Source organism: Modestobacter lapidis (assembly GCF_054780755.1).
Genome location: NZ_BAAGVS010000002.1, coordinates 228539 through 283944, shown reverse-complemented (window position 1 = coordinate 283944; position 55406 = coordinate 228539). Strand labels below are relative to the sequence as shown.

The following is a 55406-nucleotide window of genomic DNA, read 5'->3' as shown; positions in this document are numbered from 1 at the left end:
CCAGCACGACGTCGGACAGCCCGAGGGTGTCGACCAGCCGGACGACGTCCTCCACGTGGGCGTCCAGGCCTACCTGCGGGGAAAGCAGGTGGGCCCGCTCCGACAGCCCGGTGAGCGTCGGGGCGTGCACCTCGTGACCGGCTGCCCGCAGCAACGGGGCGACCCGGTCCCAGCACCAGCCGCCGTGCCACGCACCGTGGACCAGGACGTACGTCGTCACGGAGCGGCCACCCCGGCGGGGGCTGCGGCCGCGGCGGGTCGCTGCGGGCGCGCCGGCGCGGCTGCGGCCTCGGCCGCCGCCTCGCGCTTGGCCATCTTGTCCAGCAACCGCCGGCCGCGGACCCCGGCGACGTCGGAGCGGATGCTGGACTCGATCATCCCCGGGTCGGTGGCCACCATCAGCTCCTGGACCTCCAGGGCGTCGATGTCCTCCTTCATGACCGCGAGCTGCTGCTGCAGCTGGAAGGCCGACAGCTCCTCGTCCTCGACCTTGTAGTCCCGCCCCAGGCAGAAGAAATCGTGGGTCGTGGTGTCGGTGGCCGGGGTCATGCCGTAGAGCACCTTCATGTGGAACCCGTCGGGCTCCTCGGTGCCGGTCGGCGCGAGCCGGATGTTGAGGACGAAGACGCCCGGGGCGTAGAAGTCGCCGTCCTGCCACCGGTCGATCGGCGAGGTCAGGCCCATCGACTTCTGGTAGAAGGGCGGGGCCTCGATACCGATCATGTGGCGGGTGAACGACACACTCCGGGTGTCGCTGGTGACGTCGATCGGGGTCGCCGCCACCGCGGCGTTGCCGATGCTGCCGGGGTGCAGGAACGTCTCGTGGGTCAGGTCCAGCAGGTTCTCCACGAGCAGGATCTGCCGGGCCTTGAGGCCGACGCTGCCCTGCACGTGCGTCCAGCCCGGGTCCGACAGCCACCAGGTGTCCGGGATGTCGGCCGGGTCCGCCTTCGCCGGGTCGCCGGGCCAGATCCAGACCAGGCCGTCCCGCTCCACCAGCGGGAACCGCACGGTCGAGGCCTTGGGCTGGTCGGGCTGCTCGGCCACGCCCACGCAGACCCCGTCGTCGGCGATCCGGTAGCCGTGGTAGTTGCACTCGATGACGTCGCCGTCCAGCCGGCCCAGGGACAGCGGGTAGCGGCGGTGCGGGCAGCGGTCCTCGAGGGCGTTCACGCTGCCGTCGGAGAGCCGGTAGAAGACGACCGGGCGGTTGCAGATCCAGCGCTGCAGCAGCGTGCGGCCGACCTCGTCGGAGAACGCGGCCAGGTACCAGCCGTCCAGGACCAGACGCGGGGGCGCGACCATGAGGGGCTCCTCGGGGTGGGTGGGAAGGGGATCGGTCAGCAGAGCGGGGACCCGTCGGCCGGCTGGTCGACGTACGTGACGCCGAGCCGGGCGAGGGTGTCCCGCATGCCGTACACGTCCAGGCCGAGCACCCCGGCCTGGAACTGCTCTCGCTTGCCCTGCGCCGACACCGCACGCGACCACACCGGAAAGCCCAGCGCGGTCAGTTCCGCGACATCGCGCACGCCCGCGTCGATGACCAGCCCGCGGACGCCGCGGGCGATCAGCTGGGTGGCGAAGAGCTCGCCGAACATGCCGTCGGTGGACGGCGAGGTGGTGGTCCCGACCAGCACGTCGCCGGGCCCGCACTGCTCGATGCAGGCGTGGATCATCAGGTTGTCTCCGGGTTGGCTGAGGACCGTGACGGCGCGGCGGTCGCCGGAGTGGGCGCTGATGGTCGGGGCGGACGCGGGCGCGGGTTGCTCGGGCACGGGAGTGGCAACCTCCAGTCGGTTCGGGCTCGGACGGGTGGCTCGGGGCGGCGACGCCGGGCCGGGCGGAACGCGCCCGGCCCGCCGAACCTAGGTCGCCGGCCCGCACCGCGGAACGGCCTCCCGTCGGGGATGGACTACGTCATCCGTCGCGAGCCCGCCGGCCGCTCCTGCGCTCAACTCGGTGGCGGGATCAGCCCCTCGCGGATGGCCAGCAACGCTGCCTGCGTGCGCGAGGCCAGCTGCAGCTTGGCCAGCACGTTGCTCACGTGGGTGCGGGCGGTGCGCTCGCTGATCCTCAGGCGCTCGGCGATGTCCCGGTTGGAGTGCCCCTGGGCGACGAGGGCGAGAACCTCCCGTTCCCGCGCGGTCAGCGCGCCCAGGCCCACCTGCGGTCCGGCCATCCGCCGGGTCAGCTGCCGGGCGACCGCGGCGTCCAGGTGCACCTCGCCGGCGGCGGCGGCCTGCACGGCGGTGACCACCTCGGCCGGTTCGGCGTCCTTGAGCAGGTAGCCGGCCGCGCCCGCGGCCAGCGCCGCGTGCACGCGCTCGACCTCGCCGAAGCTGGTCAGCACCACGACCCGGACGTCCGGGTGGGCCTGCACGATCGCCGCGGTCGCCTCGACGCCGCCCATCCGCGGCATCTGCAGGTCCATCAGCACCACGTCGGGCAACCGGGTGCGCAACGCCGCGCACTGGGCCAGCTGCGCCAGCGCGTCCTGCCCGTCCGTCGCCTCCCCCACCACCTCGACGGTCGGGACGGCGTCGACGTAGGCGAGGATCCCGCGCCGGACGATGGCGTGGTCGTCGACCACCATCAGCCGGATCACCGGGGGCTGCGCGGGTGCGTCGTCGTCGGGCACCGTCGTCATGCTCCTCCTCCGGTTCGCTGCAGTGGGAGCTCGAGCCGCACCGCCCAGCCGCCGTCCGGGCACGGTCCGGCGGTGAGCCGGCCCCCCCACCGCTCGGCACGCTCCCGCATCGACACCAGCCCCAGCGTCCGCCGGGCCCCGACGGCCGGTGGCGCGACCGATCCACTGCCGTCGTCGGACACCTCCACGGCCAACCCGCCCCCCTCGCCCAGCGACGCGAACCGCACTCCCGCGGCAGTGGCCCGGGCGTGTTTGACCACGTTGTGCAGGGCCTCCTGGACGATCCGGTAGAGGTCCTCCTGGACGTCGAGGCCACCCGTCCCGGTCAGATCGTCGGGCGCGACCACGTCGATCAGCAGCCCGCCGCGCGCCTCCAGGCTGGCGGCGTGCGCCCGGACGGCCTCCACCAGTCCGCGCTCGGCCAGCTCCAGCGGCCGCAGTTCGAACACCAGCCCGCGCAGGTCGGCCAGCGCGCTCTGCGACAGGCCGGCCAGCTCGGAGGCGGCGGCGCGCAGCCGGGCCGGGTCGGCGTCCCCGCCATCGAGCAGGGCGCTGAGCGCGGCGGCCTGCAGCCGCATGGAGAACAGCTGCTGGACCACCGAGTCGTGCAGGTCGCGGGCCAGCCGGCGGCGCTCGTCGGACTCCGCCTGGGACCTGGTCTGGGCGAGCAGGGCGGCGGTGTCGATCGCGACCGCCGCGTGGTCGGCCATCGCCTCCAGGAACACCAGCGAGCTGGGGCCGGGGTCCTCACCGGGCAGGTAGTAGGCGTTGATGACCCCGACCGCCCGGCCGCGGACGACCAGGGGCATGGCCACGAAACTGTCCCAGTCCGGGCGGCTCATCACCTCGTGCAGCGGCGCCCAGCGGGGGTCGGCCAGGATCGCCGCGCGGCGGTGCACGTCGACGACCGGGTCACCGGCCCCGATGGCGTCGATGAACCGGACGTGCGCGCCCAGCCGGCGGCAGGCGGCGAGCCGCTCGGTGAAGTCCGCTGCGTCGCCGAACCCGGCCATGCCCAGCAGCCGGACCTCGTCCCGCGGATCGTCGAGGGCGAGGATCTGCACCGCGGCGATGTTCGCCGTCATGACCACCTCGCGGGCCACCGCGTCCAGGGTGGCGCGCAGCGACCGCTCGTCGGCCACGCTGGACGCTGCCCGGGCGATCGCGGTCAGCCGCTCCTGCTGTCGCGCGGCGTCGGTGACGTCGCTGAACCAGACGACCGCGCCTCCCTCCGGCAGTGGCTGCAGGCGGTACTCCAGGGTGCGGTGCCGGCCATCGCTGCCGGTCCAGGACGCCCGGGCGCGATCGGCGGGCGTCGGGCCCGGGGCGTGGACGGCGAAGGGCACCGGCCGGCCCACCAGCTCGGCGGCCGGCCGGCCGAGCACGCCGGCGCCCGCGGCGTTCACGGAGACCAGCCGGCCCTGTGCGTCGAGCACGCCCAGGCCGTCCGCGGACACCTCGAGCAGCGCGGCGAGCACCTCGGGCGCGGGGACGGCGACCATCTCGGCTCCTCCCGGGGCTGCAGTACGGAAAGCGTGCACCGGGAGCTTCCCAGGTCCGCCGGCCGCGCACCCGCCATCCCCCGACAGCGCGAGCGAGACATCCACAGGTCCTGTTCCCCACTGGTCGGGGAGCCGCTGAGGGCGTACCGTCGAACGTGTGTTCGACGACGACGCCGCCGCCCTGACCCCGCGGTCCGGCGCGTCGTTCGAGGAGGAGCTGCGCCGGTTGCTGGCCTCGGTGACATCGGTCGTGGTCGGGCGGCCGGCGGTCGAGGTGGAGCTGGCCGAGGGCTTCCCGTGGCACCGCGCAGTTCCCCCGGGCGTTGCTGGTCCCGTCGTCGAGCCAGGCGCTGCCGCCGCAACCGCTGCCGCCGCCGCAACTACTGCCGCCGATCCCGAGGGTGGTTTCCTGCCCGGCGCGCTGTGCTCCTCGGTCTGGTCCACCGACCTGGACCGCGCGGCTGCAGTGGCCGCCCAGCTGCGCACCGGCTACACCTTCATCAACGCCCACGGCGCCGCCCACCTCGACGAGCGGGCACCCTTCGGCGGTTTCAACCAGAGCGGCATGGGCCGGGAGCTGGGCATCGAGGGCATCCGCGAGTTCATGGACACCCACGCCGTCGGCTTCCCCGCCTGACGACCACCCCCGACGAGAGGACAGCGACATGGCAGCGAACCGCGGCATCACCTACCAGGGAGCCGGCCGGGTGGAGGTCACCGACCTCGACTACCCCGAGCTCGTCCTGCGCGACGGCCCGGGCGTCCACCCCGACAACATCGGGCGCCAGGTTCCGCACGGCGCGATCCTGAAGGTGCTCACCACGAACATCTGCGGCAGCGACCAGCACATGGTCCGCGGCCGCACGACGGCACCGCACGGCCTGGTCCTCGGCCACGAGATCCTCGGCGAGGTCGTCGAGACGGGCCCGGGCGTGGAGTTCGTCAAGGTCGGCGACGTCTGCTCCGTGCCGTTCAACATCGCCTGCGGGCGGTGCCGCAACTGCAAGGAGGGCAAGACGGGCATCTGCATGAACGTCAACCCCGACCGCCCCGGCTCCGCCTACGGCTACGTCGACATGGGCGGCTGGCAGGGCGGGCAGACCGAGTACGTGATGGTTCCCTACGCCGACTGGAACCTGCTGGTCTTCCCCGACCGGGACCAGGCGATGGAGAAGATCCTGGACCTGACCATGCTCTCGGACATCTTCCCCACCGGGTACCACGGCGCCTACACCGCAGGCGTCACGACCGGATCCACCGTGTACATCGCCGGCGCCGGCCCGGTCGGTCTGGCCGCGGCCGTCTCCGCCCAGCTGCTCGGCGCCTCGGTGGTGATCGTCGGCGACCTGAACGAGGACCGGCTGGCCCAGGCCCGGTCGTTCGGCTGCGAGACCGTCGACGTCAGCAAGGGCGCCCCCCAGGAACAGATCGAGCAGCTGCTCGGCATCCCCGAGGTCGACGCCGCGGTCGACGCCGTCGGCTTCGAGGCCCGCGGTCACGGGTCCGGGGCGGCCACCGAGGCGCCGGCCACCGTGCTCAACTCGCTGATGGAGATCACCGCCGCCGGTGGCGCGATCGGCATCCCCGGCCTCTACGTCACCGGTGATCCCGGCGGCATCGACGAGGCGGCCAAGGTCGGCGCGCTGTCGCTGAGCCTGGGCACCGGATGGGCCAAGTCGCTGTCGATGGCCACCGGGCAGTGCCCGGTGATGCGCTACAACCTCGGGCTGATGAAGGCGATCCTGCACGAAAAGGTGCAGATCGCGAAGGCCGTCAACGCCGAGGTGATCACCCTGGACGACGCCCCGCGCGGCTACGCCGAGTTCGACTCCGGGGTGGCCAAGAAGTATGTGATCGACCCGCACGGTGTCACCGGCAAGGCCGCCTGACCCACGCGGCACCACCGGACCGGCCGCCGCCCCGATCCCGGGGCGGCGGCCGGCGGCGTTCGGGAACCGTGGTCAGTGCGGCATGGTGATGATCGGCTTGACCACCGCACCGCTGTAGGAGGCCTCCAGCGCATCGCCGATCCGCTCGAGCGGGAAGTACTCCACCAGCCGGTCCATCGGGAACCGCCCACCGGCGTAGAGGTCCATCAGCGCGCCGATCAGCCGCGGGCTGTGCCCGCTGCCACCCAGCGTGCCCACGATCGACTTCCCCCACAGCGTCGTCATGTGGTCGGCGCTGAACTCGGTGCCGGCCGGGGCACCGCCGATCAGGACGGCGGTGCCGCGCATCCCCACCGAGTCGATGGCCTGACGGATCACCCCCGGCGCACCGGTGCACTCGAAGGAGAAGTCGGCCGGGCCGCCGCAGATCTCGGTCACCGCCCGGACCGCGTCCTGCTCCCCGGCGTCGACGGTGTGGGTGGCGCCGAGCTCGCTCGCCAACTGTAGCCGGGAGGCGTGCCTGTCGACGGCGATGATGGTGGTGGCCGCCGAGTTGCGGGCGGCCATGATCGCGGCCAGCCCGACGGTGCCGGCGCCGTAGATGACCAGCGAGGCACCGGGCAGCGGCCGCGCCGTGTGGAAGACCGCGCCGGCGCCGGTGGCCAGCCCGCACGCCAAGGGGCCCATCAGCTCCACGGGCATGCCCTCGGGTACCGGGACCAGCGCCGAGGCCGGCGTGATCGAGTGGGTGGCGAACGACGACTGGCCGAAGAAGTGACCGGCGAGCGGGTCGCCCGACGTCGTCCGCAGGGCCGATCCGCCGCCCAGCCGGGCACCGCTGAAGCACAGCTCACCCAGTCGCAGGCAGTAGCGGGGTTCACCGTCCAGGCAGTTGCGGCACTCGCCGCACCACGGCCAGCCCATCACGACGGCCTGGCCCTCCCGCACGCTGGTCACACCGTCGCCGACGGCGAGGACCGTGCCGGCGCCCTCGTGCCCGAGCACCCCCGGCAGCGGGAAGGGCATCTCGCCGTCACGGGCGATGCCGTCGGTGTGGCAGAACCCCGTGGCGGTGACCTGCACCAGCACCTCGCCGGGGCCGGGGTCGTCCAGCTCGAGGTCCCGGACGGCGAACGGCCCGTGCGCCTCGTCGACGACCGCTGCGGTGATCTGCACGTGGTGGCTCCTTCTACCTCGATCGGCGGACCCGGGCGGCCCTCCGGCGGAGCATGCCACTGCCCGGCCGGACCGGCGGAAGGAGCCGGCCGCCCCCGGTCAGCCGTCGGCGGGCAGCACGACGCGGGCGACGGCGACCGCCTCGGGTGGTGGTCCCGGGGCGGCCGCGGCCGCGCGCAACCAGGCGGCCAGCGGCCCGGCCAGCGCCGGGGACGCGGTCACGATCCACGCCGCGCTGCGCGCCCGCGCCTCGGCGACGTGCTCGGTGCTGCCGTCGGGGAGGTGGGCGACGACCTCCGGGCGGGAGGCCAGCAGACCCGCCGACCGCCACGCCCCGGGGGTGGACCGGGCGGCCAGGTCCTCCAGCCGGTCGGCGGCGGTGCGCAGCAGCTCACGGGCATCGGCGTCCATGCCCGCGAGTCTGCCGCCGGGCGCAACGCGGCGGGTCAGCCCGTCGTCGGGTGGGTCGGCCGGGGCCTTCGCGCACCCGCCGCCCCGGGCCGACCCCGGAGTAGCGTGCGGAGGACGGTCCCCTCGTTCCCCGTACCGGCGACCAGCCGGCCGGGAGACCCCCAACACCGCCGCTGCGCCGGCGGAGTCAGGCCGGTGCCGCCATGACCGCTCCCGCCACCACCGCCCACCCCGTCCCGGCCCCCGAGGCGCGCGACGAGATCGCCGACGTGACCCCGGACGAGGGCCGCTGCGGTTCCTGCCCGCATCCGCTGGCCGCCCACGACCCGATCGGGCTGCGGTTCTGCCGGGCCACCCGGGCCGGTGGCATCAGCCGCGGCTGCGTCTGCCGGACCGCCTGACGCCACCGCCACCGAACCTGCCCGGCACCGACGGGCCCGGTGAGCCGCTCAGTCGCCGGTCGCCGATGCCCGGTCGGCGCGGCGCTGCTCGACGACGGCCCGGGTCGCGCGCTGCCGTCGAGCAGCCGCCACCGCGGTCGTGCGCGCGGGGCGCCGCCGGGCCGGCTCCTCCGAGAGCTGCTGAGCAGCCAGCAGGGTGGCCGACGGGCGGACGGTCGCCGCGACCGGGGTGACCACGACCAACCGGTCACCACCGCCGTCGGTGATCGGCTCCGGCACGACCGGGAGCGGAGGTCCGACGGCGTCCGGCTCGACGACGTCGGGAGCCCCGGTCGGCAGGACCAGCGGCGCGATCAGCATCGCGCGTACCCGCGGACGTCCATGTCGAGCGATCCTGACTGTCGAGCGGCGATGTGACCCAGGACGCCGGCGGGGCCCGATCCGGCGATCGGGGCGTCCTGACGGTACGCGCGTGGCGACGGCTCCCGCGCCCCTCTCCCGCCCGGCGGTGACCGCTCGCGGCGTCCCCGTGACCCGGCGCTCGCACCCCCTGCGACAGCGGTGTGCCACCGTTCCCGGCATGGTGAACGTCCTCTCCATCCAGTCCCACGTGGCCTACGGGCATGCGGGCAACGACTCGGCGGTGTTCCCGCTGCAGCGCCTCGGCATCGAGGTGTGGCCCGTGCACACCGTGCAGTTCTCCAACCACACCGGCTACGGCGCCTGGACCGGCCGGGTCTTCGACGGCCAGGCCGTCGAGGAGGTCGTCGGCGGGATCGCCGACCGCGGCGTGCTGGGCACCTGCGATGCGGTGCTGTCGGGCTACCTCGGCTCGGCCGACATCGGGCACGCCGTGGTGCAGAGCGTCGGACGGGTCCGCGCGGCCAACCCGGACGCCGTCTACTGCTGCGACCCGGTGATCGGCGACGTCGGCCGGGGCGTCTTCGTCCGGCCGGGCATCCCCGAGTTCATGCGGGAGGTCGCCGTCCCGGTCGCCGACGTCGTCACGCCCAACCACTACGAGCTCGACGCGCTCGCCGGCGTTCCCACGGGCTCGCTCACCTCCGTCCGGGACGCCGTCGCCGCGGTGCAGGCGCTCGGCCCGCGGGTCGTGCTCACCACCTCGCTGGTCACCGAGGACACCCCGGCCGACGCCGTGGACCTGCTGGCGTCGGAGGGCGGCCGGCACTTCCGGGTGCGCACGCCGCGGCTGGACCTGTCGGTGAACGGCGCCGGGGACGCCATCGCCGCGCTGTTCCTCGCCCACTGGCTGGCCACCCGCGACGCCGGCACCGCCCTCGGCCGGGCCACCGCGTCGGTGTTCGGCCTGCTCAGGGCGACCGCGGACGCCGGCTCCCGGGAGATCCTGCTGATCGCCGCCCAGGACGAGTGCGTCTCGCCCACGCGGACCTTTGACGTCGAGGAGATCTGAGATGGTTCCCGGGTTCCCGTCGCTGGCCCAGCTGGCCGCCGAGGAGGACGAACTGCAGTTCACCGGCTTCACCAACGAGGACGCCTGGGAGCTGGGCTCGGCGCTGGTCGCCGCCGCCCGGGCCCAGCGGGCGCCGGTGGCGATCGACATCCGGCGCAACGGCCACCAGCTGTTCAAGGCCGCCCTACCCGGCGCCACCCCGGACAACGACACCTGGATCGAGCGCAAGGCCCGGGTGGTGCAGCGGTTCGCCCACAGCAGCCTCTACGTCGGCCAGCGCAGCCGGGAGGCCGGCCAGACCTTCGAGGCGGAGTTCGGCCTGGACCCGCAGCAGTACGCCGCGCACGGCGGCGCCGTGCCGGTCACGGTGCGATCGGTCGGCCAGGTCGGCGTAGTCGTGGTCTCCGGGTTGCCGCAGGTGGCCGACCACCTGATGGTCGTCGCCGCGATGCGGGCGCACCTGGGCCGCTGACGGGCTGGGCCGGTGGCCGGCCTCCTGCGCCGGTCGGGATCCCTCCCCCGGCTCACTCGGCTGCCGCGCCGGCGGGGTTGCCCTCGGCCTGCTCGCTGCTCGGCGCCCCCACCCACACGGTCTTGGCGTTCTGGAACTCCCGCATGCCCAGCTCGGTGAGCTCCCGGCCGTAGCCGCTCTGCTTCACCCCGCCGAAGGGCAGCTCCGGGTAGCTGGTGGTCATCCCGTTGATGAACGCCATGCCGGCGGCGATGTCCCGGACGAACTGCGCCCGCTCGCCCTCGTCCTCGCTCCACAGGTTGGAACCGAGGCCGTAGGGGTGGCTGTTGGCGATCTCGATGGCCTCGTCGAGGCTGCCGACGGTGTACAGCGCGGCGACCGGGCCGAACACCTCCTCGGCGTGCATCGCCATCTCCGGGGTGACGCCGGTGAGCAGGGTCGGCTGGTAGAACCAGCCCGGCCGGTCGGGGCGCGTTCCGCCGACGACGACGGTGGCGCCCCTGGACCGGGCGTCCTCCACGTACTGCTCGACGTCGTCCCGGCCGGACTCGGTGGCCAGCGGCCCGACCTGGGTGTCGGGGTCCATCGGATCGCCGACGGTCAGCGCGCCGATCCTGTTCGCGAAGATGCGGGTGAACTCCTCGGCCACGTCGGCGTGCACGAAGAACCGCTTGGCCGAGATGCAGCTCTGCCCGTTGTTCTGGTTGCGGGAGGTGACCGCGACCCCGGCCGCCGCATCGAGGTCGGCCGAGGGCATCACGATGAACGGGTCGCTGCCGCCGAGCTCGAGCACGGTGGGCTTCAGCGCGTCGCCGGCGATGGCGGCCACCGACTGGCCGGCCGGCGCGCTGCCGGTGAGCGTCGCCGCTACGACGCGGTCGTCGCGGAGCACCCGCTCGATGGTCGACGAGCCGATGAGCAGAGTCTGGAAGACACCGGCCGGGAAGCCGGCCCTGCCGAACAGCTCCTCCAGGTAGAGCGCGGTCTGCGGCACGTTGCTGGCGTGCTTGAGCAGGCCGACGTTGCCGGCCATCAGCGCCGGGGCGGCGAAGCGCATCGCCTGCCACAGCGGGAAGTTCCACGGCATGACGGCCAGGACGACGCCCAACGGCTGGTAGGTGACGTAGGCGTCCTGCGCCCCGACCGCCTCGGCGTCGCACGGCGTGGGTTCGAGGAACGCCGGGCCGCGCTCGGCGTAGTAGCGCAGCGCCTTCGCGCACTTGCCGACCTCCGCCTGGGCCGAGGCGAAGGTCTTGCCCATCTCGGTGGTCATCAGCTCGGCGACGGAGTCGGTGTCGGCGTCCAGCACGTCGGCCGCGGCCCGCAGCCAGCCGACCCGCTGCTCGACCGTCGTCAGCCGGTAGGAGGCGAAGGCCGTCGCGGCGCCGGCGATCTTCTCCTCCAGCGCCTCGTCGGACAACGGATCGAAGGTCGTCAGCGTCTCGCCGGTGGTGGGGTTGATCGTCGCGATCGCCATACCGCTCCCCTGCCCGGCGGCCCGCGGACGGAAACCGCGCTCAGATCCGGTAGGCGCGCAGCTTGGCGTAGAGGGTGGGCCGCGACAGCCCGAGCTTCCTGGCCGCGGCGCTCTTGTTGCCGGCGCAGGCGGTGAGCACCTCGGCGATGACGGCGGCCTCGGCCCGCTCCAGCAGGGTGCGCCGCCGGGTACCGGGCGCCGTCCGCACCGGGGCGGGCAGGTGGTCGACGGTGACCAGGCGGCCGGCTGCAGCCGCCACCGCGCGCCGCACCACCAGCCCGAGCTCGGCGACGTTCCCCGGCCACGGGTTCCCGGCCAGCACCGCCAGCGCCGCCGCGCTCCAGCGCGTGCCGGGCGGGCTCAGCTCCTGGACCAGCGGGGTGATCTCCTCCGGCCGCGCCCGCAGCGGCGGCAGCTCGACGAGGGTGGCCACCAGGCCGTCGAGCAGTTCGGTGATCTCGACGGTGACGGTCGCGCCGACGGAGGCAGCCACCAGCGTCCCGGCCGATGCCGCGGCCGCCAGGCCGGCCACCAGCTCCGCCGATCCGGCACCGGTCAGCGGCAGCCGCTCCAGGTTGCGCAGCACCACGGCGGAACCGTCGTCGGCCCAGTCCGGCCTGGCGGCGCCGTCGACGACGCGCACGGCCGGCGCTCGCTCGCCGCAGACCTCGCGCAGCAGCGTGGCCCGGCCGGTGCCGGGCTCGCCCTGCACCACCGGGAACCCGCCGGTGTCCAGCACCCGGCGCACGGTGTCCGCAGCCCGGCGCGCCGGCGTCCGCGCGAACGACGGCGCCGGGGGGCCACCCGGCGTGCCGGGCGTGCGCGGCCCGACCGTGACCACCACTCCTTCGTTCCGGCCCCCTTCGGCCACTCGGCGGAGGGTCGCCGTCCGGGCGTCGAGCTCGGGCAGCTGCACCGGGCCGCCGTCCTCGACGGCGGCGAGCACGCCGGACCACCACCGGTGGTGGTCGATGCCCAGCTCGGCGGCCGCCTGGTTGGCGATCAGCACGTCGGGCCCCAGGACCAGGACCGGCGCCACCGTGCCCGCCCGCTCGGCGAGGAAGGCGTCGAACAAGCGGCGCTCCCGGTCGCCGGCGGCCTGCAGCAGCGCCTCCTGGACCTCCCGGACCAGGAGCGTCACCGTGGGTGCCAGCAGTGGGGTGGTGTGCTCGGCCCGGCAGGTGACGTTCACCGCCCCCACGGCGCGCCGGGTGAGCGGGTGGTGGACCGGCCCCGCGGCGCACGTGAACCGGTGGAAGGGCTCCTTGAAGTGCTCGTCCCCCCGGATGGTGACCACCCGGCCGTTCTCCAGCGAGGTGCCCAGCCCGTTGGTACCGGCGTGCTCCTCGTCGAAGTAGAAGCCCTCGACGATGTCCATCGCGTCCAGCGACCGGTTCAGCGCCGCATCCGACACCCACCGCCACACGACCTGACCGGACCGGTTGGTGAGCGCGAGGGCGGTGTCGGTGCCCACCAGCAGCTCCGCCATCCGCGCGAGCACCGGCACGGCCACCCCCGCGAACCGGCTGTCGGTGTCCGGCTCGTCGTGCGGCAGGGCGATCCGCTGCGGGTCGACGCCGGAGAGCCGGGACCGCCGCCAGGACTGCAGGACCTCCTCCCGGACCCCGGACAGCTCCTGCCCCAGCTGGAACCGCTCCCAGGCCCGCCGGACCGCCGTCTCCACGCGCTCTCCTCACGATCCCCGGCCCGGCCGACCGTTCCGATCCTTTACACCGGGGCGGGTGTGACGCAGCTTACGTTCGGCGTCCACCGGACGAATTCGAGGAGGACCCATGGACAGGCTGCGGTTCGGCATCTTCCTGGCCCCGTTCCACCCGGCCGGGGAGAACCCCACCCTGGCCCTGCAACGCGACCTGGAACTGGTCGAGCACCTCGACCGCCTCGACTACGACGAGGCCTGGATCGGCGAGCACCACTCGGCGGGCAGCGAGATCATCGCCTCCCCGGAGATCTTCATCGCCGCGGCCGCGGAGCGCACGAAGCGGATCAAGCTCGGCACCGGCGTCACGTCGATCACCTACCACAACCCGCTCTGGGTGGCCGAGCGGATGGTCATGCTCGACCACCTGACCCGCGGCCGCGCCATGCTCGGCTGCGGCCCGGGGTCACTGCCCACCGACTCGATGATGCTGGGCATGAACCCGACCGACACCCGGGAGCTGCTGCCGGTCGACCTGGACATCATCATGCGGCTGCTGCACGGGGAGACCGTCACCGCGCAGACCAGGACGCACACCCTGATCGACGCCCGGCTGCACCTGCGCCCGTACACCCAGCCGCACTTCGAGGTGGCGGTCGCCGCCGTCGCCTCGCCGACCGGCCCCCGGATGGCCGGCACCCACGGCGTGGGTCTGCTGTCCATCGGCGCGACGCTGACCCAGGACGGGTTCGACGCGCTGGCCCACCACTGGAACGTCGTCCAGGAGCAGGCCGAGGCGCACGGGAAGACCGTCGACCGGTCCGCCTGGCGGCTGGTGGGCCTGATGCACATCGCCGAGACCCGCGAGCAGGCCTACCGGGAGGTCGAGCACGGCATCGAGGCGTGGTTCCGGTACTTTCAGAAGACGGCGGCGTTCCCGCAGATGGCGGTCGAGGGCGGCGACGTCAAGGAGATGATCGACTTCATCAACGAGGCCGGCATCGGCGCGATCGGCACGGTCGAGGACGCCCGGGCCCAGGTGCAGCGGCTGTGGGACCAGTCCAACGGCGGCTTCGGCGCGATGCTGCTGCTGGCCCACGAGTGGGCGGACCCGCAGGCGACCAAGCGCTCCTACGAGCTCATCGCCCAGCACGTGATGCCGCACTTCCAGGGCGGCCAGGTCAGCCACGCGCAGGCGACGCTGGGCGCCAAGGAGCGGGCCATGGGCAAGCGCGAGGACTACGCCGCCCAGCAGCTGCAGGCGGTCGCCACGATGACCGAGCGCTACGAGCAGGAGCGGGCCGCGACGAAGTGAGCCCAGGGGGCGGTGGCCGGCCGGCCACCGCCCCCTGCGCCACCAACCCCTGAGCCGTCGTGCCCGTGCTCCTCGATCCCGGCCCTGGCGACGGGCCCGCCCCTCCCGGGGGAGCCCGGTGCGGCTGGGCCCTCCGCACCGTCGGCGGAGTGGTTGAGTGGGCGACGTCCGATCGGGACGCCGTTCGTCCAGCGAGGAGCGACATGACCCTGGCGCCGTTGCCGCTGCACCGGTTCCCGCTGTGCCGCTCCAGCGACGTGCACGAGTTCGCCGCCCGGCTCAACAGCGTCTACTACCCGGCCACGGTGGTGCCCGGCGCGAGCCGGCGCTTCCCGGGCACCTCGGTGCTGCACGCGGTGCACACCCCGGACTTCACCCTCGGCTACATCCGGCCGGGTGGGGACGTCGAGGTCACCCCGGTCGAGGACACCACCACCTACCACGTCAACCTGGCGCTGTCCGGGTCGCTGACGGCGGTCAGCGGCAGCGACGAGGTGACGGTGCGGCCCGGGCACGCCTCGGTGCACAGCCCGCGCCGGACGCACGTGCTGCGGGCCCGGGCCGGCAGCGAGCTGATCGGCCTGAAGCTGAGCCGGGAGCTGGTGGAGGGCGAGCTGGGCGCGCTGCTCGGCCGGCCGGTGACCGGCCCGGTACGGCTGGCCCCCAGCTTCGACCTGCGGAACGGCGCCGGCCGCTCGTGGCTGGCGCTGGCGCAGCTGATCATGACCGAGGTCGACCGGCCGGGGCTGCTGGACGGCGCGCTCGTGCGGAAGCAGTACATGCGCACCCTGGTCGCCGGGCTGCTCACCGCGCAGCGGCACGAGCTGACCGACGCGCTGCGCGGGGCCGAGACGCCGCTGCGGCCGCGCACCCTGCGCCGGGCGCTGGACCACCTGCACGCGCACTTCGACGAGCCGCTCACCGTTCCCGACCTGGCGGTGGCGGCCGGCTGCAGCGTGCGGCGGCTGCAGGAGAGCTTCGCCGAGCACCTGGGCATCGCGCCGATGACCCACCTGCGCACCGTGCGGCTGGACGCCGCCCGGCGGCAGCTCGCCGAGGGCAGCGGCACCGTCACCGAGGTCGCCCAGCGGTGCGGGTTCACCCACCTGGGCCGGTTCTCCGCCGCCTACCGGGAGCGGTTCGGCGAGCTGCCGTCGCGGACGCTGGGCGGCGCGGCGGAGTGACCCCGGGTCCTCAGCCCGGCAGGTTCCCGCCGATCAGCACGAACGCCAGCAGGCACGACTCGTCGGACCTGTTGGCCCAGGCATGCCGGGTGCCGCGCTGCACGAGCACGTCGCCGGCGGTCATCCTGACCTCCATGGTGTCCATCACCGCGTAGATCTCGCCCTTGAGCACGATGGCGTAGTCGATCGACTTCGTGGTGTGGAACGCCAGCGGCCGGATCTCGTTGCCCTCGGCGTCGAACCGCCAGTCGCGGTCCGGCGGGAGCTCCAGGGTGCGGAAGATCGTGCCGACCTCCGAGGGGCCCACACTGAGCTGGGCGTCGGTGTCGTAGGGGTCGACGACCGGGCCGGTGTTGTCCGCCGGTGCGGTCTCGGTGCGCCACAGCTGGGTGGCCACGTAGGTCGGGGTGTCGTGGCCGACGGTCGCGTGCTTCGCGACATCCTCCATCACGATCGTCGACCGGCCCTGCTCGTCGACGCCGGTGACCAGGCGCCGCACCCTCGCGGTCGTCGGCGCCGGCTCCACGCCACTGGAGAACGGGTTGTAGTCGGCCACGGGAGCTCCTCTGGGGGACGGACGCAGATCGGCCGAACCCTAGACACTCCCCCGCCCGCGCCGCCCGGCCCCGGCGGATCGGCCGCGCATCCCGGCCACCGGTCGCGCGCAGTGGACAGGAGGACCCGGAGCGCGGGGTTAGCGTGACCGTGCCCACACCCCCGCGCCCGGTGACCCGCACCCGGCCGACCCAGCAGGAAGGCCCCGGCTGCCCATGTCGACGCCGTCGTCGCCCGAGCACGTCCCCTCGAACTACGACCGCGCTCCGCAGTACGACGGGATGGTCGTCGAGCGCGATGTCTACGTGCCGATGCGTGACGGCGTCCGGCTGTGCGTCGACATCTACCGGCCCGACACCTCCGACGTGCTGCCCGCGCTGCTGGCCTTCGCGATCTACAACAAGGACATCCAGGGCCCGGACATGTCCGCCGCGATCCCGCCGCAGCCGGCCTGGTCGCCGCTGTGGAGCGGGCCGATGGAGGCCGGCGACACCCGGTTCCTCACCTCCCGCGGCTACATCCACGTCGTGGGCATGCCCCGCGGCGTCGGCAAGTCCGAGAGCGGCGGCTCACGCCAGTACGACTCCTACGACCTGATCGAGTGGATCGCGCAGCAGGCCTGGTGCGACGGCTCGGTGGGCATGGTGGGCATCTCCGGTTTCGGCGCCGAGCAGATGCACGTCGCCCGGCAGAAGCCACCGCACCTCAAGGCGATCTTCCCGTTCGACCCGCGCGGTGCCTACGGCGAGCTGGGCGGGTTCCGGGAGGAGTACCCGGGCGGCGTCGTCCACCTGTTCCGCTACCTGGTCGGCCACTTCGGCACCTTCCACCAGGACCGCGGCGCCCCCGGCGAGCTGCCACCCGAGCGCGAGGCGCTCTGGCGAGAGGCGATGGACAACCCGGACTACAAGATTCACCCGCACCTCTACAACGTGGTGTCGATGAAGGGCCAGCACATGCCGGCCTACTTCAACGTGCTCATCGACCCGTTCGAGGCCGCGGGCGTGCTCGAGCGCAGCGAGGCCTCCTTCGCCGACATCGACATCCCCGTCTACACCGGCTCGGGCTGGTACGCCTACACCTACAAGACGCACCTGCAGGGCGCGCAGACCTACTGGCGACACCTGGCCGGCTCGGCCAAGAAGCTGCTGTTCACCGGCCCGGCGCACCTCGAGCGGCCCTTCCACGGGCTGCACTCGGAAATCCTGCGCTGGTACGACCACTGGCTGAAGGGCCTGGACACCGGCGTCCTCGACGAGCCGCCGGTGCGCTACTGGGTCACCGGCACCAACGAGTGGCGCACCGGCAGCGACTGGCCGCTGCCCGAGACGCGGTGGACGCCGTTCTACCTCAACAGCTGGGAGCGGCTCAAGCCCGAGCCGTGGGTGCCCGGTTCGGTGGACGACGTCGTCCCGCCGGACTCCTTCGTGCAGATGCCGCTGACCCACACCCGGAAGGTGTCGACCCTCCGCTTCATCAGCGAGCCGCTCAGCGAGCCGATGCTGATCGCCGGCCCGGCCAAGGTGACGCTGTTCGCCGCGATCGACCAGCCCGACACCAACTGGATCGTCTCGCTCAAGGACATCGGCCCCGACCCGCACGTGATGACCGTCCGCGAGGGCGAGCGCGAGCTCGATCCCACGCTGCCCGAGCGCGAGCTCACCCGCGGCTGGCTCAAGGCCTCCAACCGGGCGCTGGACCCCGAGCGCAGCACCGAGTGGAAGCCGTTCCACAAGCTCACCCGCGCCGCCGCCGAGCCGGTGACGCCCGGGGAGGTGGTGGAGTACCAGATCGAGGTGCTCGCGACGGCGAACACCTTCGAGAAGGGCCACCGGATCTGCGTGGAGATCAGCGCCATGGACGTGCCGACCGGCGTGGCCGGCGCGACCAACGCCGAGTACGTGCCCTACCACGTCACCAGCTCGCGGACGACGCTGCACACCGTCTACCACGACACCGCGCGGCCCTCGTCGATCCTGCTGCCCGTCATCCCGCTCACGAACGGAGACCCCTCATGACCGTCCCCCGCGCCGAGGACACCCCGGCTCCGGCCGTTCCCAAGGAGCTCGCCGAGGACATCACCGAGGACACCGTCACCGACGCCGTCGTCGAGAGCTTCGCCGGCGCCCCGGACGCCCGGCTGCAGGAGCTGCTCGGCGCGTTCGTCCGGCACCTGCACGCCGCCGTCCGCGAGGTCGAGCCGACCATGGACGAGTGGGAGACGGCGATCGGCTTCCTGACCCGCACCGGGCAGAAGTGCGATGACGTCCGGCAGGAGTTCGTGCTGCTCTCCGACGTGCTCGGCATCTCCGCCCTGGTCGAGAACATCAACCACCGCAAGGTCGCCGGCGCCACCGAGGCCACCGTGCTCGGCCCCTTCCACATGACCGAGTCGCCGGTTCGGGACAACGGGGACTGCATCGACCTGGTCGGCGGCCGGACCCCGTGCGTCGTCACCGGCCGGGTACTCACCACCGACGGGACGCCCATCCCCGGCGCGCAGGTCGACGTGTGGCAGGCCGACGAGAACGGCTTCTACGACGTCCAGGTGCCCGACGTGCAGCCGGCCGGCAACGGCCGGGGCCTGTTCACCACCGACGACGAGGGCCGGTTCTGGTTCACCACCGTCGTGCCCAGCTACTACCCGATCCCGACCGACGGCCCGGTCGGCCAGCTGCTCGAGGCGACGAAGCGGCACCCGAACCGGCCGGCGCACATCCACTTCATCGCCGACGCCCCCGGGTACACCCAGGTCACCACGCACATCTTCGTGTCCGGCAGCCCGTACCTGGACTCCGACGCCGTCTTCGCGGTCAAGCGCAGCCTGGTGCGCGATTTCGAGCCGGCCGACGACCCGGCCGGTGCCGAGCGGTACGGGGTGAGCAACCCCTACCGGCACGCCCAGATCGACCTCGTGGTCCAGGAGGCCGCCGGGTGACCTCGACGCTCCCCCGGCGCTCGGTCGGGCAGCGCGTCAAGCGGCACGACGGCGACGCGCACCTGACCGGCCAGGCGGTATACACCGGCGACGTCACCGTCCCCGGCACGACGCACGCGGCGCTCGTCCGCTCACCGCACGCCCACGCCACCATCGAGTCGATCGACACCACGGCGGCGCTGGCGCACCCCGGCGTGCTGGCCGTGGTCACCGGAGCGGAGATCGCTGCGGTCACCGACGAGATCCCGCACGGCCTGGACGCCGGGCACCTGGGCGGGCACCACGCCGTCGTCCGGCCGCTGGCGGTGGGCAAGGTGGTGCACGTCGGTGAGCCGGTCGCCGCCGTCGTCGCACTCACCCCGGCCGACGCGGCCGCGGCCGCGCTGCTGGTCGAGGTCGGCTACGACCTGCTGCCGGTGGTGCTCGACCCGGACGCCGCGCTCGCCGAGGACGCGCCGCTGCTCTACCCCGAGTGGGGCGACAACGTGATCATCGCCCGGGAGGTCGGCCCGGACGACTTCGACGAGGTCGCGACGTCGGCCGCGCACGTGCTGGACGGCGAGCTGCGCGGCCACCGCGGCAACGCGGCCCCGATGGAGACCCGCACCTATCTGGCCGACTGGGACTCCCGGCGCCGGCACCTCACCGTCTGGGCCACCACCCAGAACCCGCACGTGATGCGCACGGTGCTGGCCTCGACGCTGCGGCTGCCCGAGGGCTCGATCCGGGTCATCGCGCTCAAGATCGGGGGCTCGTTCGGGCTGAAGATGTACGGCAACCGGGAGGACTTCATCGCCCCGGTGCTCAGCCGGCTGGTCGGCCGCCCGGTGAAGTGGGTCGAGGAGCGGTCGGCGGCCCTGCTGCCCGCCGCCCGTGACCAGCGGCTGGCCTACCGGGTCGCCTTCGACGACGACGGCCGGCTGCGCGCGCTGGACGTGCACGCCGTCTCCGACCACGGCGCGGGGGCGGCGACGCACGGTTGGGGCATGGCGCACGTCGGCGCGCTCGCCACCGGGCTGGGCTACGCGCTGGACCACTGCCACGTCCGGTACACCGTCGTTGCCACCAACAAGGCGCCGTGGGTGGGCACCAAGCCGTTCGGCAAGGAGAGCGCCACCCTGCTGCTCGAGCGGATCATGGACCGGATCGCGGTCACCACCGGCCTGGACCCGGCCGAGGTCCGCCGGCGCAACTTCCTCGCCCCCGACGCCTTTCCGCACACGCACACCTCCGGCCTGGAGCTCGACAGCGGCGACTACGCCGCCGCCCTCGACCTGACCCTGGAGCTGCTGGACCACCCGGCGGCCCGGGCCATGCAGTCCGCCGCGCGGGCGGAGGGCCGCTGCGTCGGCATCGGGCTGGGGTTCGAGCTGATGCCGGAGAGCGCGGACATCCCCGGCGCCCTGGTCGCCGCCTTCGACACCTCGACGGTGCGGATGAGCCCCTCGGGGCAGGTCACCGTGCTCACCGGGGTCACCTCACCGGGCACCGGCAACGACACCGCCATCGCCCAGCTGGTCGCCGACGAGCTCGGCGTCGCGATGTCGGAGATCACCGTCGTCCAGGGCGACACCGACCTGTGCCCCTACGGCTTCGGCAACATCTCCAGCCGGTCGATCATCACCGGCGGCAACGCGGCGGTGCTCGCCGCCCGCGATCTGGTCGCCACCCTGCACACCACCGCCCGGGCGATGCTGTCCGCCGGACCGGAGGAGGCGATCGTGCTCGGCGACGGGATGGCGCAGGTGGCCGGCGATCCCGAGCGGGCGCTACCGGTCCCGGCGGTGGCCGGCGCCGTCCACACCCTCAGCTACCTGCTGGGGCTGGACATCGAGCCGAGGCTGGAGTCGACGCGCACCTACCGTCCGGCCAACGTGCGGCAGGTGCCCGACGAGCTCGGCCGGATGAACACCTACACGACCTACCCCTATGCGGTGCACGCGTCCCTGCTGGAGGTCGACCCGGAGACCGGGTCGGTCACCCTGCTGCGGCACGTCGTGACGCACGACTGCGGAACGGTGGTCAACCCGATGTTCGTCGACGGCCAGGTGACCGGCGGTGTCGCCATGGGCATCGGCGCGGCGCTGGGCGAGGAGCTCGTCTTCGACGCCGACGGCGTTCCCGCGAGCACCGGCTTCAAGACCTACCTGCTGCCCCGGGCGATCGACCTGCCCCGGGTGGAGCTCGGCCACCTGTGCACGCCGGCCCCCGGCACGCCGCTGGGCGCCAAGGGCGTCGGCGAGGCCGGTTTCTCCGGCGCGCTCGCCGCGGTGGTGAACGCGGTCAACGACGCGATCGCCCCGCTGGGCGCCGCGCTCGAGGCCACCCCGGTCAGCCCGCCGCGGGTGCTGGCCGCGCTGCTCGAGGCGGGCCAGTGATCCCGCACCGGTTCGACTACGTGGCCCCCGACAGCCTGGCCGGCTGCATCGAGGCACTGAACACCGCGGCCCCGGCCGGCGGGGACGGCGAGGACGCGCGGGTGCTGGCCGGCGGCACCTGGGTGCTGCCGGAGATGAGCCGCGCGGAGTCCCGCCCGGCCCGGCTGGTCGACCTCCGCCGCGCCGGGCTGGGCGGGGTCACCGGCACCGGCTCCGGGCTCTCGGTGGGCGCGATGTGCACCTACGCCGAGCTGCTGGCCAGCCCGGACGTCCTCCGGCACGCCCCGCTGCTGCACACCATGGCCGAGGGCATCACCGGCGGCTGGGCGCTGCGCAGCCAGGCGACGGTGGGCGGGTCGGCGGTCTCCGCCCGGCCGCAATCCGACGTTCCCGGTGCGCTGGTGGCCTGCGGCGCCGTCGCCCGGGCCGTCGGGCCGGAGGGCGAGCGACGCTTTCCGGTGGCCGAGCTGTTCGCGGCCGCCATGCACTCCTCGCTCCTGCCGGGCGAGGTGCTCACCGGCTTCGACGTGCCGTCCACCGCCGGCGCCGGGTCCGGCTACGTGAAGCTCAAGCGGGGTGGCAGCTCCTGGCCGATCGCGACCGCCGCGGCCCTGGTCCGGCTGGGCGACGAGGGCGTCTGCCGGCAGGTGTCGCTGGTGCTGGGCGCGGTCACCGCGACCCCGCTACGGGTCGACGTCGACGCCGCCCTGGTCGGCACCACCCCCGGTGACGACGGCGTCCGGGAGGCCGCCCACCTGGCCGGCGCCGCCGTCGACGAGCCCTGGGACGACCTGCTCGCTCCCGGCAGCTACCGGGCGGCGGTCGCCGCCCCCATCGCCCGCCGCGCGCTGACCATGGCGTTGGTGGCGGCCCGCACGACGATCCAGGAGACGCGCGCGTGAGCGACCCCACCACCACCAGCACGGTCGACCTGACCCTCACGGTCAACGGCGAACGGCGCACCGCCGCGGTCGACGGCCGGGCGCTGCTGCTCGACGCGTTGCGCGACGGGTTCGGCGTCACCGGGCCGAAGAGCGGCTGCCGCACCGGCGACTGCGGCGCCTGCACCGTGCGGGTCGAGGGCCTCATCGCCAAGTCGTGCCTGCGGCTGGCGGTGGCCGAGCAGGGCGCGCAGGTGCAGACCCTGGAGGGCCTGGCCACCGACGGTGCGCTGACCCCGCTGCAGTCGGCGTTCTGGGAGAACAACGCCTTCCAGTGCGGCTACTGCCTGTCCGGGATGCTGTTCGCCGCCGAGGACCTGCTCGAGCGCGTCCCCTCCCCCACCGAGGGCCAGATCCGGGAGGCGATCAGCGGCAACCTGTGCCGGTGCACCGGCTACGACGCGATCGTCGACGCCATCGCGTCCTGCGCCGGAGGAGAACGCCCGAACGACCGACCCGGAGGAGCCCCCGCATGACCCGATTCGTCCTCGTCCACGGCGCGTTCGCCGGTGGCTGGTGCTGGGAACCCCTCGCCGCCGAACTCCGACGCCGCGGTCACACCGTCTCGGCCCCGGACCTGCCCGGGTCGGGTGCGGACACCACACCGCTACCGGACGTCACCCTCGACGCGTACGCCGAGCGGGTCTGCTCGGTGCTGGCCGAGTCGCCGGACGAGGCGGTCCTGGTGGGTCACAGCATGGGCGGCGTCGTCATCACCCAGACCGCCGCCCGGTGCCCCGAGCGGATCGCCCGCCTGGTGTACGTGGCCGCCTTCCTGCCCCGCGACGAGCAGAGCCTGGTGGGGCTGACCGATCTGCCGGAGGGCGCCGGGGACGGCGTCCAGGCCAACATCACGGTCAGCGGCGAGCCGCCGGTCGCCGACATGTCCGCCGAGGCCTGCCGGGGGGTCTTCTACGGGACCACCTCCGCGGAGCGGACGGAGTGGGCGCTGGAGCGTCAGGGCCGACAGCCCGTTCTCCCGTTCGTCACCCCGGTGTCGCTGGGCGGCGGGGTGGACGACATCCCCCGCAGCTACGTGGTCTGCACCGAAGACCGGGCGATCCCGCCGGCGCTGCAGCGGCGGATGATCGCCGACAACCCGTGCACCGACGTCCTCGAGCTGCCCGCGGACCACTCCCCGTACCTGTCGGCGACGACCGAGCTGGCCGACTTCCTGGAGCACTGAAGAAGGACCCCGCTGCCCCCCGCCCTTCGCGAGCTCAGGGCAAGACCCTGCAGCAGGGCCGAGCGGGGCCCCTTCTTCAGGCGGCGTCGGCCGGCGCGATGCCGGTGTTCATCACCTCGAGCAGCGTGTGCGCATCGAGGTGCCGCCCGCTGAGCCGGGCGCAGACCTTGCCGTCGTAGAAGACGATCACCTCGTCGCAGACACTGGCGAGCTCCCGCGGGTCCGACGACGCCACCAACTGCACCGCCCCGTTGTCGGCCTGCTCACGGAAGAGGCCGTAGATCTCGGCCTTGGCGCCGACGTCGATGCCACGGGTCGGGTCGTCGAGCAGCAGCACCGTCGGGCGGGCCTCCAGCCACTTGGCGAAGACCACCTTCTGCTGGTTGCCGCCCGACAGCATGCCGACCTCCAGGTCGACCGACGGGGTCTTGATGCCCAGCCGGCGCACGTGCTCGGCAGCACGCTCCCGCACCTTGCCGGCCCGGATGACCATGCCGTCGCGGCGCAGCGCCACCGAGCTCACCTGGCCGATGTTGTCCCAGATGGGCTTGTCGAGCATGACGCCGAAGCGCTTCCGGTCACCGGACACGATGGCGACGCCCTGGCTGATGGCGCCGCGCAGCCCGGCCTTGAGCGGGCTGCCGTCGGGCAGCACGACCCGGCCGCGGCTGGGCCGGGCCACCCCGGAGGCCACGTCGAGCACGGCGCGGTGCCCGGCGCCGGCGATGCCGGCGAGGCCGACCACCCGGCCGCAGGGGACGACGAGGTCGACGTCCTGCAACTGCCCGGGGACGGTGACGTTCTCCAGCCGCAACGCCGGCTGGCCCGGCTCGACGGCCAGCGCCCCCGAGTGCGCGCGTTCCTCCACGACCGCGGCGACCTTGTCGCCCAGCATGTGCTGGACGATCCGGTCCACGGTCAGCGTGCTGGCCGGCACGGACGGGACGGCCACCCGCCCGTCCCGCATGATCGTCACCTCGTCGCAGACGGCGAGGACGTCCTCCAGGTGGTGCGAGACGTACACGACCGCCACGTCCCGGGTGCGCAGCCGGCGGAGCACGTCGTGCAGCCGCTCGGACTCCCGGGAGTGCAGCGCCGACGTCGGCTCGTCGAGGATCAGCACCGCCGGGTCGGTGACCAGTGCCCGGGCGATCTCGAGCAGCTGGCGCTGGTCCAGCGGCAGGTGTTCCACCGGCGCGTCGAGCGCCAGGTCGAGACCCAGCTCGTCGAGCACCGGCCGGGCCTTGGCCGCCATTCCCCGCCGGTCGACCAGCGGACCGCGCTTGTACTCCCGCATCGGGAAGAGGTTGGACAGCACGTCCAGGTCGGGGAACAGGCTGAGTTCCTGGGAGACCACGGCGATGCCCTTGTCCACCGCGTCCGCGGTGTTGGCGACCGTCAGGTCCTTGCCGCCCAGGCGCAGGACACCCGCGTCCGGGGTCACGGCGCCGACGAGCACCTTGACCAGCGTCGACTTGCCCGCACCGTTCTCACCGAGCAGCGCGTGCACGCTGCCGGCCCGAACGGTCAGATCGACCCCGGCCAGGGCGACGACGCCGCCGTAGGCCTTGCGGATGCCCTGCGCCTCGAGCACTGGTCTCAGCCCTCCAGCGGCTGGATCGGCGGGTTGGCGAACTGCTCCTCGGCGAGCGGCTTGTAGTACTCCAGCTTCGCCTCGCGCGATTCCTGGCGGGCCTGGATCTCGGCCACGTTCTCCTGGGTGACCAGCTCGGCCGTGCTCACCCACCAACCCTCGGGGATCTCGTTCTCACCGAGGGCGTTCTCGATCAGCATCCGGGTGGCCAGGTAGCCCTTGAGGAAGTGCTGCGGGTCGGCCGTGGCGAAGTTCGTGCCGTCGGCGACGGCCTCCAGCCCGGCCTTGTTCAGGTCGAACGCGCCGGTGAGCAGGTTGCCGCCTTTCTCCCGGTTGATCCGGGCGAGCGAGGCGAGCGCGGCGTCCCCGGAGTCCATGAACACCGTGGCGTCGGCGTTGGCCGAGACGAGGTTGTTCCAGGCGGCGTAGTTGCCGGTCGGGTCCGGGGCGCTGGCCACCGGGCCGACGACCTCGAAGCCGGGCAGCTGCTCCTGGAACGCCTTGGCCATGCCCTCGGCGCGCAGGTCGAGGGTCGGCACACCCGGGATCGGGCTGGCGACGACGGCCTTGCCCTCGGTGGTGCCCTGCTCCCCGAGGATGCGGATCGCCTCGTCGGCCAGCATCTCGCCGGCCGCGATGTTGTCGTTGCCGATGTAGGTGGTGATGCCGGAGCCCGGGAGCGGGGGCGTGTCCACGGCGATGACCGGGATGCCCGCGTCCACGGCGCGCGCCTCGGCACGCGTCAGCAGGTCGGGGGTCAGGGTCTCGATGGCGATGCCGTCGGGGGCGGTCCGGATCGCGTCCTCGAACATCTTCACCTGCGCCGGGCCGTCGAGCTTGGTCGGGGCGATGACCTGGACGTCGACGCCGAACTCCTCACCGGCCGCTTCCGCACCCTCCATCATCTCGATGGCGAAGTTCTGGCTGCCGTCGGCGCCGATGAAGGCGATCTGGAGGTCTTCCGCGGCCGCAGCGGCGTCACCGCCGCCCTCGCTGTCCTCGGTGTCGCCGCCGCTGCTGCCGCAGGCAGCCATGAGCACGACCATGGCGCCGGCCACCAGCACGCGAGATCCGCGGGCCACGGGGCCGGTACGCACGGTCGACGCTGATCGTGTACGCACGATGTTCCTCCTGAGATGGACGTGAGTCGGGGTGGTACGGGGTGACGCCCCCGCGGACCGGAACGGCTCCGCGGGGAGGAAGGGAGAGAGGTGCCCGGGCCGACCGGACGTCTCAGAGGTGGGTACCGCTGCCGGCGCGCGCCCGGCGGCGGCGGCGGACGGCGCTGTCCAGGGACACCGCCCCGAGGATCACCGCGCCGGTGGCGAACTGGTTCCAGTTGATCGGGACGCTGAAGTAGGCCAGCCCGCTGGCCACGACACCGAGCAGGACAGCGCCGAGAGCGGCGCCGACGATGGTGGCCTTGCCGCCGGCCAGCGACGTGCCACCGATCACGGCCGCGGCGATGGCGAGCAGCTCGTAGCCGCTGCCGGTGTTGGGATCCGCAGCGCCGAGGTAACCGATGGTGAGCACGCCGGCCAGGCCGCCGAGGGCGCCGCTGAGCACGAAGGCCTGCATCCGCACCCGGTTGACCGGGATGCCGCTGAACAGCGCGGCGTCGGGGTTGGAGCCGATGGACCTGACCCGGTATCCGAACGGCGTCGCCCGCAGCACCACGGTCAGCACGATGACGACCACCACCAGCACGATGCCGGTCACCGGCACGCCGAGGACGTCGCCGCTGATCACCTGGGAGAACGGGTCGTCCACCGGGGGGCCGAGGACCTGCGTCCCGTCGCTGAGCGCGAGCGTGAGACCTCGGAACATCGCCAGCGTGGCCAGCGTGGCCACGATCGACGGCAGGCCGAAGTACTGGATGAGCAGGGCGTTGAACAGGCCGAGGAGACCGCCGGCGACGATCGCCAGCACGGCGGCCAGCCACGGGTTCATCCCCGCGGTCGTGAGCATGGCGCAGGCCAGCGCGGTGAGCGCGTAGACCGAGCCGACGGACAGGTCCAGCTCGCGCATCGCCAGCAGGAACGCCATCCCGCAGGCCAGGATCCCGATGTAGGTGGCCTGGTTCAGGATCGCCATGAGCTGGTCGAACTGCAGGAAGCGCGGGTGGAACGCGCCGATCAGCAGGACCAGCGCCAGCGTGGCGATGAGCACGCCGAGGTACTCCTGGGCCAGCAGCGTCCGGCCGAACCCGTTCCGCGGCTGGCGCGGCGCCGGTGGCTGCTCGGTCGGCGTGGGCGTCGAGACGGTCGTCTCGCTCATGCCCGGACGCCCCGACGCGCGGCCTGGCGGCCGGCGCTCGTGGCGGGCGGGACGTCGTCGCTGACGGTCACGTGGTGCCTCTTCCCCGTTCTGCGCGGCCAGGGCCGCCGCTGACGTGTGTGCTCCGGCAGGTAGTACGTCCGGACCGGTCACCCGCGAGGGACGCGGACCCACGGCCACGGTGTCCCCGGCCGGGTTTTCGTTGTGCGAACGGCCGTTCGTTATCGCGGTGACAGTGCTGGGCCGTTCCCGTGTTGTCAAGGTCACTAGGGGTCCAGGGGTGAGGCCGTGACCGTTTCGTGGCCGAAGGCGCCCCGAGGCCCCCCGGCCCCGCGGCCCCGGTCCGGCCGGGCTAGGACTCCGCGTCCACCGGCAACGCGCGCCAGCGCCAGGTGCAGCGCAGCCGCAGGCGTCCGCCGGCCGGCACCTCGGTCGCCCGGCCGAGGGACGGCGCGTCCGGTGGCCCGGTCTGCGGCTCCAGGCAGAGCTCGCCGGGGCGCTCGTCGAAGAGCACCCAGTGATCGGCGCTGGACTCGACGTGCAGCTCCAGCGCCCCCGGCCAGCGCAGCCCGGGCGGTGCGGTGAACCCGCGGAAGCAGTCGTCCCACGGCCCCGGCCGGAGCGGGACCAGCTCGCCGGTGGGCAGACCGGCCGGCCCCCGCACGTACTGCTCCCCGCCGCTGAGCAACCACCGGGCGTCCGCACCGCGGGCCAGCCGGCGGGCGAACCACGGGTGCCAGCCCATGGTCACCGGCATGGCCTCCTCGGCGTGCAGGACGAGCTCGCTGACCAGCGAGTCGGCGCCCAGCTCCAGGCGCTGCTCGAGCCGTCCGCGGGCCGGCCAGCCGTCGCCGAGGTCAGTGGCGCACCTCAGGGTGGTGTCGTCGGCGTCGACCACCGCCCACGCCCGCTCGGCCACGGTGCCGTGGATGGCGTGCGGCGGCGCGAGCCGCGGCAGCTGGTGATCGACCCCGGCCAGGGTCACCCGCCCCTGTCCCAGCCGGCCGGCGTAGGGGGCCATCACGAAGGTGCCCGACCGCATGCCCGGCGGTAGCGGCACGTCGGCGCTGGTCAGCAGCTCCAGGCCGGCCACCCGCCAGGAGCTCCAGCGGGCTCCGGTCGAGGGGTCGACGGCGAGCTCGGCATCGCCACAGCGCAGGCGCACGGTCACCGGGTCAGTATCCGGCGGCCGCGGGGCGCGGCCGGTCAGAGACCCGGCTCGGCGGCCGCGACGATCGCCCGGACCTCCGCCGCGGTCTCCGGCTGCACCGGCAGGTGCGGCAGCACCGCCGGCACCTCCTCCAGCAGCAGACCCTCGGCCAGCAGAGCGCGCACCAGCGCCTCGGCCTCCGCCCGCGGCACCGGCACGGTCAGACCGGCCGCGTCGAGCGCGGCCCGGGCGAGGAAGAGGGTTCCGGCCAGGTCGTCGCCGGCCGGCTCGGTGACCGGGGCGGGGGCCGGGGCGGCCGCGGTGCGGGTGATCCCCTCGGCCGCGCGGACCAGCGAGAGCGGCAGCCCCTCGGCCTCCACCTCGACCAGCGGCACCGTGCCCAGCGCGGCGAGCACCAGGTGCTCGGCGTCGATCCGCAGCGGCGCCTCCCACTCCCCCACCCGGACGACCTCGACCAGGTCGCGGCCGTCCTCCCCCAGCTCGTCCAGCAGCTCCTGCCACGCGGCGCGGCGGGTCGCGCGGGCCCGCTCGGCGGCCTGCACGCAGGTGGCCAGCACGAAGGGCTCCAGCACCTGGGCGTCGAAGCGCTCGGCGTGGACGGCGCCGTCGGGGTCGAGGGCGTTGAGCGCGTCCTGGAAGCTGCCCGGCCGGGCGTCGCCGAGCTCCAGCCGGCCGTCCTCCTCCCCGCTGAGCGGCTGCCCGCTGGCCGCCCGCACGCCGATGGTCACGCCGGTGGCCACCAGCCGGCCGCCACGCCGCAGGTGGTGCGGCTGGTCGGAGAGCCCGACGCTCCAGGCGCAGGCCTCCGCGATCAGCGCCGGTGCACGCTCGCGCAGCACCTCGCGGGTCAGCAGGGCCATGAAGTCGACGTCGAACACGCCTCCACAGTGCCCGCGCTGCCCGGCTGGTGCACCCTCCCCCACGGACCGGCCCCGTGCCACGCTGACCGGGTGGCTGTCGAACGCACGGTGCGGCTGCGGTTCGGGCACGACGCCCGGGCGGCGGGCACGCACACCAACCTGTCCGCCGTCCGCAGCGACGGCCCGGTGCTGTGGGTGGCCGGCGACGAGACCGCGACGGTGGAACGGCTGGTCGCCGACGATCCCGACGACCCGGCCGAGTTCGGTGACCAGACCACCTACCGGCTCGCCGACCTGGTCCAGCTGCCCGGGGAGGACGCCGCGGAGGAGCCGGACATCGAGGGGCTGGCCCGGGACGGCCACTTCCTGTGGGCGGTCGGGTCGCACAGCCTGCGCCGGCGGCAGATCAAGGCCAAGCACTCCGGCGACAAGGCGCTGCGCCGGCTGGCCAAGGTCACCGGCCAGGCCAACCGGCAGGTGCTGGTGCGCATCCCGGTAGCCGACGTCGACGGCCTGCCCACCCTGGTGCCCGAGCTGGCGGTGGCCGGCAGCCGGCACCGGGCGGCCGTGTTCGGCGCCCACGGCACCGACCTGCGCGATCTGCTGGCCGACGACGAGCACCTGGGCCCGTTCCTCCCGATCCCGGGCAAGGACAACGGGCTGGACGTCGAGGGCATCGCGGTGGCCGGCCCCCGGGTGTACCTGGGCCTGCGCGGACCGGTGCTGCGCGGCTGGGCGGTGGTGCTGGAGCTCCGCCCCGAGGTGCACCCCGACGACCCGGGGCGGCTGGAGCTGCTCCCGGTCGACGACGGGCGCCGGTACCGCACCCACGTACTGCGGCTGGACGGCCTGGGGGTGCGCGACCTGTGCCCGCACGGCGAGGACCTGCTGGTGCTGGCCGGCCCGACGATGGACCTGGACGGGCCGGTGCACGTGTTCCGCTGGCACGGCGCCCTGACCACCGAGGCGCCCCAGGTGGTGCGGGGCGAGCTGCTCACCCGGGAGCTGACGCTTCCCTTCGGCGTCGGTGACGACCACGCCGAGGGGCTCGGGTTGCTCGGTCCGGCTGCGGACCCGCGGCTGCTGGTGGTCTACGACAGCCCGGCGCCGTCCCGGCTCACCGGTGACGGGTGCGTCACGGCCGACGTCGTCCGGCTGCCGTGAGGCCCCCTTTCGGGGGCCGACCCTGAGCCTGCGAAGGGGATCCTTCTTCAGCCGAGCAGCGCCCGGCGCAGCTCGTCGGCCTGGGCGCGCACCGACTCCAGCACCGTCGTGACGTCGCGCTCGGCCAGCCGGCCGCCGGACAGCACCGGCACCGGCACCTTCTCGTGACCGTCGAGGCAGAGCCGCCCGGCCAGCTCGAAGGCGGTCCGCAGCAGGCCGCCCCCCGGGGAGCCGAGGTCGTCGACCTCCCGCAGCGGCAACACCATGGTGTGCGGGAAGCCCCACTGCTCCAGCGCGACCGAGGTCAGCCGCAGGGCGTGGATGCCGTACCGCTGCACCTCGGCGGCGCGGCGGCCGGCCGCGCCGGGCTGGGCGGCGCTCAGCTCCGCGTAGCCCTCCGGGTCGTTGTGGTGCAGCAGCGCCACACCCAGCTGGGCGAGCAGCCCGATGCACAGCGCGTCCTGCGGGCGCTCCCCGAAGCGCGGGGCCAGCGCGGCGGCGGCCAGCGCCAGGTGGGTGCTGACGTCCCAGAAGTCCTCGGGCAGCTGCGACTCGTCGTCCAGGTCGGTCAGCGCGACGGTGGCCATCGTTCGCACGGTGGTGAAGCCGACGACGGTGACGGCGAACTGCAGCGACGTGACCCGGCCGCGCATGCCGAAGTAGGCGGAGTTCGACAGCTTCAGCACCCGGCCGGCCAAGGTGACGTCGGAGGCGAGCACCGCCGAGAGTTCCTTGGCGCTGGCCCCGTCGGCGTTGGCCACCGAGACGATCTGGGCGGCGACGGGCTTCTGGGCAGCCATCGAGTCGATGCTGGCCAGCACCGCCTCGATGTCGAAGACGGGCGCAGCCGCGAGGGTCGTGGGCATGTCGGCTCTCCGGGCGGTGTGGGGCTGGTCGAGCAGGGGCAGGTCGAACTGGGGCAGGTTGAACTGGGGCAGGGCGGTCATCGCAGCGCGCTCCGCCGGCCGGCGAACCAGGCGGCGAGGACGTCGCCGCCCATCGGCTCCGCGAGGCTGAAGCCCTGCAGGTAGGTGGCGCCGAGTCGGGTGAGCTCGGCGGCCTGCTCGGCGGTCTCGACCCCCTCGGCGACGGTATGCAGGTTCAGGCTCCGCGCCAGGGCGATGACGGCGGTGGTGATCTCCGGGTGGCCGTCGGCCAGCTCGGCGACGAAGGAGCGGTCGACCTTCAGGCTGGTGACCGGCAGGTGCCGCAGGTAGGCCAGCGAGGAGTAGCCGGTCCCGAAGTCGTCGATCGCCAGCTCCACGCCGAGGTCGCGCAGCTGCAGCAGCACCGCCCGGGCCGACGCGGGATCCTTCACCAGCGCCGACTCGGTGATCTCCACCGACAGCCGGCGCGGTGCCAGCCCGTGGCGCTGCAGTGCCGACTCGACGTGCCCGCACAGGTTCCCGTCGAGCTGCAACGCGGAGACGTTGACGTTGGCCCGGGCCGGTGCGTCCTCGCCGAGCACCCGGTCCCACTCGACCAGCTGCCGGCACGTCTCGTCCAGCACGAGCAGGCCGAGTGCCGAGACCAGGCCGTTCTCCTCGGCGAGCGGGACGAACGTCGACGGGCTGATGGCGCCACGCTCGGGGTGCTCCCAGCGGGCGAGCGACTCGACGGCCACGGGCGTGCCGTCCTGGGTGCTGAAGATCGGCTGGTAGAGCAGCGTGATGTCGCGGGCCTCGATCGCGGCACGCAGGTCGGCGACCAGCCGCAGCTTGTCGCGGGCCTGCGCGCGGGCGAGGTGGTCCAGAACGGTGATCCGCCCGCGCCCCCCGGCCTTGGCCTGGTACATCGCGATGTCGCAGTCGCGGATCAACTCCTCGGCCGAGACGTGCTCGCCGGTCTGCACGGTGACCCCGATGCTGGCCTGCGGCCGGTGGTCGACCCCGCGGATGCGCAGCGGCCGGCGCAGGGCCTCCCCGATGCGCTCGGCCAGCGCGACGACGTCGGCCTCGTCGACGTCCTCGCAGACGACGACGAACTCGTCCCCGCCGAAGCGGGCGACCAGGTCGTGGGGGCGAACGGTGGACCGCAGCCGCGTCGCCACCTCCACGAGCAGGTCGTCGCCGGCGGCGTGGCCGAGGGAGTCGTTGACCACCTTGAAGTTGTCCAGGTCCAGGAAGATGCAGGCCAGCCCGGACCCGGCGGGGTCGAAACGCTCGGTGACGTGCTCGGCCAGCAGCGTGCGGTTGGGCAGGCCGGTCAGCGGGTCGTGGTGCGCCTGGTGGGCGAGGCGGGTCTCGAAGGCCAGCCGCTCGGTGATGTCCTCGATGGTGCCGACGAAGCCGGCGCCGACGCCCGGGGTGAACAGGTGCGCGAAGCGGATCACCGTCGTCCGGACGGTCCCGTCGGCCCGGACCAGGCGGGCCTGCACCTCCCCCTCGCCGCCATCGAGCACGGTGGCGGCCTGCTCGAGCACGGCGTCGAGGTCGTCGGGGTGCATGCTGGTCAGCCAGCCGGTGCCCAGCAGGTGCTCGGCCTGCTGGCCGACCAGCGCGCAGAAGGCGTCGTTGACGTGCGCCAGCCGCATGCCCTGCTCGGACAGCAGCGTCGGGATCGGCGAGCGTTCGGTGAGGGTGGCGAAGCGCCGCTCGTGGGCATCGGCGGTCGCCCGGGACACCCGCTGGTCACCGGCGTCGACGGTGAAGACGCGAAGGGTCCACAGCCGGCCGGTCTGGTCGGGGTTGGCCCGCACGATGCACTCCAGCGGGGCACCGCTGGCCGACCGCACGGGCAGCGTCATCTGCACCGCGCGCTCGCGGCGCAGCAGGAGCCGCAGTTCCCCGCCGCCCAGGCTGGGCAGCAGCTGCTCCAGCGGCAGCGCGCTGAGGTCCTCGGGGGCGTAGCCCAGCAGCTCGACGGCCTTGTCGTTCGTCCAGACGACCGTCCGCCGGCGGCCGACCACCTCGACGACCAGCAGCGCCATCCGGTCGCTCAGGATGGCGGTGTGGAAGACCGCGGCCATGACGTCGGGGGGCACCGGTTGCCCGGTCGGCGCGTTCGCCCGCACTGTCACCGATCGCCCCGTCCCTCGCCACGGCCGGTCGATCCGGCTCGTTGCAGAGACCATCGGCCCACCGACGGCACCGGTTCACCGGTCGACCCGGAGTTCCCCCCTCCGAGGGAGGGCACGCGCCGGCGGCCACCCGGTCGCCGGATCCCCGACCCTGGGGATACTCACCAGTAGCCGATGTGGGATGTTCGGTCCGGACGCCCGGCCAGGCGTCCGATCGTGATGGCGGCAGCCGAGTTCAGGGAAGAGGCCCGATGCGTTTGCACCTGTCACCCGAGGACCAGGCGTTCCGGGAGGAGATGCGCACCTTCTTCACCACGCAGGTGCCGCAGCCCATCCGGGACGCGGTCGCGGCCCGCCGGGAACTGACCAAGGAACAGTTCGTCGAGGCCCAGCGGGTGCTCAACGCCGCCGGGCTGGCCGTGCCGCACTGGCCGGTCGAGTGGGGCGGCCGCGACTGGACGCCGCTGCAGCAGCACATCTGGCACGAGGAGATGATGGCCGCCTGCGTGCCGCCGCCGCTGGCCTTCAACGCGACCATGGTCGGCCCGGTCATCGCCAACTTCGGCTCGCGGGAGCAGAAGGAGCGCTTCCTGCCGCCCACGGCGAACCTGGACATCTGGTGGTGCCAGGGGTTCTCCGAGCCCGACGCAGGCTCCGACCTCGCCTCGCTGCGCACCACGGCGGTCCGGGACGGCGACACCTGGGTGGTCAATGGGCAGAAGACCTGGACGACCCTGGGGCAGCACGCCGACTGGATCTTCTGCCTGGTGCGCACCGACCCGACGGCGGCCAAGCGGCAGCGCGGCATCTCCTTCCTGCTGCTCCCGATGGACTCCCCCGGCGTGACGCTGCGCCCCATCGAGCTCATCGACGGCGGCTCCGAGGTCAACGAGGTCTTCTTCGAAGACGTCGTCGTCCCGGCGGAGAACCTGGTCGGTGAGGAGAACCGCGGCTGGGACTACGCCAAGTTCCTGCTCGGCAACGAGCGCGTCGGCGTCGCCCCGGTCGCCTCGACCAAGCGGTTGCTGGCCCAGGCCAAGGAGCACGCCCGCGAGGTCCGCGTCGGTGGTGCACCGCTGGCCGCCGACCCGCTGATGGCCGCGCGCCTCGCCGAGCTGGAGAACGAGGTGCTGGCCCTGGAGCTCACCGCGATCCGGGTGGTGGCCAACTCCGCCGACGGCAAGCCGCACCCGGCTTCGTCGGTGCTGAAGCTGCGCGGCACCGAACTGCAGCAGGCGGTCACCGAACTGCTGGTGGACATCGCCGGCCCCGCGTCGCTGGCGTCGTTCGCCGGGGCGGGTTCGCAGGTGCCCGAGTGGGCCCGGGTGGCCACGCCGTCCTACCTGAACTTCCGGAAGGCCTCGATCTACGGGGGCTCGAACGAAGTGCAGCGTCAGATCATCGCCGGTTCGATCCTGGGGTTGTGAGTTCGCCGTGGAGTACACCTACGACAACGAGCAGATCGCGCTGCGGGAGGCCGTCAACGCCCTGCTGAACCGCGCCTACGGCGGGGGCCAGCGGCGCGCCGTCGTCGCCGCCGACCCCGGCTTCGACGAGAAGACCTGGGCGCGGCTGGCCGAGATGGGCGTGCTGGGCCTGCCGTTCGCCGAGGAGGACGGCGGCATGGGCGCCGGCCCGGTGGAGGTGTCGATCGTCGCTGAGGAGATCGGCCGGGTGCTGGCGCCCGAGCCGTTCGTCGAGTGCGTGGTCCTCGCCGGGGGGCTGGTGTCCGCCGTCGGCACGGTCGAGCAGCGCGCCGCGCTGCTCGGCCCGCTGGCCGAGGGCGCCAGCGTGCCGGCGTTCGCGCACGCCGAGCCGGGCAGCCGGTGGGAGGCGAGCGCCCGCGGGGTGCAGGCCACCGACGACGGCGACGGGTGGCGGCTGAGCGGGGTGAAGGAGCCGGTGCCGCACGGCGCCCGCGCCGACGTGCTGGTGGTCAGCGCCGTGGCCGGCGGGGTCACCCGGCTGTTCGTCGTCCAGGGCGACGCCCCGGGGCTGAACCGCACCGGGTACCGCACCCACGACGGCGGCCGCGCGGCGAACGTGACCTTCGACGGCACCCCCGCGCAACTGCTCGGCGAGGGCGGGGCCGACCGCACGACCGACATCGAGCAGGCCCTCGGCCGCGCCCGGATCGCCTACGGCTCGGAGTCCATCGGGGCGATGGAGACCGCCCTCGGCACGACGTCGGAGTACCTCCGGACGCGCAAGCAGTTCGGGGTGACGCTGAACAAGTTCCAGGCGCTCACCTTCCGCGCGGCCGACATGTACATCTCCCTCGAGCTGGCGCGCAGCACGGTGCTGTGGGCGACGCTGGTCGCCGACGCCGGCGGCGACGTGGTCACCGCGGGCCTGCGGGCACGGCTGCAGTCCAGCCGCGCCGGCCGGCACATCGGCAAGGAGGCCATCCAGCTGCACGGCGGGATCGGCATGACGGCGGAGTACCCGGTCGGCCACTACACCAGCCGGCTCACCGCCATCGACCACCAGCTCGGCGACGGCGACTGGGCGCTGACGCGCCTGGCCGCAGCCGTCGACGACCACCTGACGGTCGACCCGCTGTCCTGACCCACACGGCACGCGCACGAGTGGCGAGCTGCCGCGGCGTCCTCTCCGGGGAGACCACGGCAGCTCGCCGCTCGGCGTTCAGCGCCCGGGGCCGTCCGGGCGGGTCAGCGGGTCGTCGTGGTGCTGGACCGGCACCATCCAGGCGAACAGGTCGGTGAAGTGCGGCCGGACGTCCGGTGCCGGCCGGTGCTGCCGCTGCGCCCGCTGATGAGCCGCCCGATCGCCATGCGGGCCGGTCGACGAACGGGCCTCGGTGCAGCGCTCGTGGGACAGGTACTGCGGCACGCCCGGCCCGACGACCCGCCGGCCGGCCGCGGCGACGGCGTGCCGGGCCTCCCACTGGGCCATCAGCTTCTCGGCGGTGGCGAACGGGTTGAGGTCGGGGGAACCGGGCACCGGGCCGTCCGACGGTCCCCGGGTGTCAGGAGCGGTCATGACGCCTCCTCTCGCAGACGTGACCCCATGGTCTGCCTGCCCGGTCCCGAGGGGCAGAGCACGAGGACCCTGCCGGGAATGCCGGCCGGGGTGACTGGGGTTCCACCGAGCAGTTAGTTGCTCTCTCAACCACCTGGAGCGCGCGATGCAGTTCGGGATCTTCACCGTCAGCGACCTCACGACCGACCCCACCACCGGCCGCACGCCCAGTGAGGCCGAGCGGATCAAGGCCGCCGTGGCGATCGCAAGGAAGGCCGAGGAGGTCGGGCTGGACGTCTTCGCCCTCGGCGAGCACCACAACCCGCCGTTCTTCTCCTCCTCGCCGACCACGACCCTGGGGTACATCGCGGCGCAGACCTCGACGCTGCAGCTGTCGACGGCCACCACGCTGATCACGACCAACGACCCGGTGAAGATCGCCGAGGACTACGCGATGCTGCAGCACCTGGCCGACGGCCGCGTCGACCTGATGCTGGGCCGCGGCAACACCGGCCCGGTCTACCCGTGGTTCGGCCAGGACATCCGCGACGGCCTCCCGCTGGCGGTGGAGAACTACGCGCTGCTGCGGCGGCTGTGGCGCGAGGACGTCGTCAACTGGGAGGGGAAGTTCCGCACCCCGCTGCAGGGCTTCACCGCCACCCCCCGCCCGCTGGACGGCGTCCCGCCGTTCGTGTGGCACGGCTCGATCCGCAGCCCGCAGATCGCCGAGCAGGCCGCCTACTACGGCGACGGCTTCTTCTCCAACCACATCTTCTGGCCGGCCGAGCACACCCAGCGGATGGTCGAGTTCTACCGCTCCCGCTACGAGCACCACGGCCACGGCGCCGCCGACCAGGCGATCGTCGGCCTCGGCGGTCAGGTGTTCATGCGCCGGAACAGCCAGGACGCCATCCGGGAGTTCCGGCCGTACTTCGACAACGCCCCCGTCTACGGGCACGGGCCGTCCCTGGAGGAGTTCACCACCCAGACCCCGCTCACCGTGGGCAGCCCCCAGCAGGTCATCGAGCGCACCCTGGGCTTCCGCGACTACGTGGGTGACTACCAGCGCCAGCTGTTCCTCATCGACCACGCCGGCCTGCCGCTGAAGACCGTGCTGGAGCAGCTGGACCTGCTCGGCTCGGAGGTCGTGCCGGTGCTCCGCCGCGAGTTCGCCGCCCGCCGGCCCGCGCACGTGCCGGACGCCCCGACGCACGCCTCGCTGGTCGCCGCCCAGGCCTCCGCGGCGGAGGTGCCGGTCCGATGACGACCGCGCTGGACGGGTAGGGCAGGCCCCATCCCCCCGTCGGGGCGGGAACCGGGGAGGATGCCGGGATGGACGTGCTGAGCAGCCGGCTCCTCCTCCGGCCCACCGACTGGGATCGCAGCCAGGCCTTCTACCGCGACGTCCTCGGTCTCGCCGTGCACCGGGAGTTCGGGCCGCCCGACCACCCGGGCGTGGTCTTCTTCCTGGGCAGCGGCCTGCTGGAGGTGTCCGGCCGGTCGGCGCGGCCGCCGGCCGGGATGCGGCTGTGGCTGCAGGTCCGGGACGCCGCCGCCGAGCACGACCGGCTGGCCGCGGCCGGGGTGCCGGTCCTCCGCGAGCCGCGGCTGGAACCCTGGGGCCTGGTGGAGGCGTGGGTGACCGACCCGGACGGCGTCGAGATCGCGCTGGTCGAGGTGCCTGCCGACCACCCGCTGCGGCGCGACCCGCGCCGGCCGGGGACCTGACGAGGGGGCGCCCGCCGTTCGCCCTGCCCCCTCATCGGATGCCCCCTCGTCGGTGGTGCTGAGCAGGCTCAGCGCCGGGCGCGGTTCACCGAGGACCGCGGGACGATCGGTGCGTCCTCGCCGGGCTCCCCCAGGTGCCGCTCGAAGGACTGCGGGACCACCAGGTCGTCGGCGCTGAGGTCCTGGACGGAGTCGCGACCCAGCCCGGTCAGCGCCGAGCCGAGCCCGTCCCGGAGCAGGTCGAGCACGTTCTCCACCCCGGCCTGGCCGTTGGCGGCAAGACCCCACAGGTACGCGCGGCCGATCATCACGGCCTTGGCGCCGAGCGCGAGAGCCTTGGCCACGTCGCTCCCGCGGCGGATGCCGCCGTCGAGCAGCACCTCGATCTGGTCGCCCACGGCCTCGGCGACCGCCGGCAGCGCCCGGATGCTGGCCGGCGTGCCGTCCAGGTTGTTGCCGCCGTGGTTGGAGACGGAGATCGCCGTGCAGCCGACGTCCACGGCGCGCTTGGCGTCGTCGACCCGCATGACGCCCTTGAGCATGAAGTGCCCGTCCCACTGCTCGCGCAGCCAGGCGACGTCGTCCCACGACGGCATCGGCGACTGGTTCCACATGCCGTACGCCTCGAAGAAGGTGGGCGCGGGGTCACCGGGGTCGGCGACCATGTTGGGCACCGTGAGGTCGGGGACGCTGCCCGACCGGGCGAAGTCCAGCAGCCAGCGCGGCTTGAGCAGCACCTGCGGCGCGTACCTGCGCGCCGCCTCGAAGTTGATCCGCTCGGGGATGAACGGGCTGCCCCAGTCCCGGCCGTAGGCGAACGACCAGTCGAGCGTGGCGATCATGCCGACGGCGCCGGCCCGGCGGGCGCGCTCCATCCGGGCCGTCATCGCGTCGCGGTCGCCCACCCAGTACATCTGGAAGAAGGTCTGTGGGTTGGCCGCGACAACCTCCTCGACGGGCTTGCTGGCGAACGAGCTCAGGCCCATCGCCACACCGCGGGCCGCGGCGGCGCGGGCGACCGCCACCTCACCGTCGGGATGCACCGCCTGGACGCCGGTCGGGCTGATCAGCACCGGCATCGAGACGTCCTGCCCCATGACGGTGGTGGCGAGCCGGCGTTCGTTGCTCAACCCGGCCACGTGCGGGGCGAACCCGAGCTCGGCGAACGCGATGGTGTTGTCGTCGAGGGTCAGCCCCTGCTCCGACCCGGCGACCAGCGCCCCGTAGACCCCCTTGGGGAGCCGTCGCTTCGCCCGCCGCTGGGCCTCGGCCACCGACTCGAACCATGCGTTCGCCATACCGGACTCCCTTGTCGACTCACCGTGGCACTGAGTGCCACCCTAGCCTGCGGGCAGTGGCCCGGGCCACAGCGAGCGCTCAGGGGTTCTTGATGACCGAGACGTCGAACTCGATCTGGATCTTGTCGCTCACCAGCACGCCACCGGTCTCGAGCGCCGCGTTCCAGGTGAGTTCCCAGTCGCTGCGCCGCAGCACGAGCGCGCCCTCGAAACCGACCCGCAGGTTGCCGAAGGGATCGAGCGCCGACCCGGTGAGGGTGAAGTCGACCGCCACCGGGCGCGGAACGTCCTTGATGGTCAGGTCGCCGGTCACCCGGTAGACGTCGGCGTCGAGCTGCGTGACGCCGGTGGAGGCGAAGGTGACGGCCGGGTGGGTGCCGACGTCCAGGAAGTCCGCCGAGCGCAGGTGCGCGTCCCGGTCGGCGTTGCCCGTGTCGATGCTCGCCGCGTCGATGCGCAGGGTGACCGAGCTGGCGCCGGGATCACCGGTGTCCAGGTGCGCCGAGCCGGCGAACGAGGTGAACGCCCCGCGGACGGTGGTGACCATGGCGTGCCGCGCGCGGATCCCGATCCGGGTGTGCGCGGCGTCGACGGTGTAGTCGCCGGTGACGTCCTCCAGCGCGCTGGTCGCGGCGTCGAAGTCACTGGCGTCGGGTTCCTGCGCGCGGTGTCTGCCCACGGTCGGTGCTCCTTCGAGAGGGTGCAGCGTTCCATCCTGGCCGACCGACCGATCCGGGGCAGCAGGGCCTCCCACCGTCGTCGTCAGCGGTCGGTCAGTACCAGTTGTTGGCCTTCGAGTGCGACCACGCGGCGCACGGCGAGCCGTACCGGTTCTCGATGTAGATCAGACCGGCGTCGATCTGCCGGTAGCCGTCCGAGGTCTTCGCGATGCCGGTCCCGGCCCAGGTCGAGTTCAGGAACTGCGGGATCCCGTAGGCGGTGCTGGTCGGGTTCTGCGCGGTGGGGTTCCAGCCGCTCTCCTTGCCCCACAGGCTCTCCAGGCAGCTGAACTGGCCGGCGTCGCCGCCGAGCTTGGACAGGGCGTAGTCCTGGAAGGAACCGGAGGCCGACGACCCCGACGACCCCGACGACCGGGACGAGCTCGACCTGGCGGCGGCCGCGGCCTGCTCGGCCTGCCGGGCCTGCTCGGCCTGCCGGGCTGCCTCCGCCTTGCGCGCCTCCTCGGCGACCCGGGCCTCCTCCGCCTTGCGCGCCTCCTCGGCCAGGCGGGCCTCCTCGGCGAGCCGGGCATCGATCGCGGCCTGGTCGGCGGCGGCCTGGGCCTGCGCCGCCGCCGTCCGCTCGGCCTCGCGCTGGCTGCGGGTGGCGACGAGCTCGCCGAGCCGGTCGGGCAGCTCGGCGTCGACGATGCTGCTGGCCGACTGGCCCTGCAGTTCGAGCTGCTCCGCCACGCTGGCGGGCTGGGTGATCGCCTCGGCGTAGGCCGCCGGCTCACCGGCGACCACGACACCGACGACCACGGCACCGGCGGCCGCGGCGGTGAGGAAGGCGACGGGGCGGCGCACGCCCGTGGGTGGACGACGGCGGCGCCGGGAGCGGGTGGCGGCGTCGGCGGCGGGCGACTGCTGCTCGAGGATCTGCGTGGGCGCGGTGGGCAGGGAGGTGCGGTGGTCCATGGGGTGCGTGAGCTCCGGGAGGGCTGGCCGCCGGCCGCGCGCCGCCGGGGAGGCAGCGGGGCGTGCAGCGGGGCGTACGGGAACGACGGGCTGGCTGCATCCGGCCGGACACCGCGCCGCGCGCGCCGGGCGGCGCGCGGGGGTCCGGACGAACGGCCGGGTCAGGTGTCCAGGGCGCGGGATCTGCCGCAGCGCGGCGGACTGCAGGGCGTCGTGCAGAGGTGCAGGCGCGCCATGCGACGGCTCTCCGTTCTTCCACAGCCACCTACCGGGTCAGCTGGTGCGGCGACTCGGCGGCACCCGGCGCGGGCTCCCCGGTCGGGGAGGAGACGTCCGGCCGGACTGCACCCCAACGTAGAGGCCGTTACCTGTCCGTGACAATGTCGTGCGCCACATTCCGCCGGATGCCACCGCGGGTCACGGGAGACGCCACACCGTCGTCCGGCGGACCTGGTCCTCGTCGACCTCCGGGACGTCGTACTCCGCCACGGCGACCAGCCCCTCCCCGGGCAGGTAGCGACGCCCCGGGTCACCCAGCAGCACGGTGCGCCCGGCCACCCACGCCGTCCAGAGCCACGGCAGCACCCGCTGGGTCATCTCCCGGTCGTAGCAGACGTCCCCGGCCAGGATGACGTCCACGTCCGGCGGCCCGCCGGAGAGCACGTCGCCGACCACCTCGATCCCGCGCACGCCGTTGACCTCCGCGTTCAGCGGGATCGCCGCGTGCGAGTACGGGTCGACGTCGCTGGCCACCGCCGCGGTGGCACCGGCGAGCAGCGCGGCGACGGCGACCAGGCCGCTGCCGGAGCCGAGGTCCAGCACCCGGCGCCCGGCCACCACCTCGGGGTGGTCGAGCACGTACCGGGCCAGCGCCTGCCCCCCGGGCCAGGCCGCGGCCCAGAACGGCAGCGTCGCACCGGCGCCGCCGCCATCGGTCTCCATCGCCTCCCACAGCGCGACCACGTCGTCGGCGGCGTGCACCTGCACCTCGGGCACGGCCGAGGGGCGGGCCAGGCGGGTGTGCGCCCTGATGAAGGGCGCCGGGACGGCGGGCGGGGTCGGCACCGGCCCAGTCCACCACCTCCCGCCACCACCTCCCGCCGGCACCTCCCGCCGGCACCTCCCGCCGGCACCTCCCGCCGGTCAGCCCTTGCGGTGGCTCCGGACGACGGTCACCGGGCACTGCGCGTGGTGGACGATCTGGTCGCTGACCGCGCCGAGCAGCAGACCGCGGAAGCCGCCCCGGCCGCGGGACCCGACGACCAGCAGGTCGGCCCCGGCGCCCGCCTCGATCAGCGCCTTGACCGGGGCGGTGTGCACCGCGTGGCAGTGCACGGCGGCGGCGCGGCCGGCGCCCAGCGCCGCCACCACGTCGGCCTGCAGGTCGCTGAGCACTGCCCGCTCGTAGTCGGTCATCGGCGGGATGTAGCCCGGTTCCCAGGTCGCCGGTCGCGGCGCGGTCACCATCCGCCAGGACCGGATGACGTGCAGCGGCCAGGAGGCCCGCTCGGCGAGGGCCGCGGCCCACTCCAGCGCCTGCTGCGAACACTCGGACCCGTCGTGGCCGACGACGACCCCGCCGTCGACGGTGACGTGCGTGCGCACGTCACCGTCGTCGACGCCCTCGTCCAGCGCGGTCTGCCCCAGCTCCGCCGCGACCACCTCGGCCCGGTCGGCCGGATCGGCGCCCCCTGCCGCCCCGTCACCCGTCCCGTCGCCCATCCGGTCGGTTCCCTCGCCCATCGTCGTCTCCCGTCTCCTGGGCGCGTCGGCCGTACGCGCCGCGACGCACTGCCCCGCACGGTAGGGCAGCCCGGGCACCGGCACCGCCCGGCGTCGCGCCGCCGGTACCACTGTGCCGCAGGCCGGTGTGCACGAACAGCGCTTCGGTGATCATCCCGGTGCTTGATCACCTCCCGTCCCGGGTAGGCGGGGGCGGACTGAACGTCGACGACGTCCCTCCGGGCCGCCGGCTCCCGCCGCGCGCCGAGGGACAGACCGAGAGGGTGGACATCCGTGGAGCACTTCACGATCGCGACCGTGGCCGAGCAGAGCGCCGACTTCCGCCGCGTGCTCTGGACCGGCGAGCACACCCAGCTGGTGATCATGACCATCCCGCCGGGCGGTGAGATCGGCGAGGAGACCCACGAGGACACCGATCAGATCCTCACCTTCGTCAGCGGGACCGGCCAGGCCGTGGTGGGCGGGCAGAAGAAGAACGTGGCGCAGGGCGACCTGGTCGTCGTCCCGGCCGGCAAGAAGCACAACTTCCTCAACACCGGCGCCAACCCGCTGGTGCTCTACACCGTCTACGGCCCGCCGGAGCACGCCGACAAGGCGGTGCACGAGACCAAGGAGATCGCCGACCAGCTCGAGGAGTCGGGCAAGGACGAGCCGCCGACCCAGTGACCCCGGCACAGCCGGCCGCCCTTGCCCCCAGCTCTCCCGAGCGCCGCTGCGGGGAGAGCTGGGGGCCCGGCCGGCGTCAGGCGGCGAGTCGGACGCCGTACCAGGAGTGCAGCAGCTCGGCACGCACACCGGCGGGCAGCGCGCCCCAGCGGAGCAGCGCCGCCCGGGCCGGCAGCTCGCTGGCCGCGGCCAGCTGACCGAGCTCCAGCACCCGCTCGGGCCGTGGCGCGAAGGCGCCGCGGTCGGTCAGGCCGCCGTCGAGCAGGCGTTCGTAGGCCGCGCGGATGTCGGCCTGGTGGGCGGCGTCGAACCACTGGGGGCTGCGCGCCGGGTGCTCAGCGACGAACTGTCGGGTCACGGCGTCCCCATCGGCAGCCGATCCGCCGGTCGTGACCGGCCCAGGCCACCGGGCGCCACGCCCGTGGGGGCCGCGCCGATCACCACGGTCGCGTCCAGGTCCTCGTCGCGCACCACCCACGCGACCAGGCCGGCGGCGGTCACCGCCGCGGCCGTCAACCGCGCCTGTGCCTCGCTGGTCTCGATCAGCAGGTGCCCGCCCGGGGCCAGCCAGCGTGGCGCCGCGGCCGCCACCCGCCGCTGCACGTCCAGCCCGCTGTCCCCGCCGTCGAGCGCGACCCGCGCCTCGTGGTCGCGGGCCTCCGGGGGCATCAGCGCGATCGCGCCGGTCGGCACGTAGGGCGCGTTCGCGACCAGGACGTCGACCCGACCGCGCAGGCCGGCGGGCAGCGGCGCGTCGAGGTCGCCCTCCACCACCTGCCCACCGCGCGGCTCGACGTTGCGGCGGGCGTACCCGACGGCGACCGGATCGATGTCGGCGGCGACCAGTTCCGCCGGCCCCAGGACGTCGAGCAGCGCGGCGCCCACCGCCCCGGAACCGCAGCACAGGTCGACGATCACCGCGGGGCCCGGTGCGAGCGCCGCGGCCTGCCGCACCAGGAATCCGGTGCGCCGCCGCGGCACGAAGACACCCGGTCCCACGACGACCCGCAACCCGCAGAACTCCGCCCAGCCCAGCAGGTGCTCCAGCGGCAGGCCGCCGACCCGCTGGGCAACCAGGTCGTCGAGCTCGGCCGGGCCGGCCGCGGCAGCCGCCAGGAGCTCCGCCTCCTCCTCGGCGAACACGCAGCCGGCCGCCCGCAGCCGGGAGACGACCTCGGCGGGCGGGCCCGGGCGGTCGGCGGTCCCGGGGTCCGGCACGCCAGCACGGTAGGCGCCCGATGGCCGGGCGGGGCGTTCCGGAGCCGTCATCGCGGGGCTCCTCGGATTGCCGGGCGGTCCCCGCCGACCCTACGGTCGGCGCGCACCCGGCAGGCTGGTCGCGACCTGCCGGCCGGCGTGGCTGGTGACGCGGTGCCTGGCGGTCACCCCGATCCGCCCGGTCATCGACCGGTTTTCCCGAGGAGGATGCCGCCCATGGACCTCAACTCCGACCTCGGCGAAGGATTCGGGCAGTGGGCCCTCGGCGACGACGAGGCCCTGCTGGACGTGGTGACCAGCGCGAACGTCGCCTGCGGCTACCACGCCGGTGATGCCTCGATCATGCGGCGCGTGTGCGAGCAGGCCGTGGCCTGCGGCGTGGCGATCGGCGCGCAGGTGGGCTACCGCGACCTGCCGGGGTTCGGCCGGCGGTTCATCGACGTCGAGCCGGCCGCGCTCACCCAGGACGTCATCTACCAGGTCGGGGCACTGGACGCCTTCGCCCGGGTGGCCGGCTCCCGGGTGCGCTACGTGAAGCCGCACGGGGCGCTCTACAACGCGATCGTGCACCACGAGGAGCAGGCCGCCGCCGTCGTCCGCGCCGTGGTCGACCTCGACCCGACCCTGCCGGTGCTCGGCCTGCCCGGTTCGGTCTTCCTGCGGCTGGCCGCCGAGGCCGGCCTGACCACCGTGGCCGAGGCATTCGCCGACCGTGCGTACACACCCGAGGGCACGCTGGTGTCCCGGCGGCTGGACGGCGCCGTGCTGCACGACCCGGAAGAGATCGCCCGGCGGTGCGTGGCGATGGCCGCCGGCGAGCCCATCGCCGACGTGGCCGGCCGCCCGCTGGTGCTCACCCCCGACTCGATCTGCGTGCACGGCGACACCCGCGGTGCGGTCGGGATCGCCCGGCAGGTCCGTGCCGCGCTCACCGCCGCCGGCACCGGCCTCGCCCCGTTCGCGCGCTGATGCGGCTCCTCCCCAGCGGCAGCACCGCGCTGCTCGTCGAGCTCGACGACCTCGACGACGTGCTGGCGCTCTACGCCGCCCTGGCCGGCCGCCCGCCGGTGGGCGTGGTCGACGTCGTCCCGGCCGCGCGGACGGTCCTCCTCGTGACCGACCCGGCGCGGACCACGCTCGCGGCGGTCGCGGCGGCGGTCCGGACGACGGCGCCCCGGCCCGACGCCCGGGCCGGTGGCGACGTCGTGGAGCTGCCCGTGCACTACGACGGGGCCGACCTCGCCGAGCTCGCCGGGCTGCTCGGCACCGACCCGGCCGAGCTGGTGCACCGGCACACCGGGGCGGAGTGGACGGTGGCGTTCTGCGGCTTCGCCCCCGGCTTCGGCTACCTCACCCAGGACGGCGGCGGCTGGGACGTGCCGCGCCGGCCGACACCGCGCACCCGGGTGCCGCCGGGGTCGGTCGCGCTGGCCGGGGGGTTCAGCGGCGTCTACCCGCGCGCGTCACCCGGCGGCTGGCAGCTGATCGGGCGCACCGACGTCGCCGTCTTCGACCTGGCCCGCGACCCGGCCGCGCTGCTGCGCCCCGGTGTCCGGGTCCGGTTCGTCCCGAGGGGCCAAAGTCGCGACTGTGGCCCCTCAGGGGGCGTGGTGGCGGCACCGTGACCCGGGCGCTCACGGTGCTGGCCACCGGCCCGCTCACCACCGTGCAGGACACCGGCCGGCCCGGGCAGGCGGCGCTCGGCATCGGTCGGTCGGGGGCCTGCGACCGGGCGTCGGCGGCGCTGGCCAACCGGCTGCTGGGCAACCCGCCGGACGCCGCCGTGCTGGAGGTCACCCTCGGCGGCCTGGCCGTCCGGGCCGCGGCCGACCTGCTCGTGGTCACCACCGGGGCCCGCTGCGCCGGGGCGGTCGCGCACGACGCCCCCGCTCCGTTGCGGGCCGGCGAGGAGCTGCGGCTGGGGGTGCCCACCTCCGGGCTGCGCACCTACGTCGGCGTGCGCGGGGGGATCGACGTCCCACCGGTGCTGGGCTCGCGGTCGACCGACGTGCTCGCCGGGCTGGGCCCGCCGGTGGTCGCGGTCGGCGACGTCCTCCCGGTCGGGACGAGCCCGCTGCCGCTGCCGGGCGTGGACCTGGCCCCGGTGGCCGACCCGCCCGGCGGCGAGGTGACCCTCCCGGTGCTCCCCGGCCCCCGCGCCGACTGGTTCGGCCCGTCGGCCTGGGCGACGCTGACCGGCGCGGCGTACACGGTCACCAGCGACAGCAACCGGGTCGGCCTGCGGCTGGACGGCCCGGCCCTGCAGCGCACCGTTCCCGGGGAGCTGCCCAGCGAGGGGATGGTGCGCGGGGCGCTGCAGGTGCCGCCCGCGGGGACGCCGGTGCTCTTCCTGGCCGACCACCCGGTGACCGGCGGCTACCCGGTGGTCGGGTACGTCGTCGACGACGCGGTGGACCGCTGCGCGCAGCTGCGGCCGGGGCAGCTACTGCAGTTCCGGGCCGCGCCGGGCTGAGCGCCGTCCCCGACGCGAGCAGCGTGCGCGGACCGACGTTCCCGTGGCCGCGGACCACCGGCTGGGTGACCCGGCCTGGACCGGATCTCCGCCGGCGGCCCGGGCTGACCCGCCGGACTGACCCGCCGGGCTCAGCCCGGCCTCACCCCGACCCCGCGCCGAGCCCGACGAGCTGCTGCTCCCGGACACGTCCGCTCGCAAGCACCGTCCCGGCGAGGACGACCTCCACGCCGGCCAGCAGCAGGCCGCCCCACACGCCCAGCTCGGTCCAGGTCGGGCCGCCGGCCAGGTGCCCCGCGTGGGCGGACCCCTGCGCGGCGGTGATCAGCAGCAGGTGCACGAGCAGCATGCCGCCGTACATCAGCCCGGTGAACCGCCACACGCCGGCTGTCGGGTGCCGCCACAGCGCGCGGACGCAGGGCAGGCACGCCACCGCCATGGCGAGGAACAGGGCCGTGCCCACCGGGCCGCCGTGGCCGCCGCCCGCCGCGGCCGTGGCCACGTGCGCCGCGATGCACAGGACGCCGGTCGCGGCGGCCGCCCTTCCCAGGGCCGCCACTGCGCCGTCCCCGTCGGCCTTCACGCCTGGCCGACCGGCGGACCTGACTCGGGCAACCGGTCGCGGGCCACGGCGGGCTCCTCGGGAAGGGCGCCGTGGCCGTCGTGGTCCAGCGCATTCGGCGCCACCGGCTCCTCCTCGATCGACCCGACCTCCGCGGCCACCCCGGGGGTCCGGACCCGGACGGCGAGGAACCAGACCAGTCCCAGCACCAGCGCCCCCAGGAAGATCCACGGCAGCAGGTCGTACGGCGAGTCGGGCACCGGGATGACGTTCTTGTAGAAGACGTAGAGCAGGGCGAGCACCACCACGACGGCCAGGACCACCGACGCTGCCCGCAGCTCGCTGCGCCGCCTCAGGAACACCGGCAGCGAGAGCGCCATCAGGACGTAGGCCAGCATGTAGCCGAAGGTGCCGATCGTGCCGGTGTAGGCGTACACGCCCAGCAGCGTCGTCCCGGAAGCCACCATCACGATCGGGACGACAGCGACGACCGGTGCGATCAGCCAGATCGCCACGTGCGGCGTCCTGTGCTGCGCGTGGGCCCGGCCCAGCGCCGAAGGCAGCACCCCCTCCTCGCCCATCGTGTACAGCACCCGCGCCGCGGCGTTGATGCTGGCGATGATGACGGCGAAGAACGACGCCGTGACGCCGAGGTCGATCAGCCAGGTGACACTGCCCAGGCTGTTGTCCTCGGCCAGGTCGCTGATCGGGGCGGAGCTGGTCGCCAGCCCCTCCGTGCCGCCGAAGCCGAGCACCGAGGAGTAGGAGGCGAAGATGTAGAGCAGCCCGACCAGCACGGCGCTGCCCAGGACCGCACGCGGGATGGTCCGGTGCGGGTTGCGTGCCTCGGCGCCCAGCGACGCCGCGCTCTCGAAGCCCACGAAGCCGAGCACGGCCAGCACGATGCCGAAGGTGACCCCGTCGAAGGTGACGCCCTCCAGGGTGAACTGGGAGGTGTCGAGGGCGAGCCCGTTGCGGGCCACCACGATGACCAGGACCAGCAGCACGGCGGCCACCGAGACGACCTCCAGCACCAGGCCGAGCCGGGTGGAGATCTTGATCCCGTTCATCGCGAAGGCCCCGGCGGCGACCGCGGTGACGGCGGAAATCGCCACGATCGCGGTCGTGGAGGTCCCCGGCAGCCCGATCGTCTCCAGGAAGTTGCCGAGGTAGAGGCCGGTGCCCGCGATGCCGACCATCGCGATGCAGGTGTAGCCGATGACCAGGCCCCAGCCCGCCGCGAACGCCCCACCCGGCCCCAGCCCCCGGGCGACGTAGCTGTAGAGCGACCCGGACGAGGCGAACCGGCGGGCGAACTGGGCGACGCACAACCCGATCAGGACCACGATGATCATCGCGGCGAGGTAGGAGATCCAGGCTCCGGTTCCCGCGTACAGCACGATCAGCGCCGGCCCGGTGGCCATGACGGCGGTGGGCGCGATGCCGGCCACCGACTGGGACAGCACCTCGACCTGGCTCATCGACTCGTGGGCGAGCCCCTGGTCGGAGCGGACGTCGGAGCCGCCCTCCGCGGCGCGGGTCACTCGGATGCCTGCGCGGGGGCGGCCGAGCCGACGGTCGCGCCACCGGCATGGCAGGCCGGCGTGGACCGCGGCATGTCCAGCGCCGGGTTGCCGTCGAAGAAGCCCACCGGCTTGAGGTGGAAGCCGATGGTGCTCACCGGCATGACCGGCCAGTCCTCGGGGCGGACGATGTGGTGCGCCCCGAAGGAGTACCAGACGACGACGTCGGCGTCCTCCAGCGACCGGTCGGCCTTGACGAACTCGGGCAGGCCGCCGGGCGATCGGCTCTGGTTGGGGTAGTCGCCGGCGGCGAAGAGCTCGCCCTGGGTGTTCCGGGTGACCCACAGGTGCTTGTAGGCGAACTGCGCCCGGTCGTAGGCCTGCGAGCCCTCCTGCTGCAGCGGCAGCACGTTGTCCCCGGGCATCAGCTTGTAGCCGACCGGCTGGCCGAGCTCGTTCACCGACGAGGGGTTGACGATCTGCCAGGTCCGCGCGGCGAACGGGTCGATCAGCCGCTGGGCCTCGCTCTCCCGGGCCAGCAGGGTCTTCTTCGTCACCCAGGCGTTCCCGTACGGGTTGTCCTCGCCCGGGGGCAGCGGCACCGAGTCGACCTCGTAGACCGAGTTGCCCTCGCCATCGACCTGCATGTCCATCCGCACGTTGAAGAAGTGCTGGTGGTGCGGGCCGTACAGGCCGGGGGCCACGAGGTTGCCGAAGCGCGGCTGCTCGCCGGGGGCGACCGCCCCTGTGGAGATGACGCCGGTGAGCTTGACCTCGAACTGGATGGTGCCGTCGGTGTAGAGGTACCAGAAGAAGCCGTACTCGTAGTTGCCGACGGTGGCGAAGCAGGAGATCACCAACCGGCGGGAGCGGCGGACCTCCATCTTCTCGGTGCGGAAGTCGGTGTGCTTCCAGCCGACCCCGAAGTCCTCCTCGTGCATGCAGATGGCGTTGGGGATGGTGACCGGCTGGCCGTCCTGGTCGTTGGCCACGGCGTCGAAGTAGTGGATCTCGCCCAGGCAGTCGCAGCCCAGCTGCAGCGGGTTGAGCAGCAGGCCGACGCCGTACTCCCCCTCGTCGAACACGTTCTTGATCCGGTGGGTGGGGGCCGGGTCGGCGTAGGGGATGTACATCTCCGACAGCGACGCCCGGTAGACGACCGGGCGGAGCCGGCCCCGGTCCTCGTAGCCGACCTGGTGCAGGACGAGCCCCTCGCGCGGGGTGTACCCGACCTGCAGCCGCCACTTCTGCCAGCTCACCGCATGCCCGTCGACGGTGAAGCTGGGGCCCTCCGGCTGGGTGATCTCGATCGGGCGGAGGTCATCCCGGACGTGGGTGTGGGCCGGGCGGTTGTCGTCGTCGAACATCAGCTCGGGCATGTAGTTGCCCGCCTTCTCCGGCAGTGGCACCACCCCGTGGTCGCGGACGTCGATGACCTCCATGAGGTCCAGGTCGACCAGGACGATGAGTCCCTCGACCGGGCGGGCGTAGCCGTTGTCGTCCTCCCGGGACCGGACGAAGGTCAGCGGCCGGATCAGCCGGCGGCCGAGGGGGTCCTCCAGGTCGTACCCGGCGGCCCAGGGGTCGATCATCGCCAGGGAGAAGTCGGTGACCCCGCGCTTGCGCATGGCTTCCTGCCAGCGGGGATCGGCCCGGGTGATCTCCTCGGTGGCGAAGAACTCCTCGAGCATCACGCCGGGCTGGACGCCCTCGACGACCCGCCACGCGGTGACGACGCCGGAGGACAGCGACACGACCGTCTCGATCGTCTGCTGAGCGCCACGGTCGTACAGGACCACGAAGGCAGCTCGCTCCAGCGGTGCGTCCTCGCCGCGCTGGGAGTCGAGGACCTCCTGCTTCGGCGGTTCCCGCAGGGTGATCGAGACGAAACGGACCCGGGAACCGAGGTCCCGCTGCTCCCGCAGGATGGCCGAGGCCCGGCTGATCTCCGTTGCGCTGAGCGGCTCGAGGGGGGCCGCGTTCGTCGTCGTACGGACATCGGGGAACTGGATTGCCACGGTGGGTCTCCTCGGGGAGCCGACTCGGACGGGCGGTGGACCCGCCCGTCGCGGACCGTATCGGGCACCCGAGGGGACGCCAAGGCCTTGACGTGATCTGCGTCACCGTGCATGCGCGGGAAAACCCGGCGCCCGGGACGACGCCGAAGATCAGCGCTCGATGGGCGGCAGGTAGGCCGACCCGCCACGCAGCCGGGCGCCCATCGCCACCCGCAGCGGCACCAGGACGATCCCGTCCCGGGCCATCCGGGCCCGCACGTGGCGCCGGTGCCGCACCACGCCGACCACGCCGATCGCCCAGAACACGTACTGCACGGCGAACGCGGCGCGGAACGCATCGAGGTCGTAGGCGGTGGACGCACCCGGGGTCATCGCGTCCAGCACCGCGCCGATGGCGAGCACCGTGCACAGCGAGGCGACGAAGCCGCCGACGTTGACCACGCCGCTGGCGCTGCCGGCCCGCTCGACCGGGTTCTCCGTCCGGGCGTAGTCGAAGCCGATCATCGAGCCCGGCCCGTTGGTGCCCAGCACCAGGACCAGCACCACGAGCAGCCACAGCGGCGCGGTGCCCGGCCACAGCAGGACGACGGTCCAGGTGACGACGGTGGCCACGGTGATGCCGAAGACCAGGTTGGACCGCCGCAGCGGCCAGCGTCCGACCAGCCGGCCCAGCAGCGGGCCGAAGCCCATCCCCATGACCACCAGCAGGGTCAGCAGCGTGGCCGCCGTGGCCGGGCTCAGCCCCTGGCCGAGGGTGAGGAACGGATAGCCCCACAGCAGGGCGAAGACCGTGCCGGAGAACTGGGTGACCAGGTGGCTGTAGAGGCCGAGCTGGGTGCCGGATTCCCGCCAGGTGGCGGCCAGGTTCGCCCGCACCTGGGCCATCCCGGCCGGTGCGGCCGGCGGTGTGCCGTCCGGGGTGTCCTGCAGGGCCACCAGCACCAGCACGGCGACCAGCACGCCCACCGCGGCGGCGCCGCTGAAGGTCGCCGACCAGGAGGTGTCCCGCAGCAGCGTGACCAGCGGGTACGCCGCGACGACCGACCCGATCTGGCCGAGGATCCCGGTGAGCTGGGTGACGATCGGGACGGTGCGGCCGGTGAACCAGACCTGCACCACCCGCAGCACGCTGATGAACGTCATGGCATCCCCGGCGCCGACCAGCACGCGCGCCGCGACGGCGGTCGGCACGTCGCCGGCCAGGGCGAGGACCAGCTGCCCGGCGGCCATGGTGAGCGCCCCGGCGACGATCAGCCGCCGGGAACCGAACCGGTCCAGGGCGATCCCGACCGGCACCTGCATCGCGGCGTAGACCGCCAGCTGCAGCACGAGGAACAACGAGATGGCCGAGGCGCCGGCGTCGAACCGCTCCTGCGCCTGCACGCCGGCCACCCCGAGCGACCCGCGGTGGAAGATCGCGACCGCGTACGCCAGCAGCCCGACCGCCCACACGACGCAGGCACGCCGGGGGGTCCGGGTGGCGGGCGCACTCGCGGTCATCACGTCTACAGACGACACCACAGCCGGGCCACAGCTTCCCGCGGGCACGGTGAGATCCCTCACCGAGGCGCGCTGCGCCGCCTACCCCGGGTAGCGCCCCCGGCCCGTCGGCGCCACTGGGCCCGGCGCCGCCGGCTCCGACTCAGACCCCCAGCACCGCCCAGCCGTGCGGGGCCAGCTGCACGGTGGCCTGCGCGGTGCCTGCCCGCTGCAGGGTGCCGTCACCGGCCAGCAGTTCGCGGGCCGCCGGGGCGGGCTGCTGGACCGCGTCATCGGAGAGGTTCAGCGCGACCAGCAGCCGGTCGTCCCCCGCGGTGCTGGCGTAGGTGAGCTGCCGGTTGGCCAGGTGCAGCGGGGTGGTGCGGGCCCGGTGCAGCCAGCGGTGCCGGCGGCGCACGCCGATCAGCTCCTGGTGCAGCCGGTGGGTGGCCGCCCCGAAGGGCAGCAGCTCCGCGGGGGTGGCCGGGAACGGCGGGCGGACGGCGTCGTCCCCACCGGCCCGGTCCTCCTTGATCCCGCGGAAGGCCTGCTCGTCGCCGGCGTACACGGCCGGGGTGCCGCCGACGGTGAACAGCACCGCCACGGCGTGCGCGACGTGCCGCTCGTCGGTCAGCCGGCTGGCGATCCGGGTGACGTCGTGGTTGCCGAGGAACGTGAGCGGCGCGAACGTGTCCAGGAAGTCGTCGTGCCGGCCCAGCGCGTGGGCCAGCTCGTGCAGGTTGCCGTCGTTGAGCGCGCTCCAGATCGCCTTCCACAGCTCGTACTGGGTGACCGCGTCCATCCCCGACTCCTGCACCACCGCCGCGTAGTCGCCGTGGATGACCTCACCGACCACGTAGGCGTCGGGGTGGGCGGCCCGCACCCGCGGGAGCACCCGGGCCCAGAACGACGCCGGGACGGCGTACGCGGCATCCAGCCGCCACCCGTCGGCACCGCGGTCCAGCCAGTGCGTCATCACGTCGGTGACCCAGTCGGCTACCGCCGGCGAGGAGTGGTCGAGGGCGACGAGCTGGCCGTGGCCCTCGAAGGTGTCGTACTCGGGCACGGTGCCCGGCTGCCGGCCGGCCGGCCAGCGCAGCCGGAACCACGAGGCGGTCGGCGCGCCCGGTCCCTGCTCGACGACCGCGCGGAAGACGGGGTGTTCCCGGCCGACGTGGTTGAACACCCCGTCCAGCAGCACCCGCAGGCCGCGGTCGTGCGCCGCGGCGACCAGCGCGTCGAAGTCCGCGTCGTCGCCCAGCCGCGGGTCGATCCGGAGGTGGTCGACGGTGTCGTAGCCGTGCGTGCTGGCGGCGAAGACCGGCCCGAGGGCGATCCCGGAGGCCCCGAGCTCGACGGCGTAGTCCAGCCAGCCGGTGAGGTGCCCGAGCCGGTGGACGACGGGTGCGTCGGCCGGCGCGGCCGGTTCGGCGCCCACGAAGCCCAGCGGGTAGACGTGCCACCACACCGCGTCCTGCACCCAGTCCGGCATGGCGTCACCGTACGTCGGGCCCCGCCCCGCCCGGCGGCTACCGTTCGACCACGTGACGACGTCCGGTGCACCGGCCAACCATCGCGGGCTGGTTCCGGTGCTGCTGTACCTCGGCATGCTGGTCGCCGTCGTCAGCAGCCTCGGGGCGCCGCTGATCCCGGCGATCGCCGAGGCCAACGACGTCCCGGTGTCCAGTGCCCAGTGGTCGCTGACGATCACGCTGCTCGTCGGCGCCGTGGCCACCCCGGTGATCGGCCGGCTGGGCGACGGGCCCCGCCGGCGCGCCGTCGTGCTGGTGGTGCTCGCCGGCGTGCTGGCGGGCAGCGTGCTGGCCGCGCTGCCCTTCGGTCTGGGCTGGACGATCGCCGGGCGGGGGCTGCAGGGGCTGGGGCTGGGGCTGACCCCGCTGACCATCGCCACCGCCCGCACCGTGCTGTCCGGCGAGCGCTCGAGGTCGACGGTGGCAGCCCTGTCGGTCACCGTCGCGGCCGGGGTCGGCCTGGGCTACCCGGTCACCGGGCTCATCGCCGAGCTCGGCGGCGTGCACGCCGCCTTCTGGTTCGGCGCGCTCGCCAGCGCCGGCGCGCTGGTCGCCGCGGCGCTGGTCTACCCGCCCTCGGAGCAGGTTCCGCCGCGCCGGCTCGACGCCGCCGGGGCGCTGCTGCTCGGCGTGGGCCTGGCGGCCGGGCTGCTGGCCCTCGGCGAGGGCGAGGACCGGGGGTGGACGTCGTCGGCGGTGGTCGGGCTGGCGGTGCTCGCCGTCCTCGCGCTGGCTGCGTGGATCGCCTGGCAGCTGCGGGCGGCGGCGCCGTTGGTGGACCTGCGGCTCGCCCGCGGCCGCAGCGCCGCCACCGCGCACGGAACGGCGCTGCTCGCCGGGCTGGCCAACTACCTGCTGCTGGCCTCGGCGCCCCGGTTGGCGCAGACCCCGGAGTCGA

At 74.0% G+C, this 55406-nt stretch carries 54 protein-coding genes (2 of these 54 running past the window's edge); 23 read left to right on the top strand and 31 right to left on the bottom strand.

Going from position 1 to position 55406, the window contains the following annotated elements:
• From ACYVG5_RS03990 to ACYVG5_RS03970, 5 genes are all read right to left on the bottom strand, one after another.
• Window positions 1–220 carry the beginning of an alpha/beta hydrolase gene (locus ACYVG5_RS03990; RefSeq protein ID WP_222046795.1) on the bottom strand. The gene continues 497 nt to the left of window position 1, outside the view, so the window shows 220 of its 717 coding nt (coding positions 1–220); the start codon lies at window positions 218–220; the stop codon falls past the left edge of the window.
• Window positions 217–1305, bottom strand: coding sequence for a Rieske 2Fe-2S domain-containing protein (locus tag ACYVG5_RS03985; protein WP_222046793.1), 1089 nt, complete (start codon window positions 1303–1305; stop codon window positions 217–219). Before ACYVG5_RS03985 ends, ACYVG5_RS03990 begins: the two co-directional genes overlap by 4 nt.
• A gap of 35 nt (window positions 1306–1340) precedes the next feature.
• Window positions 1341–1775, bottom strand: a complete 435-nt coding sequence (locus tag ACYVG5_RS03980) for an RraA family protein (protein ID WP_460682978.1) — start codon at window positions 1773–1775, stop codon at window positions 1341–1343.
• Between the two features lie 176 nt (window positions 1776–1951).
• Window positions 1952–2647, bottom strand: a complete 696-nt coding sequence (locus ACYVG5_RS03975) for a response regulator transcription factor (protein ID WP_222046791.1) — start codon at window positions 2645–2647, stop codon at window positions 1952–1954.
• Window positions 2644–4149 (bottom strand): sensor histidine kinase, encoded by a 1506-nt coding sequence (locus ACYVG5_RS03970; RefSeq protein ID WP_222046789.1) that lies wholly within the window; start codon window positions 4147–4149, stop codon window positions 2644–2646. Before ACYVG5_RS03970 ends, ACYVG5_RS03975 begins: the two co-directional genes overlap by 4 nt.
• A 157-nt stretch (window positions 4150–4306) precedes the next feature.
• Between ACYVG5_RS03970 and ACYVG5_RS03965 the strand changes: the two genes are divergently transcribed.
• Together ACYVG5_RS03965 and fdhA are read left to right on the top strand one after the other, a co-directional pair.
• Window positions 4307–4786, top strand: a complete 480-nt coding sequence (locus ACYVG5_RS03965) for an aldehyde dehydrogenase family protein (protein WP_222046787.1) — start codon at window positions 4307–4309, stop codon at window positions 4784–4786.
• A gap of 28 nt (window positions 4787–4814) precedes the next feature.
• Complete coding sequence (gene fdhA / locus ACYVG5_RS03960; protein WP_222046785.1) at window positions 4815–6038, top strand: formaldehyde dehydrogenase, glutathione-independent; 1224 nt, start codon at window positions 4815–4817, stop codon at window positions 6036–6038.
• Between the two features lie 72 nt (window positions 6039–6110).
• On the opposite strand, the gene ACYVG5_RS03955 is transcribed toward fdhA, so the two are convergent.
• Both ACYVG5_RS03955 and ACYVG5_RS03950 read right to left on the bottom strand, forming a co-directional pair.
• Window positions 6111–7214: an NAD(P)-dependent alcohol dehydrogenase gene (locus ACYVG5_RS03955; protein WP_222046783.1), complete on the bottom strand. Its 1104-nt coding sequence runs from the start codon at window positions 7212–7214 to the stop codon at window positions 6111–6113.
• A 99-nt stretch (window positions 7215–7313) separates the two neighbouring features.
• Window positions 7314–7625, bottom strand: coding sequence for a hypothetical protein (locus ACYVG5_RS03950; protein WP_222046781.1), 312 nt, complete (start codon window positions 7623–7625; stop codon window positions 7314–7316).
• A 203-nt stretch (window positions 7626–7828) separates the two neighbouring features.
• Here ACYVG5_RS03950 and ACYVG5_RS03945 point away from each other — a divergent pair, with 203 nt between their 5' ends.
• On the top strand, window positions 7829–8026 hold the full coding sequence (locus ACYVG5_RS03945; RefSeq protein WP_222046779.1) for an RGCVC family protein: 198 nt from the start codon (window positions 7829–7831) through the stop codon (window positions 8024–8026).
• A gap of 48 nt (window positions 8027–8074) precedes the next feature.
• Here the strand turns inward: ACYVG5_RS03945 and ACYVG5_RS03940 are convergent, their stop codons facing one another.
• The gene (locus tag ACYVG5_RS03940; RefSeq protein ID WP_222046777.1) at window positions 8075–8386 is read right to left on the bottom strand and encodes a hypothetical protein; all 312 of its coding nucleotides are present in this window, start codon (window positions 8384–8386) and stop codon (window positions 8075–8077) included.
• A gap of 220 nt (window positions 8387–8606) precedes the next feature.
• On the opposite strand from ACYVG5_RS03940, the gene pdxY reads away from it, so the two are divergent.
• Together pdxY and ACYVG5_RS03930 are read left to right on the top strand one after the other, a co-directional pair.
• Window positions 8607–9458, top strand: a complete 852-nt coding sequence (pdxY, locus tag ACYVG5_RS03935; protein ID WP_222047008.1) for a pyridoxal kinase PdxY — start codon at window positions 8607–8609, stop codon at window positions 9456–9458.
• Window position 9459: 1 nt separating this feature from the next.
• Window positions 9460–9930 carry a heme-degrading domain-containing protein gene (locus ACYVG5_RS03930; RefSeq protein WP_222046775.1) on the top strand — a complete coding sequence of 157 codons (471 nt, stop codon included), beginning with the start codon at window positions 9460–9462 and terminating at the stop codon, window positions 9928–9930.
• 52 nt (window positions 9931–9982) lie between these two features.
• Here ACYVG5_RS03930 and ACYVG5_RS03925 read toward each other — a convergent pair whose 3' ends face one another.
• Together ACYVG5_RS03925 and ACYVG5_RS03920 are read right to left on the bottom strand one after the other, a co-directional pair.
• Complete coding sequence (locus tag ACYVG5_RS03925) at window positions 9983–11407, bottom strand: NADP-dependent succinic semialdehyde dehydrogenase (protein WP_222046773.1); 1425 nt, start codon at window positions 11405–11407, stop codon at window positions 9983–9985.
• Between the two features lie 40 nt (window positions 11408–11447).
• Window positions 11448–13091 (bottom strand): sigma-54-dependent Fis family transcriptional regulator, encoded by a 1644-nt coding sequence (locus ACYVG5_RS03920; RefSeq protein WP_222046771.1) that lies wholly within the window; start codon window positions 13089–13091, stop codon window positions 11448–11450.
• 109 nt (window positions 13092–13200) lie between these two features.
• On the opposite strand from ACYVG5_RS03920, the gene ACYVG5_RS03915 reads away from it, so the two are divergent.
• Together ACYVG5_RS03915 and ACYVG5_RS03910 are read left to right on the top strand one after the other, a co-directional pair.
• Window positions 13201–14382, top strand: a complete 1182-nt coding sequence (locus ACYVG5_RS03915) for an LLM class flavin-dependent oxidoreductase (protein WP_222046770.1) — start codon at window positions 13201–13203, stop codon at window positions 14380–14382.
• A gap of 203 nt (window positions 14383–14585) precedes the next feature.
• Window positions 14586–15566 (top strand): AraC family transcriptional regulator, encoded by a 981-nt coding sequence (locus tag ACYVG5_RS03910; protein WP_222046768.1) that lies wholly within the window; start codon window positions 14586–14588, stop codon window positions 15564–15566.
• Window positions 15567–15576: 10 nt separating this feature from the next.
• Here ACYVG5_RS03910 and ACYVG5_RS03905 read toward each other — a convergent pair whose 3' ends face one another.
• Window positions 15577–16122 (bottom strand): cupin domain-containing protein, encoded by a 546-nt coding sequence (locus ACYVG5_RS03905; RefSeq protein WP_222046766.1) that lies wholly within the window; start codon window positions 16120–16122, stop codon window positions 15577–15579.
• Window positions 16123–16336: 214 nt separating this feature from the next.
• On the opposite strand from ACYVG5_RS03905, the gene ACYVG5_RS03900 reads away from it, so the two are divergent.
• The 6 genes from ACYVG5_RS03900 to ACYVG5_RS03875 are packed head-to-tail and all read left to right on the top strand — an operon-like array spanning window position 16337 to window position 23564.
• Complete coding sequence (locus ACYVG5_RS03900; RefSeq protein ID WP_222046764.1) at window positions 16337–18139, top strand: CocE/NonD family hydrolase; 1803 nt, start codon at window positions 16337–16339, stop codon at window positions 18137–18139.
• The gene (locus ACYVG5_RS03895) at window positions 18136–19059 is read left to right on the top strand and encodes an intradiol ring-cleavage dioxygenase (RefSeq protein WP_222046762.1); all 924 of its coding nucleotides are present in this window, start codon (window positions 18136–18138) and stop codon (window positions 19057–19059) included. Before ACYVG5_RS03900 ends, ACYVG5_RS03895 begins: the two co-directional genes overlap by 4 nt.
• On the top strand, window positions 19056–21437 hold the full coding sequence (locus ACYVG5_RS03890) for a xanthine dehydrogenase family protein molybdopterin-binding subunit (RefSeq protein WP_222046760.1): 2382 nt from the start codon (window positions 19056–19058) through the stop codon (window positions 21435–21437). Before ACYVG5_RS03895 ends, ACYVG5_RS03890 begins: the two co-directional genes overlap by 4 nt.
• Window positions 21434–22339 (top strand): FAD binding domain-containing protein, encoded by a 906-nt coding sequence (locus tag ACYVG5_RS03885; RefSeq protein ID WP_222046758.1) that lies wholly within the window; start codon window positions 21434–21436, stop codon window positions 22337–22339. Before ACYVG5_RS03890 ends, ACYVG5_RS03885 begins: the two co-directional genes overlap by 4 nt.
• Window positions 22336–22854 carry a (2Fe-2S)-binding protein gene (locus ACYVG5_RS03880; RefSeq protein ID WP_222046756.1) on the top strand — a complete coding sequence of 173 codons (519 nt, stop codon included), beginning with the start codon at window positions 22336–22338 and terminating at the stop codon, window positions 22852–22854. Before ACYVG5_RS03885 ends, ACYVG5_RS03880 begins: the two co-directional genes overlap by 4 nt.
• Window positions 22851–23564, top strand: a complete 714-nt coding sequence (locus tag ACYVG5_RS03875) for an alpha/beta fold hydrolase (protein ID WP_222046754.1) — start codon at window positions 22851–22853, stop codon at window positions 23562–23564. Before ACYVG5_RS03880 ends, ACYVG5_RS03875 begins: the two co-directional genes overlap by 4 nt.
• Before the next feature lie 76 nt (window positions 23565–23640).
• Here the strand turns inward: ACYVG5_RS03875 and ACYVG5_RS03870 are convergent, their stop codons facing one another.
• From ACYVG5_RS03870 to ACYVG5_RS03850, 5 genes are all read right to left on the bottom strand, one after another.
• Window positions 23641–25158 (bottom strand): sugar ABC transporter ATP-binding protein, encoded by a 1518-nt coding sequence (locus tag ACYVG5_RS03870; protein ID WP_222046752.1) that lies wholly within the window; start codon window positions 25156–25158, stop codon window positions 23641–23643.
• Between the two features lie 5 nt (window positions 25159–25163).
• The gene (locus ACYVG5_RS03865; protein WP_222046750.1) at window positions 25164–26279 is read right to left on the bottom strand and encodes a sugar ABC transporter substrate-binding protein; all 1116 of its coding nucleotides are present in this window, start codon (window positions 26277–26279) and stop codon (window positions 25164–25166) included.
• A 112-nt stretch (window positions 26280–26391) separates the two neighbouring features.
• Complete coding sequence (locus tag ACYVG5_RS03860) at window positions 26392–27435, bottom strand: ABC transporter permease (protein WP_222046748.1); 1044 nt, start codon at window positions 27433–27435, stop codon at window positions 26392–26394.
• Window positions 27436–27787: 352 nt separating this feature from the next.
• The gene (locus tag ACYVG5_RS03855; protein WP_222046746.1) at window positions 27788–28606 is read right to left on the bottom strand and encodes an aldose 1-epimerase; all 819 of its coding nucleotides are present in this window, start codon (window positions 28604–28606) and stop codon (window positions 27788–27790) included.
• A 35-nt stretch (window positions 28607–28641) separates the two neighbouring features.
• The gene (locus ACYVG5_RS03850; RefSeq protein WP_222047006.1) at window positions 28642–29484 is read right to left on the bottom strand and encodes a hypothetical protein; all 843 of its coding nucleotides are present in this window, start codon (window positions 29482–29484) and stop codon (window positions 28642–28644) included.
• A gap of 72 nt (window positions 29485–29556) precedes the next feature.
• Between ACYVG5_RS03850 and ACYVG5_RS03845 the strand changes: the two genes are divergently transcribed.
• Window positions 29557–30630, top strand: a complete 1074-nt coding sequence (locus tag ACYVG5_RS03845; RefSeq protein ID WP_222046744.1) for a DUF3616 domain-containing protein — start codon at window positions 29557–29559, stop codon at window positions 30628–30630.
• A gap of 47 nt (window positions 30631–30677) precedes the next feature.
• On the opposite strand, the gene ACYVG5_RS03840 is transcribed toward ACYVG5_RS03845, so the two are convergent.
• Together ACYVG5_RS03840 and ACYVG5_RS03835 are read right to left on the bottom strand one after the other, a co-directional pair.
• Window positions 30678–31577 (bottom strand): HDOD domain-containing protein, encoded by a 900-nt coding sequence (locus tag ACYVG5_RS03840; protein ID WP_246629827.1) that lies wholly within the window; start codon window positions 31575–31577, stop codon window positions 30678–30680.
• The gene (locus tag ACYVG5_RS03835) at window positions 31574–33613 is read right to left on the bottom strand and encodes a putative bifunctional diguanylate cyclase/phosphodiesterase (protein ID WP_460682977.1); all 2040 of its coding nucleotides are present in this window, start codon (window positions 33611–33613) and stop codon (window positions 31574–31576) included. Before ACYVG5_RS03835 ends, ACYVG5_RS03840 begins: the two co-directional genes overlap by 4 nt.
• A 287-nt stretch (window positions 33614–33900) precedes the next feature.
• On the opposite strand from ACYVG5_RS03835, the gene ACYVG5_RS03830 reads away from it, so the two are divergent.
• Both ACYVG5_RS03830 and ACYVG5_RS03825 read left to right on the top strand, forming a co-directional pair.
• The gene (locus ACYVG5_RS03830) at window positions 33901–35076 is read left to right on the top strand and encodes an acyl-CoA dehydrogenase family protein (protein WP_222046740.1); all 1176 of its coding nucleotides are present in this window, start codon (window positions 33901–33903) and stop codon (window positions 35074–35076) included.
• 7 nt (window positions 35077–35083) lie between these two features.
• Entirely contained in the window at window positions 35084–36217 is a 1134-nt protein-coding gene (locus ACYVG5_RS03825) for an acyl-CoA dehydrogenase family protein (protein ID WP_222046738.1), read from the top strand.
• 78 nt (window positions 36218–36295) lie between these two features.
• Here ACYVG5_RS03825 and ACYVG5_RS03820 read toward each other — a convergent pair whose 3' ends face one another.
• A complete protein-coding gene (locus tag ACYVG5_RS03820; protein ID WP_222046736.1) occupies window positions 36296–36652 on the bottom strand; it encodes a hypothetical protein in 357 nt (118 codons plus the stop codon).
• Window positions 36653–36797: 145 nt separating this feature from the next.
• Here ACYVG5_RS03820 and ACYVG5_RS03815 point away from each other — a divergent pair, with 145 nt between their 5' ends.
• Window positions 36798–37895 carry an LLM class flavin-dependent oxidoreductase gene (locus ACYVG5_RS03815; RefSeq protein WP_222046734.1) on the top strand — a complete coding sequence of 366 codons (1098 nt, stop codon included), beginning with the start codon at window positions 36798–36800 and terminating at the stop codon, window positions 37893–37895.
• A gap of 68 nt (window positions 37896–37963) precedes the next feature.
• Window positions 37964–38359 carry a VOC family protein gene (locus ACYVG5_RS03810; RefSeq protein WP_222046732.1) on the top strand — a complete coding sequence of 132 codons (396 nt, stop codon included), beginning with the start codon at window positions 37964–37966 and terminating at the stop codon, window positions 38357–38359.
• 68 nt (window positions 38360–38427) lie between these two features.
• On the opposite strand, the gene mftD is transcribed toward ACYVG5_RS03810, so the two are convergent.
• The 5 genes from mftD to ACYVG5_RS03785 form a co-directional block, all read right to left on the bottom strand.
• Window positions 38428–39657, bottom strand: coding sequence for a pre-mycofactocin synthase MftD (gene mftD, locus ACYVG5_RS03805; protein WP_222046730.1), 1230 nt, complete (start codon window positions 39655–39657; stop codon window positions 38428–38430).
• A 79-nt stretch (window positions 39658–39736) separates the two neighbouring features.
• The gene (locus tag ACYVG5_RS03800) at window positions 39737–40336 is read right to left on the bottom strand and encodes a YceI family protein (protein WP_222046728.1); all 600 of its coding nucleotides are present in this window, start codon (window positions 40334–40336) and stop codon (window positions 39737–39739) included.
• Window positions 40337–40430: 94 nt separating this feature from the next.
• Complete coding sequence (locus tag ACYVG5_RS03795; RefSeq protein ID WP_246629826.1) at window positions 40431–41294, bottom strand: aggregation-promoting factor C-terminal-like domain-containing protein; 864 nt, start codon at window positions 41292–41294, stop codon at window positions 40431–40433.
• 417 nt (window positions 41295–41711) lie between these two features.
• Window positions 41712–42359: a class I SAM-dependent methyltransferase gene (locus ACYVG5_RS03790; RefSeq protein WP_222046726.1), complete on the bottom strand. Its 648-nt coding sequence runs from the start codon at window positions 42357–42359 to the stop codon at window positions 41712–41714.
• A gap of 78 nt (window positions 42360–42437) precedes the next feature.
• Complete coding sequence (locus ACYVG5_RS03785) at window positions 42438–43037, bottom strand: universal stress protein (protein WP_460682976.1); 600 nt, start codon at window positions 43035–43037, stop codon at window positions 42438–42440.
• 273 nt (window positions 43038–43310) lie between these two features.
• Between ACYVG5_RS03785 and ACYVG5_RS03780 the strand changes: the two genes are divergently transcribed.
• Window positions 43311–43703: a cupin domain-containing protein gene (locus ACYVG5_RS03780; protein WP_222046725.1), complete on the top strand. Its 393-nt coding sequence runs from the start codon at window positions 43311–43313 to the stop codon at window positions 43701–43703.
• Window positions 43704–43779: 76 nt separating this feature from the next.
• Here ACYVG5_RS03780 and ACYVG5_RS03775 read toward each other — a convergent pair whose 3' ends face one another.
• Together ACYVG5_RS03775 and ACYVG5_RS03770 are read right to left on the bottom strand one after the other, a co-directional pair.
• On the bottom strand, window positions 43780–44061 hold the full coding sequence (locus ACYVG5_RS03775) for a DUF810 domain-containing protein (RefSeq protein WP_222046722.1): 282 nt from the start codon (window positions 44059–44061) through the stop codon (window positions 43780–43782).
• Complete coding sequence (locus ACYVG5_RS03770) at window positions 44058–44921, bottom strand: putative protein N(5)-glutamine methyltransferase (protein WP_460682975.1); 864 nt, start codon at window positions 44919–44921, stop codon at window positions 44058–44060. The genes ACYVG5_RS03775 and ACYVG5_RS03770 overlap by 4 nt, the downstream gene beginning before the upstream one ends.
• Window positions 44922–45137: 216 nt before the next feature.
• Here ACYVG5_RS03770 and ACYVG5_RS03765 point away from each other — a divergent pair, with 216 nt between their 5' ends.
• From ACYVG5_RS03765 to ACYVG5_RS03755, 3 genes are read left to right on the top strand one after another with little or no spacing between them, the layout of a single operon-like run.
• Entirely contained in the window at window positions 45138–45890 is a 753-nt protein-coding gene (locus ACYVG5_RS03765; RefSeq protein WP_222046718.1) for a LamB/YcsF family protein, read from the top strand.
• Window positions 45890–46546, top strand: a complete 657-nt coding sequence (locus ACYVG5_RS03760) for a 5-oxoprolinase subunit B family protein (protein WP_222046716.1) — start codon at window positions 45890–45892, stop codon at window positions 46544–46546. The genes ACYVG5_RS03765 and ACYVG5_RS03760 overlap by 1 nt, the downstream gene beginning before the upstream one ends.
• Window positions 46543–47394, top strand: a complete 852-nt coding sequence (locus ACYVG5_RS03755) for a 5-oxoprolinase subunit C family protein (RefSeq protein ID WP_460682974.1) — start codon at window positions 46543–46545, stop codon at window positions 47392–47394. The genes ACYVG5_RS03760 and ACYVG5_RS03755 overlap by 4 nt, the downstream gene beginning before the upstream one ends.
• 142 nt (window positions 47395–47536) lie before the next feature.
• Here the strand turns inward: ACYVG5_RS03755 and ACYVG5_RS03750 are convergent, their stop codons facing one another.
• The 5 genes from ACYVG5_RS03750 to ACYVG5_RS03730 form a co-directional block, all read right to left on the bottom strand.
• Window positions 47537–47953, bottom strand: coding sequence for a hypothetical protein (locus ACYVG5_RS03750; RefSeq protein ID WP_460682973.1), 417 nt, complete (start codon window positions 47951–47953; stop codon window positions 47537–47539).
• Window positions 47954–47973: 20 nt separating this feature from the next.
• Window positions 47974–49500: an APC family permease gene (locus tag ACYVG5_RS03745; protein WP_222046712.1), complete on the bottom strand. Its 1527-nt coding sequence runs from the start codon at window positions 49498–49500 to the stop codon at window positions 47974–47976.
• The gene (locus tag ACYVG5_RS03740) at window positions 49497–51497 is read right to left on the bottom strand and encodes a primary-amine oxidase (RefSeq protein WP_222046710.1); all 2001 of its coding nucleotides are present in this window, start codon (window positions 51495–51497) and stop codon (window positions 49497–49499) included. The genes ACYVG5_RS03745 and ACYVG5_RS03740 overlap by 4 nt, the downstream gene beginning before the upstream one ends.
• Before the next feature lie 150 nt (window positions 51498–51647).
• Window positions 51648–52997, bottom strand: coding sequence for an MFS transporter (locus ACYVG5_RS03735; protein ID WP_222046996.1), 1350 nt, complete (start codon window positions 52995–52997; stop codon window positions 51648–51650).
• Between the two features lie 142 nt (window positions 52998–53139).
• The gene (locus tag ACYVG5_RS03730) at window positions 53140–54468 is read right to left on the bottom strand and encodes an alpha-amylase family glycosyl hydrolase (RefSeq protein ID WP_222046708.1); all 1329 of its coding nucleotides are present in this window, start codon (window positions 54466–54468) and stop codon (window positions 53140–53142) included.
• A 52-nt stretch (window positions 54469–54520) separates the two neighbouring features.
• Between ACYVG5_RS03730 and ACYVG5_RS03725 the strand changes: the two genes are divergently transcribed.
• A protein-coding gene (locus tag ACYVG5_RS03725; protein ID WP_460682972.1) for an MFS transporter crosses the window boundary here: on the top strand, window positions 54521–55406 show its 5' portion. It continues 506 nt past the right edge of the window; only the first 886 of its 1392 coding nucleotides appear in the window; it begins with the start codon at window positions 54521–54523; the stop codon falls past the right edge of the window.

What these genes read in the sequence shown, in the direction of transcription:
- ACYVG5_RS03985 (WP_222046793.1), bottom strand. Translation starts at nt 1,305, where the DNA reads ATGGTCGCGCCCCCGCGTCTGGTCCTGGACGGCTGGTACCTGGCCGCG.
- ACYVG5_RS03975 (WP_222046791.1), bottom strand. Translation starts at nt 2,647, where the DNA reads ATGACGACGGTGCCCGACGACGACGCACCCGCGCAGCCCCCGGTGATC.
- ACYVG5_RS03970 (WP_222046789.1), bottom strand. Translation starts at nt 4,149, where the DNA reads ATGGTCGCCGTCCCCGCGCCCGAGGTGCTCGCCGCGCTGCTCGAGGTG.
- fdhA (WP_222046785.1), top strand. Translation starts at nt 4,815, where the DNA reads ATGGCAGCGAACCGCGGCATCACCTACCAGGGAGCCGGCCGGGTGGAG.
- ACYVG5_RS03950 (WP_222046781.1), bottom strand. Translation starts at nt 7,625, where the DNA reads ATGGACGCCGATGCCCGTGAGCTGCTGCGCACCGCCGCCGACCGGCTG.
- ACYVG5_RS03945 (WP_222046779.1), top strand. Translation starts at nt 7,829, where the DNA reads ATGACCGCTCCCGCCACCACCGCCCACCCCGTCCCGGCCCCCGAGGCG.
- ACYVG5_RS03940 (WP_222046777.1), bottom strand. Translation starts at nt 8,386, where the DNA reads ATGCTGATCGCGCCGCTGGTCCTGCCGACCGGGGCTCCCGACGTCGTC.
- pdxY (WP_222047008.1), top strand. Translation starts at nt 8,607, where the DNA reads ATGGTGAACGTCCTCTCCATCCAGTCCCACGTGGCCTACGGGCATGCG.
- ACYVG5_RS03930 (WP_222046775.1), top strand. Translation starts at nt 9,460, where the DNA reads ATGGTTCCCGGGTTCCCGTCGCTGGCCCAGCTGGCCGCCGAGGAGGAC.
- ACYVG5_RS03925 (WP_222046773.1), bottom strand. Translation starts at nt 11,407, where the DNA reads ATGGCGATCGCGACGATCAACCCCACCACCGGCGAGACGCTGACGACC.
- ACYVG5_RS03915 (WP_222046770.1), top strand. Translation starts at nt 13,201, where the DNA reads ATGGACAGGCTGCGGTTCGGCATCTTCCTGGCCCCGTTCCACCCGGCC.
- ACYVG5_RS03910 (WP_222046768.1), top strand. Translation starts at nt 14,586, where the DNA reads ATGACCCTGGCGCCGTTGCCGCTGCACCGGTTCCCGCTGTGCCGCTCC.
- ACYVG5_RS03900 (WP_222046764.1), top strand. Translation starts at nt 16,337, where the DNA reads ATGTCGACGCCGTCGTCGCCCGAGCACGTCCCCTCGAACTACGACCGC.
- ACYVG5_RS03895 (WP_222046762.1), top strand. Translation starts at nt 18,136, where the DNA reads ATGACCGTCCCCCGCGCCGAGGACACCCCGGCTCCGGCCGTTCCCAAG.
- ACYVG5_RS03875 (WP_222046754.1), top strand. Translation starts at nt 22,851, where the DNA reads ATGACCCGATTCGTCCTCGTCCACGGCGCGTTCGCCGGTGGCTGGTGC.
- ACYVG5_RS03860 (WP_222046748.1), bottom strand. Translation starts at nt 27,435, where the DNA reads ATGAGCGAGACGACCGTCTCGACGCCCACGCCGACCGAGCAGCCACCG.
- ACYVG5_RS03840 (WP_246629827.1), bottom strand. Translation starts at nt 31,577, where the DNA reads ATGACCGCCCTGCCCCAGTTCAACCTGCCCCAGTTCGACCTGCCCCTG.
- ACYVG5_RS03830 (WP_222046740.1), top strand. Translation starts at nt 33,901, where the DNA reads ATGCGTTTGCACCTGTCACCCGAGGACCAGGCGTTCCGGGAGGAGATG.
- ACYVG5_RS03820 (WP_222046736.1), bottom strand. Translation starts at nt 36,652, where the DNA reads ATGACCGCTCCTGACACCCGGGGACCGTCGGACGGCCCGGTGCCCGGT.
- ACYVG5_RS03815 (WP_222046734.1), top strand. Translation starts at nt 36,798, where the DNA reads ATGCAGTTCGGGATCTTCACCGTCAGCGACCTCACGACCGACCCCACC.
- ACYVG5_RS03810 (WP_222046732.1), top strand. Translation starts at nt 37,964, where the DNA reads ATGGACGTGCTGAGCAGCCGGCTCCTCCTCCGGCCCACCGACTGGGAT.
- mftD (WP_222046730.1), bottom strand. Translation starts at nt 39,657, where the DNA reads ATGGCGAACGCATGGTTCGAGTCGGTGGCCGAGGCCCAGCGGCGGGCG.
- ACYVG5_RS03795 (WP_246629826.1), bottom strand. Translation starts at nt 41,294, where the DNA reads ATGGACCACCGCACCTCCCTGCCCACCGCGCCCACGCAGATCCTCGAG.
- ACYVG5_RS03785 (WP_460682976.1), bottom strand. Translation starts at nt 43,037, where the DNA reads ATGGGCGAGGGAACCGACCGGATGGGCGACGGGACGGGTGACGGGGCG.
- ACYVG5_RS03765 (WP_222046718.1), top strand. Translation starts at nt 45,138, where the DNA reads ATGGACCTCAACTCCGACCTCGGCGAAGGATTCGGGCAGTGGGCCCTC.
- ACYVG5_RS03760 (WP_222046716.1), top strand. Translation starts at nt 45,890, where the DNA reads ATGCGGCTCCTCCCCAGCGGCAGCACCGCGCTGCTCGTCGAGCTCGAC.
- ACYVG5_RS03735 (WP_222046996.1), bottom strand. Translation starts at nt 52,997, where the DNA reads ATGACCGCGAGTGCGCCCGCCACCCGGACCCCCCGGCGTGCCTGCGTC.
- ACYVG5_RS03730 (WP_222046708.1), bottom strand. Translation starts at nt 54,468, where the DNA reads ATGCCGGACTGGGTGCAGGACGCGGTGTGGTGGCACGTCTACCCGCTG.